General features: G+C 58.0%; 56 protein-coding genes (2 of these 56 only partly in view). 28 read left to right on the forward strand and 28 right to left on the reverse strand.

The genetic code is table 11. The annotated features are described in order from the left end of the window. The 7 genes from HY010_15460 to HY010_15490 form a co-directional block, all read left to right on the forward strand. On the forward strand, window positions 1-99 hold the 3' end of the coding sequence (locus HY010_15460) for a hypothetical protein (GenBank protein MBI3477129.1). Its footprint begins 1,281 nt before the window's first position; only the last 99 of its 1,380 coding nucleotides appear in the window; its start codon lies off the left edge, out of view; its stop codon occupies window positions 97-99. Window positions 100-131: 32 nt separating this feature from the next. Then, window positions 132-614 (forward strand): hypothetical protein, encoded by a 483-nt coding sequence (locus HY010_15465; GenBank protein MBI3477130.1) that lies wholly within the window; start codon window positions 132-134, stop codon window positions 612-614. Beyond that, window positions 611-2,143, forward strand: coding sequence for a phage terminase large subunit (terL, locus tag HY010_15470; GenBank protein ID MBI3477131.1), 1,533 nt, complete (start codon window positions 611-613; stop codon window positions 2,141-2,143). Before HY010_15465 ends, terL begins: the two co-directional genes overlap by 4 nt. Further along, a complete protein-coding gene (locus tag HY010_15475; protein MBI3477132.1) occupies window positions 2,140-2,415 on the forward strand; it encodes a hypothetical protein in 276 nt (91 codons plus the stop codon). The genes terL and HY010_15475 overlap by 4 nt, the downstream gene beginning before the upstream one ends. Before the next feature lie 123 nt (window positions 2,416-2,538). Continuing rightward, window positions 2,539-2,826: a hypothetical protein gene (locus HY010_15480; protein MBI3477133.1), complete on the forward strand. Its 288-nt coding sequence runs from the start codon at window positions 2,539-2,541 to the stop codon at window positions 2,824-2,826. 256 nt (window positions 2,827-3,082) lie between these two features. Continuing rightward, window positions 3,083-3,532 (forward strand): hypothetical protein, encoded by a 450-nt coding sequence (locus tag HY010_15485; GenBank protein ID MBI3477134.1) that lies wholly within the window; start codon window positions 3,083-3,085, stop codon window positions 3,530-3,532. A 286-nt stretch (window positions 3,533-3,818) separates the two neighbouring features. Next, window positions 3,819-4,103, forward strand: coding sequence for a hypothetical protein (locus HY010_15490; protein MBI3477135.1), 285 nt, complete (start codon window positions 3,819-3,821; stop codon window positions 4,101-4,103). 152 nt (window positions 4,104-4,255) lie between these two features. Here the strand turns inward: HY010_15490 and HY010_15495 are convergent, their stop codons facing one another. Beyond that, window positions 4,256-4,687: a hypothetical protein gene (locus HY010_15495; protein MBI3477136.1), complete on the reverse strand. Its 432-nt coding sequence runs from the start codon at window positions 4,685-4,687 to the stop codon at window positions 4,256-4,258. 409 nt (window positions 4,688-5,096) lie between these two features. On the opposite strand from HY010_15495, the gene HY010_15500 reads away from it, so the two are divergent. Further along, window positions 5,097-6,809, forward strand: coding sequence for a hypothetical protein (locus HY010_15500; GenBank protein MBI3477137.1), 1,713 nt, complete (start codon window positions 5,097-5,099; stop codon window positions 6,807-6,809). Between the two features lie 84 nt (window positions 6,810-6,893). Continuing rightward, a complete protein-coding gene (locus HY010_15505) occupies window positions 6,894-8,081 on the forward strand; it encodes an MFS transporter (GenBank protein MBI3477138.1) in 1,188 nt (395 codons plus the stop codon). A 61-nt stretch (window positions 8,082-8,142) separates the two neighbouring features. Here HY010_15505 and HY010_15510 read toward each other — a convergent pair whose 3' ends face one another. Then, window positions 8,143-9,423, reverse strand: a complete 1,281-nt coding sequence (locus HY010_15510; GenBank protein ID MBI3477139.1) for a GGDEF domain-containing protein — start codon at window positions 9,421-9,423, stop codon at window positions 8,143-8,145. Between the two features lie 219 nt (window positions 9,424-9,642). On the opposite strand from HY010_15510, the gene HY010_15515 reads away from it, so the two are divergent. Beyond that, the gene (locus HY010_15515; protein MBI3477140.1) at window positions 9,643-10,122 is read left to right on the forward strand and encodes a prepilin-type N-terminal cleavage/methylation domain-containing protein; all 480 of its coding nucleotides are present in this window, start codon (window positions 9,643-9,645) and stop codon (window positions 10,120-10,122) included. 129 nt (window positions 10,123-10,251) lie between these two features. Continuing rightward, a complete protein-coding gene (locus tag HY010_15520; protein ID MBI3477141.1) occupies window positions 10,252-12,252 on the forward strand; it encodes a hydantoinase/oxoprolinase family protein in 2,001 nt (666 codons plus the stop codon). A gap of 35 nt (window positions 12,253-12,287) precedes the next feature. On the opposite strand, the gene HY010_15525 is transcribed toward HY010_15520, so the two are convergent. Then, window positions 12,288-12,482, reverse strand: a complete 195-nt coding sequence (locus tag HY010_15525) for a hypothetical protein (GenBank protein ID MBI3477142.1) — start codon at window positions 12,480-12,482, stop codon at window positions 12,288-12,290. A gap of 287 nt (window positions 12,483-12,769) precedes the next feature. On the opposite strand from HY010_15525, the gene HY010_15530 reads away from it, so the two are divergent. The 8 genes from HY010_15530 (at window position 12,770) to iscX (ending at window position 19,181) form a co-directional block, all read left to right on the forward strand. Next, on the forward strand, window positions 12,770-13,222 hold the full coding sequence (locus HY010_15530) for an Rrf2 family transcriptional regulator (protein ID MBI3477143.1): 453 nt from the start codon (window positions 12,770-12,772) through the stop codon (window positions 13,220-13,222). Window positions 13,223-13,332: 110 nt separating this feature from the next. Further along, window positions 13,333-14,553, forward strand: coding sequence for an IscS subfamily cysteine desulfurase (locus HY010_15535; protein MBI3477144.1), 1,221 nt, complete (start codon window positions 13,333-13,335; stop codon window positions 14,551-14,553). A gap of 123 nt (window positions 14,554-14,676) precedes the next feature. Beyond that, the gene (gene iscU / locus HY010_15540) at window positions 14,677-15,093 is read left to right on the forward strand and encodes a Fe-S cluster assembly scaffold IscU (GenBank protein ID MBI3477145.1); all 417 of its coding nucleotides are present in this window, start codon (window positions 14,677-14,679) and stop codon (window positions 15,091-15,093) included. A gap of 100 nt (window positions 15,094-15,193) precedes the next feature. Continuing rightward, window positions 15,194-15,568: an iron-sulfur cluster assembly accessory protein gene (locus HY010_15545; GenBank protein MBI3477146.1), complete on the forward strand. Its 375-nt coding sequence runs from the start codon at window positions 15,194-15,196 to the stop codon at window positions 15,566-15,568. A gap of 127 nt (window positions 15,569-15,695) precedes the next feature. Continuing rightward, window positions 15,696-16,403: a Fe-S protein assembly co-chaperone HscB gene (hscB, locus tag HY010_15550; GenBank protein ID MBI3477147.1), complete on the forward strand. Its 708-nt coding sequence runs from the start codon at window positions 15,696-15,698 to the stop codon at window positions 16,401-16,403. Window positions 16,404-16,495: 92 nt separating this feature from the next. Further along, complete coding sequence (gene hscA, locus HY010_15555) at window positions 16,496-18,391, forward strand: Fe-S protein assembly chaperone HscA (GenBank protein ID MBI3477148.1); 1,896 nt, start codon at window positions 16,496-16,498, stop codon at window positions 18,389-18,391. A 53-nt stretch (window positions 18,392-18,444) separates the two neighbouring features. Next, window positions 18,445-18,858 (forward strand): 2Fe-2S iron-sulfur cluster binding domain-containing protein, encoded by a 414-nt coding sequence (locus HY010_15560; protein MBI3477149.1) that lies wholly within the window; start codon window positions 18,445-18,447, stop codon window positions 18,856-18,858. A 101-nt stretch (window positions 18,859-18,959) separates the two neighbouring features. Then, window positions 18,960-19,181, forward strand: coding sequence for a Fe-S cluster assembly protein IscX (gene iscX, locus HY010_15565; GenBank protein MBI3477150.1), 222 nt, complete (start codon window positions 18,960-18,962; stop codon window positions 19,179-19,181). 302 nt (window positions 19,182-19,483) lie between these two features. Here the strand turns inward: iscX and HY010_15570 are convergent, their stop codons facing one another. The 7 genes from HY010_15570 to HY010_15600 all read right to left on the reverse strand — a co-directional run bounded on the left by HY010_15570 (window position 19,484) and on the right by HY010_15600 (window position 26,474). Continuing rightward, window positions 19,484-21,283 (reverse strand): beta-glucuronidase, encoded by a 1,800-nt coding sequence (locus HY010_15570; protein ID MBI3477151.1) that lies wholly within the window; start codon window positions 21,281-21,283, stop codon window positions 19,484-19,486. An 81-nt stretch (window positions 21,284-21,364) separates the two neighbouring features. Then, the gene (galT, locus tag HY010_15575; protein ID MBI3477152.1) at window positions 21,365-22,405 is read right to left on the reverse strand and encodes a galactose-1-phosphate uridylyltransferase; all 1,041 of its coding nucleotides are present in this window, start codon (window positions 22,403-22,405) and stop codon (window positions 21,365-21,367) included. A gap of 48 nt (window positions 22,406-22,453) precedes the next feature. Continuing rightward, window positions 22,454-22,915, reverse strand: a complete 462-nt coding sequence (locus tag HY010_15580; protein MBI3477153.1) for a YraN family protein — start codon at window positions 22,913-22,915, stop codon at window positions 22,454-22,456. 48 nt (window positions 22,916-22,963) lie between these two features. Further along, window positions 22,964-23,872, reverse strand: coding sequence for a DMT family transporter (locus tag HY010_15585; protein MBI3477154.1), 909 nt, complete (start codon window positions 23,870-23,872; stop codon window positions 22,964-22,966). A 69-nt stretch (window positions 23,873-23,941) separates the two neighbouring features. Next, window positions 23,942-24,439, reverse strand: coding sequence for a DinB family protein (locus HY010_15590; GenBank protein ID MBI3477155.1), 498 nt, complete (start codon window positions 24,437-24,439; stop codon window positions 23,942-23,944). A gap of 159 nt (window positions 24,440-24,598) precedes the next feature. After that, the gene (locus HY010_15595) at window positions 24,599-25,063 is read right to left on the reverse strand and encodes an MOSC domain-containing protein (protein ID MBI3477156.1); all 465 of its coding nucleotides are present in this window, start codon (window positions 25,061-25,063) and stop codon (window positions 24,599-24,601) included. Window positions 25,064-25,115: 52 nt separating this feature from the next. Next, on the reverse strand, window positions 25,116-26,474 hold the full coding sequence (locus HY010_15600; GenBank protein MBI3477157.1) for an acetyl ornithine aminotransferase family protein: 1,359 nt from the start codon (window positions 26,472-26,474) through the stop codon (window positions 25,116-25,118). 478 nt (window positions 26,475-26,952) lie between these two features. Between HY010_15600 and HY010_15605 the strand changes: the two genes are divergently transcribed. Further along, complete coding sequence (locus HY010_15605; GenBank protein ID MBI3477158.1) at window positions 26,953-28,059, forward strand: hypothetical protein; 1,107 nt, start codon at window positions 26,953-26,955, stop codon at window positions 28,057-28,059. Here the strand turns inward: HY010_15605 and HY010_15610 are convergent. The 4 genes from HY010_15610 to HY010_15625 form a co-directional block, all read right to left on the reverse strand. Further along, on the reverse strand, window positions 28,022-29,251 hold the full coding sequence (locus HY010_15610) for a glycosyltransferase (GenBank protein MBI3477159.1): 1,230 nt from the start codon (window positions 29,249-29,251) through the stop codon (window positions 28,022-28,024). The genes HY010_15605 and HY010_15610 overlap by 38 nt on opposite strands. Next, window positions 29,248-29,760: a GtrA family protein gene (locus tag HY010_15615; protein ID MBI3477160.1), complete on the reverse strand. Its 513-nt coding sequence runs from the start codon at window positions 29,758-29,760 to the stop codon at window positions 29,248-29,250. The genes HY010_15610 and HY010_15615 overlap by 4 nt, the downstream gene beginning before the upstream one ends. After that, a complete protein-coding gene (locus HY010_15620) occupies window positions 29,757-30,482 on the reverse strand; it encodes a CDP-alcohol phosphatidyltransferase family protein (protein ID MBI3477161.1) in 726 nt (241 codons plus the stop codon). Before HY010_15620 ends, HY010_15615 begins: the two co-directional genes overlap by 4 nt. Window positions 30,483-30,776: 294 nt before the next feature. Beyond that, on the reverse strand, window positions 30,777-32,144 hold the full coding sequence (locus HY010_15625) for an aminotransferase class III-fold pyridoxal phosphate-dependent enzyme (protein ID MBI3477162.1): 1,368 nt from the start codon (window positions 32,142-32,144) through the stop codon (window positions 30,777-30,779). A 196-nt stretch (window positions 32,145-32,340) separates the two neighbouring features. Here HY010_15625 and murJ point away from each other — a divergent pair, with 196 nt between their 5' ends. Next, complete coding sequence (gene murJ, locus HY010_15630; protein MBI3477163.1) at window positions 32,341-33,894, forward strand: murein biosynthesis integral membrane protein MurJ; 1,554 nt, start codon at window positions 32,341-32,343, stop codon at window positions 33,892-33,894. A 158-nt stretch (window positions 33,895-34,052) separates the two neighbouring features. Here the strand turns inward: murJ and HY010_15635 are convergent, their stop codons facing one another. After that, on the reverse strand, window positions 34,053-34,574 hold the full coding sequence (locus HY010_15635) for a polymer-forming cytoskeletal protein (protein MBI3477164.1): 522 nt from the start codon (window positions 34,572-34,574) through the stop codon (window positions 34,053-34,055). Window positions 34,575-34,853: 279 nt separating this feature from the next. Between HY010_15635 and HY010_15640 the strand changes: the two genes are divergently transcribed. From HY010_15640 to HY010_15650, 3 genes are all read left to right on the forward strand, one after another. Next, on the forward strand, window positions 34,854-35,381 hold the full coding sequence (locus HY010_15640) for a DinB family protein (GenBank protein ID MBI3477165.1): 528 nt from the start codon (window positions 34,854-34,856) through the stop codon (window positions 35,379-35,381). Between the two features lie 148 nt (window positions 35,382-35,529). Further along, window positions 35,530-38,109, forward strand: coding sequence for a VacB/RNase II family 3'-5' exoribonuclease (locus tag HY010_15645; GenBank protein MBI3477166.1), 2,580 nt, complete (start codon window positions 35,530-35,532; stop codon window positions 38,107-38,109). Window positions 38,110-38,387: 278 nt separating this feature from the next. Continuing rightward, entirely contained in the window at window positions 38,388-39,173 is a 786-nt protein-coding gene (locus tag HY010_15650; protein ID MBI3477167.1) for a Crp/Fnr family transcriptional regulator, read from the forward strand. Between the two features lie 62 nt (window positions 39,174-39,235). On the opposite strand, the gene HY010_15655 is transcribed toward HY010_15650, so the two are convergent. Beyond that, window positions 39,236-39,625: a hypothetical protein gene (locus HY010_15655; GenBank protein ID MBI3477168.1), complete on the reverse strand. Its 390-nt coding sequence runs from the start codon at window positions 39,623-39,625 to the stop codon at window positions 39,236-39,238. Between the two features lie 180 nt (window positions 39,626-39,805). Here HY010_15655 and HY010_15660 point away from each other — a divergent pair, with 180 nt between their 5' ends. Continuing rightward, window positions 39,806-40,462, forward strand: a complete 657-nt coding sequence (locus HY010_15660; GenBank protein MBI3477169.1) for a pyridoxamine 5'-phosphate oxidase family protein — start codon at window positions 39,806-39,808, stop codon at window positions 40,460-40,462. Between the two features lie 64 nt (window positions 40,463-40,526). Next, window positions 40,527-41,810: an ArgE/DapE family deacylase gene (locus tag HY010_15665; protein ID MBI3477170.1), complete on the forward strand. Its 1,284-nt coding sequence runs from the start codon at window positions 40,527-40,529 to the stop codon at window positions 41,808-41,810. On the opposite strand, the gene HY010_15670 is transcribed toward HY010_15665, so the two are convergent. The 7 genes from HY010_15670 to HY010_15700 form a co-directional block, all read right to left on the reverse strand. After that, entirely contained in the window at window positions 41,779-42,480 is a 702-nt protein-coding gene (locus HY010_15670; GenBank protein MBI3477171.1) for a hypothetical protein, read from the reverse strand. The two genes, HY010_15665 and HY010_15670, sit on opposite strands and share 32 nt — an antisense overlap. Window positions 42,481-42,513: 33 nt before the next feature. Then, complete coding sequence (locus HY010_15675; protein MBI3477172.1) at window positions 42,514-43,407, reverse strand: ABC transporter permease; 894 nt, start codon at window positions 43,405-43,407, stop codon at window positions 42,514-42,516. Window positions 43,408-43,412: 5 nt separating this feature from the next. Then, window positions 43,413-44,312, reverse strand: coding sequence for an ABC transporter ATP-binding protein (locus HY010_15680; GenBank protein MBI3477173.1), 900 nt, complete (start codon window positions 44,310-44,312; stop codon window positions 43,413-43,415). Window positions 44,313-44,316: 4 nt separating this feature from the next. Next, window positions 44,317-44,733 (reverse strand): GntR family transcriptional regulator, encoded by a 417-nt coding sequence (locus HY010_15685; protein ID MBI3477174.1) that lies wholly within the window; start codon window positions 44,731-44,733, stop codon window positions 44,317-44,319. A 38-nt stretch (window positions 44,734-44,771) separates the two neighbouring features. Continuing rightward, window positions 44,772-45,488 (reverse strand): DUF4386 domain-containing protein, encoded by a 717-nt coding sequence (locus tag HY010_15690; GenBank protein ID MBI3477175.1) that lies wholly within the window; start codon window positions 45,486-45,488, stop codon window positions 44,772-44,774. A 72-nt stretch (window positions 45,489-45,560) separates the two neighbouring features. Then, entirely contained in the window at window positions 45,561-46,097 is a 537-nt protein-coding gene (locus tag HY010_15695; protein MBI3477176.1) for a hypothetical protein, read from the reverse strand. Window positions 46,098-46,392: 295 nt separating this feature from the next. Beyond that, window positions 46,393-47,364, reverse strand: a complete 972-nt coding sequence (locus tag HY010_15700) for a quinone oxidoreductase (protein MBI3477177.1) — start codon at window positions 47,362-47,364, stop codon at window positions 46,393-46,395. 304 nt (window positions 47,365-47,668) lie between these two features. Here HY010_15700 and HY010_15705 point away from each other — a divergent pair, with 304 nt between their 5' ends. Then, a complete protein-coding gene (locus tag HY010_15705; GenBank protein MBI3477178.1) occupies window positions 47,669-49,594 on the forward strand; it encodes a transglycosylase SLT domain-containing protein in 1,926 nt (641 codons plus the stop codon). 7 nt (window positions 49,595-49,601) lie between these two features. Here the strand turns inward: HY010_15705 and fabG are convergent, their stop codons facing one another. From fabG to HY010_15720, 3 genes are all read right to left on the reverse strand, one after another. Next, the gene (gene fabG / locus HY010_15710; protein MBI3477179.1) at window positions 49,602-50,345 is read right to left on the reverse strand and encodes a 3-oxoacyl-[acyl-carrier-protein] reductase; all 744 of its coding nucleotides are present in this window, start codon (window positions 50,343-50,345) and stop codon (window positions 49,602-49,604) included. 259 nt (window positions 50,346-50,604) lie between these two features. Beyond that, entirely contained in the window at window positions 50,605-51,042 is a 438-nt protein-coding gene (locus HY010_15715; GenBank protein ID MBI3477180.1) for a response regulator, read from the reverse strand. Between the two features lie 165 nt (window positions 51,043-51,207). After that, window positions 51,208-53,709, reverse strand: a complete 2,502-nt coding sequence (locus HY010_15720) for a hypothetical protein (protein MBI3477181.1) — start codon at window positions 53,707-53,709, stop codon at window positions 51,208-51,210. A 37-nt stretch (window positions 53,710-53,746) separates the two neighbouring features. On the opposite strand from HY010_15720, the gene HY010_15725 reads away from it, so the two are divergent. Continuing rightward, a complete protein-coding gene (locus tag HY010_15725; protein MBI3477182.1) occupies window positions 53,747-55,159 on the forward strand; it encodes a tetratricopeptide repeat protein in 1,413 nt (470 codons plus the stop codon). 26 nt (window positions 55,160-55,185) lie between these two features. Here HY010_15725 and HY010_15730 read toward each other — a convergent pair whose 3' ends face one another. Together HY010_15730 and HY010_15735 are read right to left on the reverse strand one after the other, a co-directional pair. Next, the gene (locus tag HY010_15730) at window positions 55,186-55,956 is read right to left on the reverse strand and encodes a carbon-nitrogen hydrolase family protein (protein ID MBI3477183.1); all 771 of its coding nucleotides are present in this window, start codon (window positions 55,954-55,956) and stop codon (window positions 55,186-55,188) included. Between the two features lie 5 nt (window positions 55,957-55,961). Continuing rightward, a protein-coding gene (locus tag HY010_15735; GenBank protein ID MBI3477184.1) for a M13 family metallopeptidase crosses the window boundary here: on the reverse strand, window positions 55,962-57,671 show its 3' portion. Its footprint extends 351 nt past the window's final position; the window shows 1,710 of its 2,061 coding nt (coding positions 352-2,061); its start codon lies off the right edge, out of view; the stop codon is at window positions 55,962-55,964.

Raw genomic sequence — 57,671 nt, forward strand, 5'->3', positions numbered from 1 at the left:
CCAGCCGCGATTCGGGAGCGGTATCAGCGTATCTATCGGCTGAAGGAGTTGAAGAAGCCGGACGGCGAGTGGATACAGACAGATCAGGAGGCGAGATGAGACCACAGGACCGTGCAGCTACGAAGGCTCGAATGGCGGCCAAGAAGAAGCGTCTAACGACGCTGTGTATACGAGAAGGAAAGTCAATACGCGCCGCGTCCGCCATCCTCAAGCAGGAAGGCTTCGCCGTGGGCGCGAGCAAGACGCGCCTCGGAGCCGATCTACTCGCAATCAGCCGCGAGGCTCCCAAGGCGTTCGAGCGCGAACGGCAGACGGCATACGGGGAGTTGAAAACGCTCCAGAAGTTCGTTGCTGACGCGGACGATATGAACAGTAAGGAAACCGTGGACAGCCTGCTGGCTATCCGGGACCGGATTAATCGCCTCCTCGGTCTGGACGCTCCGCAGAAGTCCGTCGTGGCGAACGTGGGATTGACTCCCGCGTATATCGAGATTGCGAAGGCGATGGCGGACGTAGCGCCGGAAGATCGTCTCAAGGTTCTCGCGTACATCCGGTCCCTCGTCAAGCCACTTGAGTTGACGGCGGATTGTTTTCCGCCAACGGAGGTTGAATGATCACGTTTCGGAAATTCTTTACGGCAACGAGTCCGGCGACGTTCGAACAGCCGTGGCACTTGAAGTTGATCGGCTCGTATCTTGAAAAGGTAGAACGCCGGGAGATTCAGAATCTCGCCATCTTTACGCCTCCTCAGCACGGAAAGTCCACGACCGTGGCGGAGCGATACCCGGCGTATCACTTTGCGCGTGATCCGCTCAGTCACGTGCTGGTCTGCTCCTATTCGGACGATCTAGCCGTGCGCGCCTCCGCGAACTGTAAAACGATTGTTCAAAGCGACTGGTGGCAGGAGACGTTCAACTATCCGGTCGGAAAGGCGACCGAGGCGCGTTGGATGTTCGTCGTGCCCGGTCAGGACGGTCGCTATAGCTGCGTTGCTTCGGGTATCGCCGGAGGTATCACAGGCCATACGGCGGACCTATGCGTGATTGATGACGTTCTCCGAAACAGGATGGATGCGCTATCGCCTACGATTCGAGAAAACATCTGGCAGAACTTTACATCTTCGGTTGAAAGCAGGTTGCCCAAGAATGGCCGCATAGTGATGATCACGACCCGCTGGCACGCGGACGATCTGGCCGGCAGGATTCTGACGCGGGCGAAGGAGAACAAGAAGGCTTCGCAGTGGACCGTCCTCGTTCTCCCGGCGACGAACGATTCCGGCGAGGAGGCTTACGTGCTGGACACGCGGACCGGTGAGCAGAAGTTCCTAGCGAAGTACGACGCGCTTTGGCCGTCGCGCTTCCCTCGCGACATTCTGGACCAGCGCCGCGCTGATCTGGGCGAAGGTATCTGGAGCGCGTTGTACGCCTGTCGCCCGTCGATGGGCACTGACATTCTCTTTCCTGTCGAATCTTGGGGCACGTACAAAGGCATCGAGGAGGACCAGCTTAGTCTTGTCGTAACCGCTTGGGACTGCGCAAGCAAGACCGGGAACGGCAACGATTATTCCGCCAACGTTGTTCTGGGGAGAATGAACGACGGTCGCATACTCGTCCTTGATGTCTGGAAAAGCAAAGTGGACTTCTCACAGCTGCCCGGAATCATCTTGGAGAGGTATCGCGCCGTGGCCGCTCGGTATCACACGGTTCCCGCGCTGGTGATCGAAGACGCGGCAGCCGGGACTCAAGCTATTCAGCTCTTTCAATCGGCCCACCCACTGATCCCGCTCGTCGTGGCGAAGCCCGGAGGAAAGTCCAAGATCGTTCGCGCTGAAGGCGTCACGGTCTTTACCCGGAGCGGAGTAGTGCTGCTCCCACAACAAGCCATCTGGCGCGATTCGTTCGTAAACGAGTGCGCGGAGTTCCCGCTGGGTGTTCACGACGACGTGGTAGACGCCTTCGTGCACGGTTGTAAGGTGTTCGTATCTTCCGGCGACTTCAAGTCAACCGAGTTCTTGCTCACGCCGGGCAGCACGCGACCATACACCAACGAAGATATCATCGCTGAATTTCTTGAAAATCAACCAGCCTTCGGGATATGTCTATCACCCGAACTAGACCGGGCTGACGAAGGAGACTTTGAATGAGCGGAGAAAACGACAAGATACTTCACGAAGTGCGGCTCGGTCTGATGCAGGCCAAGATCGCGTCGAAGCGCGAGGAGGCGAGGGAGCGTCGCCGGGAAGAAGAGATGCGCACGGAACTCGAATTGATGCTGGATGACCTCACGCAAAACGACGTTGACCTCAACTCGCCGGAGGGAATGGCGATTGCGGTGAAGTGTTGGGCGGTCAAGATGGCGCGACGGCGAGGCGCGGATTCCGGTGGACTTACTAACGGCGAGATTTTCTTAAGGTGATTGCTTTACAACTTCGGATTTTCCCCGTAACTGGCACGAACCGTGTGTGATTCAGTTTTGAAGCTGTCATAGCTACAGATGAATTCCTAGCTATGCTTTAAGTAGGCGACCAGAGGAGGAACAATGATCAAGTTGTTCGAGAAAAAAGGTCAACCCGGCGTTCTCTGCGATGCCGAAGGGAAGGTCTTGACTCCGGCAGATATCAAGCGGCTGGAAGAGTCCTCGCCGCTCGCAGAGTTCAACCGTCTCGCGGAAGGAACCGGCGTCAAGCCGGACGCGGATAAGGAACTTATCGACGCGTGGCAGGCTTACGGACTCTCTCCGGAAGCCGCTCGTATTGCTGCTGCGGTTCAATCGGAAACGCCCAAGACTGCTGACGACGTTGATTGGGCGAACGTCTTCGGAGCATAAACAATGTTAGCGCCGTCTGTACGTGGGTGGGAGAACCGGCTCGAAGCGTATTACAAGACCTTCGCGCCTTACTTCGAGGGTCGCAGGAAGTCCGTCAAACAGCACGACGTGATTTGCTTCATTCGCGACTATCACTTCACTCCCGCTCAGGTTGTGACGGCGACCGGCTACTCGCTCGACTTCATTCACGACACAATCCGTCGATTCGCCGCCAGATGTAACGTTCGACTCATTCAAGAACTCAAGGAGATCAACGATGTATCAACAGAACATCACGCTACCCGTAGAGTCACTAAACGTCGATAAGATCGCAGCCACCGTCCGCGAACTCGTCCCGGCCAACACTCAAGATCACACAACGGCGGAAGAACTTCGGACGCAACTGCGCTCGCTCGTAGAGCGACGGGACTTCCACGACTCCCGCGCCGAACGGTACTCGCAGGAACTCGCTATCGTAGAGGGTACGCTGCGCAACACGAAGTCCGCGTTAGACGAGGCTCAGAAACTCGTCATCACCCGTCCCGCCTTGCGGCATCGAATCGCGGAACTCGAACAGAACAAGGAACGGCTCCGGGAGGAGATTACGGCGCTACAAGTCGCCGTCGAACGTCAGGCTGCTATCCGGGACTCCGCCATAAAAGCTATCGCGGAATTCGATCATTCAAAATTGAAACGCCTGAGCGCTGAGGAAAAAGCGCTGGGCTAGAGTCTCCCCGCTGTTGTGCGTTTTACCTCCAGTTCTTCGCAAAACAGCCGGATAGCCGGGGTCTTGGGAGAGTCCCCGGCTTTTTGATATGTGACAACACGGCGCTCTGGCAGAGCGACGGCGTTGTGGTGGGTGACGGTCCCGACCCAGCAATGGGTCAATCCGTCACGAGTCTTCGGTGTACTCGTTCCAGCAAAGCGCCGGACGCTCCGAGCAACGTTCTCGGTACACGAAGCCGGGGGAGTCGCGCTTGCCTCTCCCGGCTTTTACTTTCTCGGAGGCTCGAATGAAATGGCTTAAGACTCGCCGTCAACTACATAAGGCGTACAGCGCAACGTTGAACGCTCACGTGGAGGCGCTCGCCACGTATCAGGACTTGATTGCCGGTTATCAGGAGACGATTGCGAGGCGCGATACGCTGATCGAGTTCCAGCGCCGGACAATGGCTGAGATGAGAGAACAAATTGTCGAACTGAAGAAGTACTGCGATGACTACCATAAAGCGCGGGAGTCCAGAGCGGCTGAGATTCAGCGACGGCTCGCGGCTCCTCCATCCACGACCATCCACTAGAGTTCGTCTTCCCAGCACGGCTCCGAATGGCCAACCAGCCTCGGAGCCGTTCGTGTCTACAACCATTCCACTGCGAGTGAGGAAACTGGACAATCCGGGCGTCAGTGACCGAGGGTCAATGAGTGTAATCGCGATATTTCAACAGTTGAAAACTACACCGCAGCGTTTGCACGGTTCGAGTCGGCGTGATTCGAGGAGTCCAATAGTAACGTCAATGCTGCGAGCGTTGCGACGGCCAATCCGAATGCACCGATATGCCTGATTGCAAAAGCCCACTGAGGTAATAACGTTCTTGCAGGCCACAGCAGAATGTTCGCAAACATCCCCACCATAAACAGACGCTCCCGCCCTATCGTGCGACGAATGCACCAGAATGCGATCCAGCATATCTCGCCGTAGATGGCGATGTTGAAAACTACAAGCACCCAGCCGTGGAAGAGAATACTCTGAGGTACCAGCCAGCCTGCATGACTGCGCCGGATGATGCCTCGGATTGCCAGCCCGAGCAGGGAGACCGTCCAACCCATTGCCAGCATGATTCTGAGGCGCGTGGTAAGCAGCCGAGTTGGGTGTGATTCGGTCAACGATCTTCTCTCATTCTCCGACCGTTATTATGCGACAGAGCCTCGACTGTTGAAAACAGGCGATTACACCAACTACAGTGTGCGACCCGCACGAGCACACACCTCTCTGGACAATCCGAGTGTCAGAAACGCGGGCCTATCGCGGGCCTAAGCATGAGTACCTTTTGATGGGTTCGGAGCGGACCTAAGTCATTACAGGGAAAGGAAAATGGGTGTCAGACTTTTCGCGTTAGCAAACCGCCGCATTCGGCCACTCTGCCACCTCTCCGCGACGGGTGGAATTTAGTGTAACACTGAGCTGGAGGTTGATAAATTCCTCTTCACCAGCCTGCACCTGAATTCGCGTTTCGTCCCGCCGTCTATATAATCCTTTGCATTCTTGCATCTAAAGTTTTTAGGAGGCCTGATTATGCATTCGCGTGAGATCTTGCGTAAAGGAATGGCAGCGATCGGTTTCGTGTTGCTGATTGTGGCTTCGGCAGCGGCTTGGCAGTATGGCAATAGTAGTAATGGTGACGAAGGGCAATACCAGATTCTGCAGGCGCGCTACGGTACCTCAGAGAGAAATGTGGATGTAACCCAGCGCCTGAAACAGTTGGCGACTCAGGATCGCACTTTCCGCATGGGCAACTCCACGTTTGGAGAAGATCCTGATCCTGGCCGCGTGAAGACTCTGCGCATTTACACGCGCGGTCCCGGCGGTGCGAATCGCATGTTCGAGTACCGCGAGGGCAGTGTCGTCGATGGCTCGCAGTTCACCGGCTGGGGCCGCGGCGATTGGGGCGGCGGCGGATGGAATGGCGGCTGGGGCGATGGCAACAGCACGGGCAATGGCAACGGGGATGACGGGCAATATCAGATCCTGCAAGCCCGCTACGGTACGGCACAAAGAAATGTGGACGTCACAGAACGGCTGAAGGAACTGGCGCGCCGCGATGTAACTTTTCGGATGGGCAACTCCACGTTTGGGGTTGATCCCGATGAAGGCCGCGTCAAGACGCTGCGCATTTACACTCGTGCGCGCAACGGACAGAACCGGATGTTCGAATACCGCGAAGGCAGCGTCGTCGATGGATCACAGTTCACCGGCTGGGGCCGTGGCGACTGGGGTGGCGGCGGCTGGAATGGCGGCTGGGGCGATGGAAACGGCGGCGGCAACGGGAGCGGCGACAGCGGTCAATACCAGATCCTGCAAGCCCGTTACGGCACGCAGCAGAGGAACGTCGATGTGACCGAGCGGCTGAAGGAACTCGCGCGTCGAGACCAAACCTTCCGCATGGGGAACTCGACGTTTGGAGTCGATCCTGACGAGGGCCGTGTCAAGACGTTGCGGATTTACACGCGTGGCCCGGGCGGTCAATATCGCGTCTTCGAATACCGCGAAGGCAGCTATGTTGACGGCTCGCAATTCACAGGTTGGGGCGGCGGCAACTGGGGTGGTGGCGGCGGCTGGAACGGTGGCTGGGGAGACGGAGATGAGGGGCAATACCAGATCATGCAAGCGCGTTACGGCACGGCGCGTCGCAACGTAGACGTCACCGAGCGGTTGAAGGAACTGGCTCGCCGCGATGTAAGTTTCCGGATGGGGAATTCCACGTTCGGAGTCGATCCGGATCGTGGTCATGTCAAGACTCTGCGCATCTATGCTCGCGGGCCGAACGGCGGCAATCGCACGTTCGAATACCGCGAAGGCAGCGTCGTTGATGGCGCCCTCTTTAGCAGCTGGGGCGGCGGCAACTGGGGTGGTGGTGGCGGCGGCTGGAATGGCGGCTGGGGGAATCTCGGCAACGATGACTGGCGCGACGGCCGTCGCGTCGTGGATCGTGACCGCGATGGCGATCGCGACAACAACCGTGACTACAACCGCGATGATCGTGGCCGCTATGGCCAGTTGAACATTGTCCGCGCCACCTATGGTGCGGGCAATCGCACGCAGGATGTTACCGGACGTCTCCGCTCGCTGGTTCGAGACGGCCGTCTGCAGATCACCGTGAATAACGATTCGATGGGTACCGATCCGGCGCCCGGCGCGCGCAAGACGCTATCGGTGAGCTATTCGAATGGCGGCGGCTCTCAGCAGCAGGCTCGCGTTTCGGAAGGCAGTCAACTCAGCATTCCGTAACTCTGATCGAATCGCGCTCTCGCCTGGAGAAACAACTCCGGGCGAGAGCTCGATTTCCAAGCGGACTTCACGAAACTCACCATTGTGGACACACCTCCCGGCTCCAGCAATGCCTCGATGACCCCGGCGGACAGAGCCGACGCATCTCGTCGTCGCCAGTTGGTTCTCGCCGGGCAAATTGCTTTTCTTCCTACCGGAATCCTGACCACGCTGCTCAGCCCGATGCTCCCCATTCTCAGCAAGCGGTGGGTGCTGACGGACGCACAGGTCGGAAATTTCTTTCCCATACAGTTTCTTTCCCAACTCGCGGGCGTTCTCCTGTCTGGATACATGCTTGCACGGGTGGGCTTCCGAACTGTGTTTCTATCCGGCTTACTGCTGATGGCGGCCGGTACGAGTACGCTTTTTCTAGGAACAATGTCGCTGGGAATGGTGTCGGTGGCGGTGTACGGGCTGGGGTTGGGATTGATTATCCCGACTACCAACCTGATGGCCGCGGAAGTCACGACCGGTTCTCGCGCGGCAGCGGTGAGCCTGCTCAACTTTTTCTGGGGCGTGGGTGCCGTACTCGGTTCGCTGCTGGTGGCGTGGGCTTCGAAGACGCAGCATGTGCCGCTGTTTCTTGGCGGAGTGGCGGTCTCGCTCCTGGTGCTCGCCTTTGCGGTACGGAATCTTCCATTTCCGCCGGCGCATCCCACGGGAGAGTCTTCGCTGCGCTGGAGCGCGATCGCGAGAAATCCGGTCACGTGGCTGTTTGCAGTCGTGTTTTTTCTCTATCCCGGCGCGGAAACATGCGTGGGCGGCTGGATCGGGTCCTATGTTTCACAGACGGGAATGGGCGCTACAGCCATCGCAGCCATGATCCCCGCTTTCTTCTATGCCGCGCTCACGGCTGGCCGAGGAGTGGGAGGATGGCTGCTGCGGCATTTTTCCGAGCGGCGGGTTCTGCAATGCGGGTACGCGGTGGCGACGATCGGCATCGGGATATTGCTGCGCTCCTCGACCTTGATGGAAGTAAAAGTGAGCGCGGTGCTCACGGGCCTTTCCTATGCCACGCTGTATCCGATCACGGTGGCACGACTCTCTCATCGCTATGGCGTCGAGGCGCGCAGCGTGGGTTCGCTGATGTTCTCTCTTGCAGCCATCGGACCGGCCGCTCTGCCGTGGCTGGTGGGAATGGTGTCGCAATCTGCGGGGAGTTTGCGCGCCGGCTTGCTCGTACCTTTTGTTGCGACTGCAGTTCTGTTTTTCATTCACATCAAGGAATGGTAGAGAAACATTGCAGAGGTCAGAAGTCAGATTGAAGAAGTGGAACCTTCTTTGCGATAACGCCTCACACCCGGGACGCTTTGGCTCCCTTGCCACGAGTCACACGGAGTGCAACGTTCGACGCCAGTTCTACCCGGTTGCGTCCATTGTGTTTCGCGCGATAAAGAGCCTGATCGGCGGCATGGATCACCTGTTCCGGCTGGCGATAGCGCGTGCTGGGTTCGGCCACTCCGATGCTCACGGTCACGGATAGCTCACCCGCCGGACGCTGCGGCGGCGTCACAGCAAGCGCTTTCTTTCTGCCCGGTTTGCGGCGCTCGGGCTCTGCGGCGCGCGGTTCCGTCCGCCTCTCATGGCCGCGAAATCGAAAAGTGGAATTCTGAATTGTGTGTCTTAGTCGCTCGAGTTCTTCGAACGCTTCTTTCGCCGAGGCATTGCGGAACAGGATGGCAAACTCCTCGCCTCCGCAGCGAAAGGCTTGTCCCCCGCCCCCCACACTCGCGAGTCGCGAGGCGACCATGCGGAGCACCTGGTCACCGGTGTCGTGGCCATAGGTATCGTTGAAATTCTTGAAGTGGTCGATGTCGACGATTGCGATCGCGTATTGCTGATCGAGCGATAGCAAGGACTCGTTGAAGGCGCGCCGTCCGCGAATGCCGGTGAGTTCATCAAAATAGGCTAGCACGTACGAGGTCTCAACCATGGACGCTGCCAGAATGAGTCCCGCGGTCGCCACGTACACATCGGCGATCTTTCCGACCGGCGAGAGATCAAGCCAGAGAAATACCGCGACCAGCGACCAAAGGAACCCGGGTTCCATGGGCTTGCGGGTCTGGAAAAACCGCAAAACCAGGACGGTCGCGCCCGCCGCGAAGCTGATGAGTGTCCACAGAGGCAGGCCGCTCGCGGCAGCCGAACTCCCGCTGCTGTTTTCCGGCCTGCAGGCGACTGCAACCACCACCGATTCGAGAAACAGAATCCCAAAGCGCGGAGCCATGCCGGCAACGGTGAATCCACGCTCGCGCATCAGTGCGAGTGCGATGTAGTTGAGAGGAACCAGGAGGGCGACCAATATGATCGCGGTGCGACCGGACCCGCTATGAAGGCGTCCAGCGGAAAAGAACTCTACGGCGCGGTGCGCCAACAATATGACGAGCAATGAAAAAAGCACGCGGCTGGAATTGAATCGCCAGGCGAGCAGCAGTCCAGCAGTGAAGACGGCGAGGTAATAGAACCCGAGAGAGGGCGCGACCAGTTGCAGCAAAGAACTGTTGACGAGCGCCACCGACAGGGCCAGCAACAGGCCTCCGGGGAGCAGCCACGATTTCCATGCGTTCGCTGTCAAACGAACCTCGCCACAACACACCGCTTCTTCCTCAGAATACGGCAGTTCCATCTCTTAACTGGTTAGTTTTGCGATGCGGGAGCTTGAATGCCAACCCCACGGCGGTCCCAGTTGTCGCTGCGCCTGAAATTTGGCATGCAAGATCGAGCGGCGGACGCCGTTCCATTTCTAGCCAAGTCTTCGCGGCTCCCAGGCCTCGGACAACGGAAAGGATTCTCCATGCGAAATAGACAGAATGGTTTTTCTCTGATCGAACTGTTGATCGTGGTAGCGATCATCCTGATCATCGCTTCGATTGCGATCCCAAGTATCGTCGGCGCGCACCGCTCGGCCGATGAGGCGTCGGCGGCGAATACCGTCCGGGCCATCAACAGTGCTCAGATTTCGTATAACTCCGCGTATCCGGCGATCGGCTATGCTGGCACTCTGGTTGCGTTAGGCGGAAACGCATGTACTCCCCCGTCCTCAGCCAGCGCGTGTTTGATTGACAGCCAGGTCGCGTCTGGAACAAAGAACGGATACACATTCACGCTGAGCGGCGCGTCTGGCAACCCTGCCGGGACCTATCAGATCATTGGCGCGCCGACCGTCCCGAATCAGACTGGTGTCCGTTCATTCTGCTCGTATGCGGACGGCGTTGTGCGAGCGCAAGTGAGCGCGATTGCTACTTGCGACAACAGCGTGCCGCCGCTGCAGTGACGAACACGTTGCAGTCAGCGCGGCCCACGCATTCAATGCCGAAGGCCGCATCGGAAGGCGGAGTACTGATTGCTGAGGGCTGCTTCTGGTACTCTTCCCCTGTTCATGGCACGAGCAACGCGTCGCGAAATCCGCATTGCGATTGATACGGGTGGGACCTTCACGGACTGCGTGTGGGCGGCAGGCAGTGTGCTCAAAACGCTGAAGGTGTTTTCGACGCCTGACGATCCTTCGCGGGCGATTGCCGAGGCACTACAGAAAATCGGCGTCACGGAAAATTTCACGCTTCTCCATGGCACGACGGTTGGCACCAACGCGCTTCTGCAACGAAAGGGCGCGCGGGTAGCTCTGATCACGACTTCCGGATTTGAAGATGTCATCGAAATCGGACGTCAGGCGCGTTCGCAGTTGTATGACTTCTTCTTCGAGCGCGTACCTCCGCTTGTGCCACGAGAACTGCGCTTCGGAATCAAAGAAAGAATCAGCGCGGACGGACAGGTCCTGGAAACTCCTTCGGTCGAGGGACTGGAACGCCTGAGGGAAATGGTCGCCAGTGCGAATGCGGATGCGATCGCCATCTCGCTCTTATTCTCGTTCGCGAATCCGAATGACGAAATAGCGGTGGCAGCGGCTCTGGCGAAACTAGGCAAGCCGCTTTCCGCCTCTCACAAGATTCTCCCCGAGTTTCGCGAGTACGAGCGCACCAGCACGGTGGTGGTGAATGCTTATTTGCAACCGCTGATGCAAAGCTATCTGCAGAAAATTGGCGAGCGGGCCAAAAATCTCAGCGAGCGATCACTGGCTGCGACACCGCGCATCTTCGTCATGCAATCCAGCGGCGGGATCACGTCGCTGGATGCCGCTGCTCGCGAGCCAGTTCGAACCGTACTGTCTGGTCCTGCCGGAGGGTTGGTGGGCGCGGCCGCGATGGCGGCGCGCAGCGGGTTCCCACGCATATTGTCCTTCGACATGGGAGGAACTTCCACCGACGTCGCTCTGGTTGAAGGCGAGGCGCGTCCCAGCATTGCCGGTGAAGTGGCGGGATTTCCCGTCGGCGTGCCCATGCTCGACATCCACACGGTCGGCGCGGGTGGTGGTTCGCTGGCTCGCTTCGACGCTGGCGGCGCATTGCGTGTTGGGCCAGAATCGGCGGGCGCCGATCCCGGACCAATCTGTTATGGCCGCGGCACGCAGCCCACGGTCACCGATGCCAACCTGATTTTGGGAAGACTGCGCGCGGATCGCTTTCTAGGTGGTGAATTCGCTCTGCAGGCGGAACGTGCTCGCAGTCTCACGTCCGAATGGTTGAAGAAGGAGAACTCGCGTTTGACGCTCCTGCAGTTTGCTGCAGGGGTGTTGCAAGTTGTGAACGCCAACATGGAGCGGGCCCTGCGCGTCGTGTCGATCGAGCGCGGCTACGATCCCCGCGACTTTGCCCTGGTCGCGTTTGGAGGAGCGGGTGGCTTGCACGCCTGCGAACTCGCCCAGTCGTTGGGCATCCCAACGGTCATCGTGCCGGCTCGCCCGGGAGCACTCTCGGCATTTGGAATTCTGGTCAGCGACGCAGTCAAAGATTTTTCGCGAACTTTACTGTGGAATCTTTCCACGAGAAAACCGCGCCCAGAATTGGAACGAGAATTTCGAAAGCTTGAGGTCCTGGCGCGAAAAGAGTTTCTTGCGGAAAGATGGGTCGGACGTCCGATCTTCGAACGCAGTCTCGATCTGCGTTACCGGGGACAAGGTTATGAACTCAACGTTCCTGCTACCGGAGATGCGACAGCCCACTTTCATCAGGAACATCAACGACGCTACGGATATCACCATGCAGCGAAGGAAATCGAGTTGGTGACCGTGCGGTTGCGGGCAAGAGTCAAGGCGCAAGGATTAGACATCACCAGGGACAAGGCTGTCGGCAGACCCTCGGGAAGGGCAAAGCCGCTCGAGCGAGCAAAAGTCATTTTCCAGGGAAAGGCCGTCATCACTCCGGTATACGAACGCGGCGACTTGATTCCAGATCAATCGTTAAGAGGTCCAGCCGTGGTCACGGAATACAGCGCGACCACAGTTATCCCACCGGGCAGGAAATTCTGGGTTGATCGAGCGGAGAACCTTCTGATTGCGATCAAGTGAGATCGGGCAATCCCCATCTCTATCTCGAGCCTATCTCAGCCTTCTTCCTCGGGCGCTTTACCCTCTTCCAGCGCCATATCTTTGAACTCGCTGGACTCGAAGACGTCCCCGCACTCTTTGCATTCCACATATTCGGTGTCTTCGACGCGGGAAACGATCTGCACCCGGGGATGCTTACACGGCTGCGGAGTGGTCTTGGCAGGGGGTTGCGGCGGCGGGCTTGTCGTCATAGATTCCGGGTCCGCTCTGATTCTGAAAGAGCGGCTGATTCCAATAACCGGGAAATTTGCCGTATTTTAGAACGCTGGTTCAGGATGTCAAGTACCCTCAGACCGGCATTCCGATTACTCGCCGCGAAGCCCTCGCTAACCTGTTCAGAGCACTAAACTTGCCGTCCATTGCAAAATTCAGCCGTTGCCTGCGTGGGCTTGCGTTCGGGCTCCCAACGGCAGTAATATGTATATGCGACCAAAACAGTCGGCAATCTATACGACCTTATCGGTCGGCATTACAAGCAATGCTGAAACTGACCAAAAAAGCGGACTACGGCCTGATGGCGATGAAGCACTTCGCCGAGCGTGCCCCGAAGGGTTCATGCAGCGCCAAGGACGTGGCCGAAGCCTACGGCATCCCGCAGGAAGCACTGGCGAAGATTCTGCAACGGCTGGCGAAGGCCGGCTTGCTGCGATCGCAACACGGGATTAACGGTGGATATACCCTGGCCCGCGATCCGAATACGATTTCGGCGTTTGAGGTCATCCAGGCGATCGATGGCCCGCTCTTTATTACTTCCTGCATCACGGTGCGGGGCGAATGCGATCAGACGGACCGCTGCACGATTCGCGAACCGTTGCGCAAAGTAAATGAAAGCATCGAGCAGGTGTTGAAGAAGATCAAAATATCGCACATGCGAGAAGAGCCGGAAATGATTGAGATTTCAAAACCGGCGGAACTCGTAACGATCATTTAGCCGGCGACTCGCCGGCAAGAGATTTGAGGAGAACAGCAATCATGAGCACGGATGTGAAGACGGCGCCCCCAGCCACCCAGACCAACGAACAGCGCGCGGCAGCAGACGGCATTAAACTGCCGATCTACATGGACAATCACGCGACCACGCAGCTTGATCCGCGAGTTCTGGAAGAAATGCTGCCTTACTTCATGGAGAAATTTGGCAACGCCGCGAGCCGCAATCATCCTTTTGGATGGGCGGCAGAAGAAGCGGTTGAATTATCGCGTGAGCGCATCGCGAAGTTGATTGGAGCGACCGCGAAAGAAATCATCTTTACGTCAGGCGCAACCGAGAGCGATAACCTCGCCATCAAGGGCGTTGCCGAGATGTATCGCGAGAAGGGCAACCACATCATCACCGCGGTCACCGAGCACAAGGCGGTGCTTGATACCTGTAAGCATCTCGAGAAGTATGGCTTCCGCGTCACATATTTGCCGGTGCAGAAGAGTGGCCTGGTTGATCTCGACGACCTGAAACGCGCCATGGACGACAAGACGATCCTGGTTACGATCATGGCTGCGAACAATGAAATCGGCGTGATTCAGCCGCTGGCGGAAATCGGAACGCTTTGTCGCGAGCGCGGCGTCATTTTCCACACTGACGCGGTGCAGGCGATTGGCAAAGTTCCGGTCGATGTCAACAAGATGAACATCGACGTCGCGTCCATCACTGGACACAAGCTGTATGGGCCGAAGGGCGTGGGCGCTCTGTATGTGCGCCGCAAGAACCCGCGCGTGCAGCTGGTGCCGATGATCGATGGCGGAGGCCACGAACGCGGCATGCGATCTGGAACGCTGAATGTTCCCGGCATCGCTGGTCTCGGCAAGGCCTGCGCGATTGCGATGGAAGAAATGCCACAGGAGTCCTGCAAGATCGCCGGCCTGCGGAATCGGCTGCGCGACAAAATCATGGGCCGTCTCGACGAGACCTATATCAACGGCTCGATGGAGCAGCGGCTGCCGGGCAACTTGAATATCAGCTTCGCTTACGTGGAAGGCGAGTCGCTGCTGATGGGCATCAATGATATTGCGGTATCGAGCGGTTCGGCCTGCACCTCGGCGACGCTGGAGCCATCCTATGTATTGAAGGCTCTGGGCACGGGCGACGATCTGGCGCATAGCTCGATCCGTTTCGGCATCGGACGTTTTAATACCGAGGCCGAAGTCGACTACGTAGCGGATCGCGTGATCGAGACCGTTGAACGTCTGCGTGAACTTTCGCCGCTTTACGAGATGGCGAAAGAAGGCATCGATCTGAAGTCCGTGAAGTGGGTTGGAGAAGCGCACTAGCACTGCTTCGGGCCCCGAGCTGCGAGCGAGCAGGGTTTCTTGTAACTTGATTTTGATTGCTCGAAGCTCGCGGCTCGAAGCTCGCAGCCTAAGTTTTAGATTTTGAAAGAGTGAGGAGAACACATGGCGTATAGCGATAAAGTGATTGACCACTACAACCATCCACGCAACGTTGGTTCCATGGACAAGGCCAGCGCCGACGTGGGCACCGGTCTGGTTGGCGCGCCCGAGTGTGGCGACGTCATGAAGCTGCAGATCAAGGTCAATCCGGAAACGAACGTGATTGAAGACGCGAAGTTCAAGACCTTTGGCTGCGGATCGGCCATTGCCTCGTCCTCGCTCGCCACCGAGTGGGTGAAAGGCAAGACCATCGACGAAGCTCTCGCGATCAAGAATACGGAGATCGTGAAGGAACTCGCGTTGCCTCCGGTCAAGATTCACTGCTCGGTACTGGCAGAAGACGCCATCCGCGCGGCGATTGGTGACTGGAAGAAGAAGCAGGACGCGACGAAGCCGGTAGCGGTTCAGACAGCGCAGTAAGACCGCTGCAGGCCACGAGCGGCGAGCTTCGAGCGATCAATGCCAAACCGCTCGGCGTTCAGGTTGCTCGTAGCTAGCGGCTCGAAGCCCGTAGCTCCCTATGGAACAAACGACACAATCCGCAGCGCCCGCGGCTCCTGTCAAAGGGATCCAGATCACTGACAAGGCGATCGCCAAGGTGCGTGCGGCGATGGAGAAGGAAGGCATCTCGCCCGAGCAGGGAGGCCTTCGCCTCGGCGTGCAGGGCGGTGGATGCTCGGGACTGAGTTACAGCGTTCGTTTCGATACGCAGCCTCGTGAGCGGGATCGCGTGTTCACATTTGGCGATGTGCGTGTGTTCGTGGACCCGAAGTCGTTTATCTATCTGCACGGGATGGTTCTTGATTATCAGGAGACGCTCATGCAGCAGGGCTTTGTGTTCGTAAATCCGAACTCGACGAAGTCCTGCGGCTGCGGCACGTCGTTCTCCGCATAGCTCTTGTGGGCACAGGTTCTGTGGGCACAGGTCTCTGACCTGTGCAGGACAGGTCGACGACCTGTCCCCACACATATCCGCCCAAGATTTTTGCATGGCAAATCCAGAATCCAAATCGTCGTTGATCATGCCGGGGGACGAGACCTCGAGTTGCTGGTCCTGCGGAACCATGCGGGCCGTTCATTTTTGTAGTGCCTGCGGCAAAGTGCAGCCGCCCGCACCCGCGGACTACTTCATGTTCTTCGGTTTTCCGCGCAAATTGGAACTGGACACCGCGCTGCTTGAAAAAGAGTTTTACGCCCTCAGCCGGAGACTCCATCCGGATATGTCAGCGCAGGCCGATAGCCAGGAGCGGTCCTGGAGCCTGGAGCAAAGTTCGCTGCTCAACGACGCGTATCGCACGCTCAAAGATCCGATCAAGCGCACGGAATATCTGTTGCGCTTGGAAGGAGTAGAGCTTGAAGAGCAGTCCAAACAGGCCACAGAGAAGGCTCGTGCGAGTGGAGAAGTAAAAAAGCAAGTTGTGCCGCCCGATCTTCTGGAAGAAGTGTTTGAGCTGAACCTGCAGCTTGAAGAATTCAAGATGCAGAAGAAGATGGGTGAGAATGATCCCGCGTTGCTCGAAGAAATCGGGAAAGCGAAACTTCATCTGGAAGAAAAGAACGGTGCCTTGCTGGCCGAACTTCAAGCTGATTGGACGCAGTGGGACAAAGCAGTAGACGGCTGTACAGAAGCAGAGCGCCTGAAAATCCGCGACCACATGGTGGACGTACTGAATCGCAGAAACTACGTGCGGAACCTGGTACGGGACGTAAATGAAGCTCTGGAAGGCTAAAGATTTTGTAATTTGGTAGTCGGGTATTTTGCAATTTAAAAACCCAGACTATCGACAACAATTACCAAATTACCCGATTGCGAAATTACCAAATGGACTACATCGTCGGCATCGATCTCGGGACCACGAATTCTCTGGTGGCGTATATGCGCGGAGATTCGCCTGTCGTCATTCCGGGAGAAGATGGACTGAATCTTGTGCCGTCGGTGGTTGCGCTCGACGAGAAAAATCAGATTGTTGTCGGCAATGCGGCGCGCAAGTATTTGATCGAGACGCCGGAACGGTCAGTCTACTCGGTCAAACGGCTGATGGGACGCGGCGTGGAAGACATTCAAGAAGAGCTGAAATTCTTTCCGTTTCACCTGGCCGACGACATTCAGCCCGGTGAAGTCCTGCGCATCAAAGTAGGAGAGCGGTCTTACAACCCGCCGGAAATTTCCGCGCATGTGTTGCGGCAACTGAAGCGGAACGCGGAGCGCTTTTTTGCGGCACCGGTCACGAAGGCAGTCATCACTGTCCCGGCATATTTCAACGATGCGCAACGGCAAGCGACAAAAGATGCTGGACGCATTGCAGGACTGGATGTTCTGCGCCTTGTGAACGAGCCGACGGCGGCCTCACTCGCGTATGGTCTCGACAAAAAGAAGAACGGCATCGTGGCCGTGTACGACCTGGGCGGCGGCACGTTCGACATTTCGATTCTCAAGTTGCACGATGGGATCTTTGAAGTCATATCCACGAATGGCGACACGCACCTTGGCGGCGACGACATCGACAATCTGCTGATCTCGATTGCGCTCGACGACATACAGGGCGATTTGAAGCTGAATGTGCGGAGAAATGGCGAGGCGGTCGCGCGCATCCGCAAAGCCGTGATTGAGGCGAAGGTTGCTCTTTCGTCGGAGGCCTCCGCGAAGCTTGATGTGGAATTGCCCGGCGGACAGCGCTACCAGCGCGAAATCACGCGCGAAGGATTCGAACAGCTGATCCAGCCTGTCATTGAACGCACAGTTGCGCCCAGCAAGCAGGCGTTGAAAGATGCGGGACTTAGACCCGAACAGATTGACGAAGTCGTGTTGGTCGGCGGATCCACGCGCATTCCGAAGGTCCGGCAACTCGTTCAAAACCTATTTGGGCGAGTTCCGCACACGGATCTCAATCCTGATGAGGTGGTTGCATTGGGGGCGGCGGTGCAGGCGCACATTCTGGGTGGCGGGTCCGATATCACGAAGGAGATGTTGCTGCTCGACGTCACACCTCTTTCGCTTGGAATCGAAGTAGCCGGCGGCGTGACGGACAAGATCATCCTGCGCAATTCGACCGTGCCTGCGTCCGCGACACAACATTACACGACCCAAGTCGATGGTCAGACCAACGTCGCGATTCATGTGTTGCAAGGCGAACGCGAACTGGCGCGGGATTGCCGGTCATTGGCGCGCTTTGACCTGAAGGGCATTCCGCCGATGCCAGCGGGACTGCCGCGAATCGAAGTGAAGTTCCTCATCGACGCGAACGGCATCCTGCAGGTATCGGCACGCGAGCAGCGCAGCGGCCAGGAAGCTCAGATCGCAGTGCAGCCGAGCTACGGTCTGACCGACGAGCAGGTCGAGGGAATGCTGCTCGAGTCCTACGACTTCGCCGAGGAAGATTTCCGGCAGCGCCAGGTGATCGAAGCTCGGCGCGAAGCCGAGACGATTCTTACGGCGCTCGCCAAAGGAAAGAAAAACGAAGCCTGGCGTGTGCTGACGAGCGACGAACGCGATCGCATCGCGATGCTGGAGAAGGAATTGGAAACGGTGCAAACCGGCGATGATTACCAGGCGATCCGTAAGTCCATCGATACGCTCAACCAGGCCACGATGCATCTGGCGGAGTTGATGATGGACACCGCAGTGTCTGCAGCCCTTAAAGGAAAAACAATGGGTGAGACCGATCTCGGCGATGGCGGCAATGCGGGGCATCCGGTGGCGAAAGCGGAGTTTCAGTAGGGCAGGTCTCAGTCTCAAAAAGCGTTCTGGCTACTATAATTTCAGGAGCAACGATGTCAGATACAAAAACGCAAGGCGCAGGAACGGCGACGGTGGATTCTCCCGGTGAAAACACGGTGGAAGTTACATTTCTTCCCGAGGGCAAGACGGTCACCTTCGAGCATGGCAAACTGCCGTACAAAGATCATGGCAAGCCGGAGTCGCTACTCGATGTGGCGCTGAACAACGGGATCCATCTCGACCACGCTTGCGGCGGAAATTGTGCCTGCACCACGTGCCACATCTGGGTGAAGGAAGGCGCGGAGCTGATCTCCGCCATGGAAGACGACGAAGCCGACAAACTCGACATGGCGGCCGATCTGCAACTGAATTCGCGCCTCGGGTGTCAGGCGGTGATCAACAAGCCGGGCAAAGTCGTCGTAGAGATTCCCGCATGGAATCGCAACTACGTTTCGGAAACACATTAAGAAGCAGCAATGGCATCTGGCCGTTAGCACCTAGCTCGTCTCGCCGAGATCGGAATTCGAGTACGGCCCGTCAGTTTGCTGTCCTCAGGAGGCTCTCGTTCATGCCGAAGCAACTCGCGTGGGAAGATGCTGAAGACATCGGAATCTTGTTGTCGGAAGCGCATCCGGAAATCGATCCGCTCAGTGTCCGCTTTACCGACCTGCACAAATACGTCGTCGAACTTCCTGACTTCAAGGACGATCCCAAAAAGTCCAACGAAGGAAAGCTGGAGGCCATTCAGATGGCGTGGCATGCCGAGGTTCTAGATCGAACCCAAGGTTGAGATGACCACGGGCCATGCTCGACGCAGGCCGGCAGACATCTTGCATCGCATGTGCACCAATGTGTAGTACGTCTTATTTTTTCTTGTAACAATCTTTTTACTCTTCCATGACATCCTACCTAGTGAGGGAGCTTTAACCTTCATCATAGAGCGCTGTGGCACGAGGGTTAGTCGCGCTACCTTATTTGGGAGTTACCGGGGACGGCCAGTCCTGCTGGCTGTGGTGCTTCAGGATGAGGGCAGTGCGGACCACAGTCGCTGGTTGGAGTATCCTCCTGGAAGGCACGGCGTAGAAGCCGTGCCTACTTTTTTGTCGTATCGGTCCGCGTGTGTTCTTCCTTCTCGCGATAGTACTTCTGCAAGACGAAGAAGGCCTGCTTGCGCTGTCCCTTATCCGAGAGCAAGCCTTTGCGATTGAAGTAATCCTGAATTCCCGGCAAGGGCCTGCGCGGAGAACGAAAATCTACGAGCAGCCATGGTGACAGTCCAGCCAGGCCAGGAATCTTGTCGACCATCGTCAGCTGATGCACGAACAGGTTCGATTGATATTCCTCCGTCCATCGGGCTGCACTGTCGCCGTGTCGTCCTTGAGGCGCTTCGCCACCAAACTCGCTGACGATGAGCGGCTTGTCGAATTTACTGGACCATTGCTGCCGGTCGGCATCCTCAGGACGGCCGTAATACCAGCCGAAATATTCATTCAATCCCAGGACGTCCAGAAATTTGCCGGCGGGGTCGTTGAGCACACGCCGGTCGGGGCCATCATCGTCCACGTGGTTTAGTGCCGAGGTGATCAGGCGAGTGGAATCGAGTTCGCGTGCTTGATCAGCGAGGCGCCGTAGAAATTCGGTTCGTTCCGGCTTTACTGGAGTCTCGTTTGAGAGGGACCAGAATATGACGGAAGCGCGATTGTGATCCCGCGCAATGGACTCCCGCAGTTGCTGTTGCGCATTCGTTAGTGTGGCCGGATTCTTCCATGAGATGTCCCAGTAGACGGGGATCTCCGACCAGACGAGCAGTCCCATGCGGTCTGCCATCCGTATTTCATTTTCATTGTGTGGATAGTGCGCCAGGCGGACGAAGTTGCACCCCAGGTCTTTGGCCCATCCGAAAAGAGTCTGTGCGTCTTCTTCGCTATACGCGCGTCCGCCTCGAAGGGGTGCCTCTTCGTGTATCGAAATTCCGCGCAGAAATACGGGCTTGCCGTTCAGCAGGATCTGCGTCCCACGTGTCTCGATGGTGCGAAATCCGATGCGATCATGGACGGTTTCTCCGCCCGATGAGACGGCAACGTCGTACAACTTTGGATTCTCCGGAGACCACAGTTGCAGCGAAGCTGGAAAATGGAATTCGGCGCGGCCGGTGGCGTCCGCAGTTACTGCGTGCTTCCATCCTGCTTCGGGGATCTCCACTACCACCTGCTGACCGGCTCGCTGATCGCCATCAAGCTGAGCCCAACCAGCAATTTCATTGGCTGATCTCTTGGCGGACTGAATCCAGTAGTCGCGAACGAATATTTCTGGTGTTTCTACGAGCAACACGTCGCGCGTCATGCCGCCGTAGTTCCACCAGTCGGTGCGTAACGATGGAACTGCGTCGGGGCGGCGAGTATCGTCGGCCTCTACCACCAGAAAATTGTCGCCGTCCTTCAGGAGGCTCGTGATTTCGAAGTTGAAAGGAGTAAAACCGCCCTCGTGCTCGCCCAACTTCTGACCATTCAGATAGACGCGCGCCAGAGAATTGACTGCTCCGAAATAGACGAAGGCGCGCGTGTGGGCACGCTTCTTGTACGCAAATGACTTCTCGTACCAGACTGGACCTTCATAAAAGTGCAGTTTCTCTTTTTGTGTGTTCCAGTCGCCGGGCACATTGAGCGTCTCGGAGGAATCGAAGTCGTACTCGACGAGGTCGCTGCGGTCTTTGGGCTTTCGATTCTTGTAGTACTGCGCCTCGAGGCCTGACTCCAGGGGGTCGATGATGATGTGCCATGCCCCGTTCAGGCTGATATTCGTGCGCCCGGAAGGATTGTTGATCAGGGGCGCCGGCGTCGTTTGAGCTGAGGTTAATGTGACGAGGACGGCGACAAACAAGAAGTAGCGCATGGGTTTTGAAGCGTCAAGAATACACCCTTGCCTCGGCTTCCCACGCCGGGTCCCATGCTACAAACTTCCGGGTTTCACGTCCTATTTTGTTGCGAGAGGCGCCGGCTCTTCCACGCTGGCTTCGCGTAGAAATCGGGCGGCTTCTTCCGGCGGGGTTGGGTTGATGTAGAACCCTGTTCCCCATTCGAAGCCGGCAGTCTTGGTCAGCTTCGGCATGAACTCGATATGCCAGTGATAGTGCTCGTTATTGGGATCCTGCACCGGGGAAGAATGAATCACCAGGTTGTAAGGAGGGTTGTCGAGCACTCGATCCGCCTTCATGAGCAGCAACTTCAGTGCTTTCGCAAGATTCTCGAACATATGCGACGACGCGTTTTCGAACGCGGACTCATGCCGTTTCGGCAGGATCCAGGTTTCGAAAGGGAAGCGTGGCGCATAAGGAGCAACGGTTAGAAAGTCTTCGTTTTCCGCGACCACGCGAATGCCGTTATCGATTTCCTGGCGGATGATGTCGCAGAACACGCAGCGCTCTTTGTAAATGTAGTATTGCTTGGCTCCCTGAATTTCTTCCACGACGTAAATCGGCAGAATCGGCAACGCAATCAGCTGGGAATGAGAGTGCTCGAGTGAAGCGCCCGCGGCTTCTCCATGATTCTTGAAGATCAGGATGTACTTGAAGCGCCGGTCTTTCTTCAGATCGAGGATGCGATCGCGAAAAGCCCAGAGCACATCTTCGATCCGCCGCGCGGGAAGGGTGGCCAGGGTCGCGTTGTGATCGGGCGTTTCGATGATTACCTCGTGCGCGCCGATGCCATTCATCTTGTCGAACATGCCTTCGGCTTGTTTGTTGAGGTCGCCTTCGATGCCGAGTGCCGGAAATTTGTTGGGCACAACGCGTACGGTCCAGCCGGGGCTGTCTTTCATGGACGCCGAGCCGTTCGGGCTGGGGCGGTACGCCAGAATCTCAGGCGGAGTCTTGCTCTCGTTGCCATAGTCGAACGGACAAAAGCTGCCAGCCTTGTTCTTGAGCGGTTCACGGGCAAAGTCGGTGGGGCGCTTGGCGCGATCCGTGGAGATAATCACCCATCGTCCTACGATGGGGTCTTTTCTTAATTCAGGCACGTACTAAATCCTTTCAGTAGGGCCTTTCCGAAGTTTCGAAGTTCGCAGTCAGCGATTGTACGACACGGAAGGGGAAAAGGCATTTTGAAACAGTTCGAACGACACTTCCCGGCCCGCTTCGTAGTATATCGCCAGCACGTCAAAGCGCCACTGGCACGAGGGTGGCATAGCGCGCAGGAAATCACGCGCCACCATTCGCAACTCTTTTTGCTTATCGTGGTCCACGGCAGCCTCGGCGGGCTTCACGTCGCGGGTCGTTCGAGTCTTCACTTCAATGAAGCAGAGCACGTCCTTGTCCCATCCAACCAGATCGAGTTCGCCACGATGATGCGGAGAGCGAAAATTCCGGGAGATGATTACGTAGCCCTTTCGGCGGAGGTAGAAATACGCCTCTTCTTCACCACGGCGGCCGGTACGCTGGTGCGCAGGCATGTCCTCGGGGGGGAGCGTATGCGCTGCCAGCCAGTCCAACGCTCGAAGAGTGACCTGGGTGATGCGCCCGGCGAACATAAGAGTTCTCACTATAGGCGTGGCGCGATCACGCGGTTGTGACAGCGGTCACGCTGCAGTTGGTATATTCTCCTCGATTTCGTGATGCACTATTTTTCCCTTGGTGTTGACGAGGACCACTCCCGCGAGTGCGATTGCGCCGCCGGCCAGCGAAATCCAGCGTGGCACTTCGCCCAGCCACACCCACGCGATCCCGATCGCCATCACTGGAATCAGGTAAAGCAATGTTGCGGTGCGTCCCGCAGTGCCGTGTGACATGACATAGGCCCACGCGACGTACGCCAAAGCCCCGGGAAAAATTCCAAGATAGATCACCGACAACGTTGCTGCAGCCGGCGCTACTCGAAGGGAATGGAAGAAGCCACGGCCGAATGGCAGCATCAGGAGTGTCCCAAACCAGATCGAGTAAGCGGTAAATTCCAGCGCACTGTATCGGCCCAGATAATGCTTCTGCATGATCATGTAGACGGACGAGGTCAGCGCCGCAGCAAGAATCACCAACGCCTGGGGAGACAAGCGGATGCCTTCGCCCTCTCCGCTGGCAATGAGCGCGACTCCTGCGAAGCTCAGCAACACGCCGCACCATCCCAGGGACGTAAGTTTTTCGTGCAGCATGAAGCGCGCAAACAGCGCAGTCCAGATGGGGACCGACGCAATCAGCAAGCTGGCGGCGCCGGCCGTGACGCGCGTCTCCCCGTAGTTCAGCGCGATGTTGTAGAACGTAATGCCGATTGCTCCGGTGAGAACCAACCCTGGGATGTCGCGTAGCTTCGGACGGCGAAAATGCGCGATGCCGGCGTAGATCGCAAGCACGAGAGAAGCCACGAGAAAGCGCAGGATCGCGAGATGTCCCGGCGAGTACGCGCGGAGACCAGCGCGAATCCCTGCGAAGGCCGACGCCCACAAGGTCAGGGCGACAGCGAGTGCGATGAGGGTACGACTTGTAAAACGCGGCATAGGGAAATCCTCAAAATCGATGAAACTGGGTTTAGCTATTGGATGAGGCGGAGGAACAGAGGTTACGGCTTACCAGCTATCTCCGCCTCGAAGAGGAGGCCATTGGTTGCACTGTCGCCGGAGCATGGCGACCTGGCCGACGTGATAACTGTTGTGTGCCACAATCTGTTTCAGGATTGCGGCCGTTGTTGATGGCGGCGAGTCAGGTTTATCTGGAAGCACTTCCTGCGCAAGCGATGCATCATCCGTTTCAGCCAGCGACGCTAGCCTTCCGAGCAAGTTGCCGAAACGCTCGCGTACCGCTTGCCACTGCAATTCGCCGGCAGGATCAGGATGGGTGGGCCAGCTTTCAATCGCATGATCGGGATAAGACAGGCGCTCTCCGGCGATTCTGCGGAACTCGTATTCCATCCAGTAATTCATGTGCTCGACGATCTGCCAGATCGAGTGGGGATACCCCGCCACGGTCCGTGTTGCAAGATCGGCGCCGATGTCTTCGACGCACGCCATGGGATCCACATGAGCGCCTCTGCCGTATACGAGTTCGCGCATTGTGGTGTCGCCCATGGTCAATTCCGTTCTTAACTTCGGTTCCATTGCTGCTGTGTTCCGGTTGCTGAACTGGTTTTGGGTGGCGCAGCGGTTTACCGCTGTGGTTCAAAAGATCCCAATTGACGGCTTCAGCCGCTGGGGAATGCAGCTCATCTGTCGCGGCAAGCCGCGCTTCTACGGCGAAGGCGTTACTGCGTCGCCGACGCTGATCGCCCCTTGCGTCAATATTTGCGCGCGCAATCCGCCGCGATGGCGCAGCCCTTTGATCACTTGCTTGCCGGTTACCCGTTGCAGATGGTCGCAGGGTTCGCACAGACGAATGCCGCGGATGCGAATGTTGCCGATGACAAACTCTTTTCCCACCAGATGATTCAACGGCACATCGCGCGTGACAATATTGCGGCGAGCCTCGCCTGCTGAAAGTTCGACGTTGTATTCGCGACGCAGCGCTTCCAGCGCCTCCGCCTCGATCAACGTCAGTTCGAAATCCGGTTCGGGTTTGAAGAACGTGCCTTGCTTAAGGGCATACCGATCGCCTTCGAGTCCGACACGCGGAATCAGAACTGCATGATCCAGAGCCTGTACCGGCCCTTTGGGAGCGGAGGCGATGTGGATCGATTCCACTCTTCCGTTCCACATCGCACACCTCCGATTGGCTAGCCGATGGTTTACGAAAGGCTAGCCGGGCTGCTTACGCGTTTTTCTCGACGATGGAGATCGACTCTTCCAGAGCGTCGATGGCTACATCGGCCTCTTCCTTGGTGACGACCAGCGGCGGCGAAATACGAACCGTGCTCGGGCCACAACCCAGGAACAGAATCCCGCGATCGAAAGCGAGTTCCACGATGCGGTCACGCTGCTCGGGAGCGTACTCGCGCGTCTTCTGATCTTTTACGATTTCGACGCCGACCATCAGGCCGCGTCCGCGAACGTCGCCGACGATCCTGTGCTTCTTCGGCCAGTCCGCCATCCGGGCGCGCATGTAGTCGCCCACTTCCTGCGAGTTCTTGAGCAGGCCTTCCTTCTCGATCACGTCGAGCGTGGCGAGAGCAGCGGCGATACAAACCGGGTTGCCGCCGAACGTCGACGCGTGCGAGCCGGGAATCCAGTCCATCACTTCTTCCTTGCTGATGACCACGCCCAGCGGCATGCCGGATGCAATACCCTTGGCGCTGCAGACGATGTCAGGATGCACTCCGGTGTGCTCGACGGCCCACCACTTGCCGGTGCGTCCCATGCCGGACTGTACTTCGTCGACGACGAGCAGGATGCCGTGCTTGTCGCAGATGCGGCGCAGTTCCTGCATGAAGATGGTCGGCGCGACGACATACCCGCCTTCGCCTTGAACCGGCTCGACGAAAATTGCCGCGACTTCTTCGGGAGCGACGGTGGTCTTGAACAGTTTGTCTTCGATGAAGCGAGCGCAGCCGAGGGCAAACTTCTCAGCGTCCTGCGGTCCGCCTGCGCAGCCGCGATACACATCGGGATAACGCACGTGCGTCACGCCCGGAACCAGCGGCGCGAAACGGCGCTTCTGCTGCGGCTTCGATGCCGTAAGCGAGAGCGCGCCCATGGTGCGTCCGTGGAATGCGCCGAAGAACGCGATCACCTGCTGGCGCTTGGTGTGATAGCGAGCCAGTTTCAGAGCGCACTCGACGGCTTCCGCTCCGGAATTGCCGTAATAAACCCGGTGCGGGCCGGGCATGGGAGCGATCTTTGAAAGGCGATTGGCGAGCGTCACCATGCTCTCGTAGTAGAAGTCGGTGCCCGACATGTGAATCAGCTCGCCGGCCTGCTTCTGAATCGCCGCCACCACTTCCGGATGGCAATGGCCGGTTGAAGTCACGGCAATGCCTGCGGAGAAGTCGAAGAACTCGTTGCCGTCCACGTCTTCAATCACGATGCCGCGGCCGCGCTTGGCGACCAGCGGATACGAACGCGTGTAAGACGGCGAAATAATCTTGTCATCGCCCGCCACGATGCGAGCAGCGTTGGGGCCCGGAATCTTTGTCATCAGCTTGGGGCCGGCAGTCAGAGTCTTGGTGGTCATGGGATCCTCCGGATCTAGTTCTCGGTTCTTGGTTCTCAGTGGTCGGGAGTCGCAAGCGAAGATCGTTCGATCGAATCGTTTGGACTTGGCAAGCTAGAGGCGAGTGGCTAGGAGCGAATAGCTGAATGCCACTGGCGTTGGCGAAGGATGCGACGAACTAGTCGCTGCCGAAGAGGCCGGCGCGAACATTCGAGGGTAGAACGCAGAGATACCGGCGAGGACAAGCGCGTCCTTCGATCCAGCACATCCGCGAGATGGAGCCGTTCGTACGCATGATTACTGGCTTAATTATAGCTTGGATTCTACGGTAGCGGAACCCCCAACCAGGTTACTGAGAGATCAACTTTAGATTACCTGTATTTCTTGGAGGTGGGCTTCGCCGCGTATCTGGACTACACTATCCGACTAACTGGGGCGATGCCGGTATTCCACCGGGCCAAAACAAGGTCTTTATTCTTTTTGAGAACGGTATGCCCCAATGCTCGAGTTCGTTCCCTACACCGAAGAATGGACCGGCAGCGTGCGCGAGTTCAACGCGCGCATGCTCGCAGGTGGGCTGGAAGAGGAACTCCGGTTTCCGGAGCCCTGCCCGGCAATGCCGGCTGCCGGCGCTGAGGACGCGTTTTCCCGCGAACACGTACTGGCGGTCGACGGTTGCGATGTTCGGGGTGCCTATTTCCTAACCTACGAGACCTGGGCCGCCAACCGCCAACCTCATCGCGTCGCCAATTTCCGTTTACCGCTCTCCGAGGGCTTTATTGACGCCAGGCACAAGGGCACCGGCCGCGCACTGTTGTCCCATGCCCTGCAAAAATGCTCGATGTTGTACTGCCTGGGGTTGGGCGACAAGACCCGTCCCCTTCCGCGCTTGCTCGCCGGACAAAATTGGATGATTGCGGAAACGCCGTTCTACTTCCGTTGCATCCACCCGCGGGAAGTGCTGCGCAATCTGACCTGGTTGCGCACGAGCCCCATCCGCCGCTTGCTGATGGACGTTGCCGCAGGCACCGGCGGTTGGCAGGCCATCGCGGCTCTCCAGCACCTTCGGACGCGGGCACCGGCATGCGAAACCGGCGCCACTGTGGCTGCCGATTTTGGGGATTGGGCCGACGAGCTTTGGGATCGAGCCTGCACCGCCTACTCTTTGCTCGCGGATCGAAGCCGCGATTCTCTTCGCGCCCGCTATCCCACCAGCGACGCTCGTTTCCAGCGTCTGGTTGTGCGTACCAGTGCCGGGGTCTCCGGCTGGGCCGTCCTGCTGGCCACCACCATGCGTGACCACCGGCACTTCGGAAATCTCAAGGTGGGCACCATCGTGGATTGCCTGGCGGTTCCGGGACAGGAACACAGCGTGATTTGCGCTGCAACGGGTTTTCTTGAAGGACTTGATGTGGACTTGATCGTCAGCAACCAGTCTCATCGCAGCTGGCGCGCGGCGTTCGATCATGCTGGATTTCTTTCCGGGCCCACCAACCGGTTCTTTACTCCGTCACCCGATCTGGCGGGCCTGCTGGCGCCCTTCGACCAGAAGTTCCCGCTGACTCACCTTACTCGCGGTGACGGGGCGGGGCCGATCCACCTGTGACGGAGACATGCCCGCCGAGAATCTCTTCAAAACAAGCCGCCACTTTCTCCCACGAAAACTTTTCGCGTACCAGGCGAAGACCCGCTTCAGCCTGGCGGGCCCGCAATTCCGGATGCGCCAGCAACTCCACACAGGCGCCGGCGAACGCCTCCGGAGTGTCTGCGAGTCGGATGTCTTCAAGAGAAGTGACTGCCAATCCCTCGGCGCCGATCGTGGTTGAGACGACGGCAATCTCCGCTGCCATCGATTCGTAGACTTTCAGCCGCGTACCGCTTCCGATGCGGAGCGGCACAATGGAAACATCGGCATTCCACAGATACGGCCGTATATCTTCCACGGTGCCCGTGACCTGAACAAGGGGCTCGGCTGCGAGCGCGCGAATCGCCGCTGCTGGACGCCTTCCTGCAATCGTCAATGTGCACTGCGGGAAGCGGCGACGGATTAAGGGCAATACTTCGCGCACGAACCACACCATGCCGTCGATGTTCGGCATCCAGTCCATGGAACCGGCGAAGACCAATTTAGTGCTGGTGCTGTCGACGGGCGGGCCGCTGCGGGAGAAATACTCCACGTCGACTCCGGTGGGAATACTCGATACGTGGGAGATCCCGCTTAACTCGCGGAGCAGTTCGGCATCCGCCTCGGAAACGGTGATCACGTGAGTGGCTCGCCGGCAGGCGGCACGCTCGAATGCAAGCAGGCGCTTTGCCTGGCTGCGAAAGAAAGCGCGCCGAACCGGATCCGAGGCGCTCTCCGCATAGCGGCGCCAGATGACGGTCTCCACGTTGTGCTCGAACAGGACGAAGGGTTGGGTGGATGGCAGATTGACGACCGGCGTCAGAAAATCGCAAACGACGACGTCAAAATGTTCGACGGACAATACCTGTTCGATCAACTGCCGCGCCGCCGCCGACCGCTTCCGCGCTACCATCACCGGTAAATGCGAGAACAGCGCACCCGCGGTTTGGATCCAGAACCGCGCCGAAGCTCGCGGCGCGAGAACAAAGGGTACGGGCCACGCCTTGAAGCAATATTCAGAACTGCGGGCCAAAGCTTCGGGCGATCCATCATGCAAGGCGAGGTAGTGAATCTCGTGCCGTGTCCGCAAGCGCCGCAGCATTTCCAACGTGCGTATCTGGCCGCCCCGGGTGGTGGGATGCAGGGACCCTGAACTGTGCCAGAGGATCTTCACCGCGCCAGTGTAACGCCTCCGTCGGGAGCGCCACTTTCTTCCCTCTGAAACACGAGGCGGTCGCTAAGCAGAAAATTCACCAGCGCGCAGACTCCGATCGCCAGAACGTTGGAGGCCATGGCATTGAATTTGAGCTGCCCGACTAGCCAGCGCATCAGTAGCAGGTTGCCGATGATCGAAACCGCTCCGTTCGTAGCATTGAAACGGGCCAGCCGGGCGAGCGAGTGCGTCCATCGCAGCGCCGGACGGTCTGTCCAGGTAAAGCGCTCGTGCCATAGGAAATTGTGTAGGACCGCGGTTTCAACCGCCATGGCTGTAGCCATCAGGTAGTCCAGATGCAGAAGAGACCGGTAGATGGTCAGCGCCAGAAGTTGCACGGCGATCCCGATTCCGCCTACGAGATTGAATTTCAGCCAGCGGGATAGAGCCTGCCGGGCCTTGCCCGGCTTGGATGGGTCAGAGACCCGTCCCCACATGTTTGCTTTTTTGAGCCCCATCAGCGGACTCATCCAATTCTCTCTTCCCGATAGAGTCGGACAGTGTTCTTGATCGTGACAACGATCAACATGGCCGCCATCCCCACCAGGCCGATCGCGCCGGACACGTCGAACAGCCGATAGTGTCCGCGAACCACCCACGCCCACCGGAACAGCGCGAGGTTGCCGACAGCGAGCAGGATGCGCAATTCCGTCGGACCAAAATGCCAGAACGAAAGATGAAATTCACCGAGCGTGTAGGTGGCGAGGTAGGACTGGATCGAGAGCAGCAGAAACGCAACCAGCAATCCGGTGGCGATGCCGGGATGCATGTATCCCGAAAGAGCGAGCCCGCCCATCATCGCGACCGAGCCGATCGAGTCGATGACGTGATCCACATAGAAGCCATAGCGCGGACGCTGCTGCTGGCGAACGCGGGCGAGCGTGCCATCCAGACTGTCCCCGAACCAGTTCACCGCGAGGCAGACGATAGCCGCGAGCAACATCCGTCGGTCCCGGGCGGCCAAGGCGTAGCAGACGCCGGTTGCGATCTGCGCCGCGAATCCCAGCAGTGTCAGTTGGTCAGAACTGACCCAGGCCGGCATGTGTTCCGCGATCCATATCAGCGCGCGTTTTTCGGCCGTCGCCAGGAAACTGCCATGAACCCGTGTGGCCTGCTTGAATCCAGCGCGGCGTGCTTCGGCGAGTGTCCGGGGATTGGCTTGTTCCGCAAAATCGGTGAGAGATGTTGCCATGAGTGCCTCCGAGATGGAGGCAGAATGAGGCTCGGGCAGCGGGATGACAATGCACAGAGGGTAAAACGGATGTCAAGCGCTATCTGCTGTTTTATGAATGAATTACAGTGGGATATCGACTCGCCGAAAGAGGCTATTTAGGCCCGGATTTCTTATTCCGGATTTCTCAGTTAAGAACTGTCATCCCGAGCGAAGCGAGGGATCTGCAGTTCGCGGCAGATACAGATCCCTCGCTTCGCTCGGGATGACAGAATCTAAGGAAGGTTCACAGATGGTCGGCGTTCGACATGAGACCTAAATGGCCTCCCCGATCGCCGCCCGCAGTTGATCTACCGCCCACCCAATCTGCTCGGCTGCAATCACGGCCGGGGGCGCAATCAACAGGTGGTCGCCGGAGATTCCGTCGATGCATCCCTGCATCGGATACACCAGCAGTCCGCGCTTGCGGCAGCCTTGGCCAACGAGTCCTGCGAAATTTTTCTCCGCCGAAAACGGTTGCTTAGTTTTTTTGTCGCGGACGATTTCCACGGCCCACAACAAGCCTAGGCCTCGGACGTCACCAACGGCGTCGAGATCGCCCAGACTTTCTAGTGCAGCTTTGAGTGTCGAAGCTATGGTGCCTTCAAGACTCGAATCCGCCGCACGCACCAGATTCAGCGTTTTCATCCGGTGCAGCACCGCCCGCCCCACCGCCACCGATACCGGATGCGCGTTGTAAGTAAAGCCGTGCAGGAAGGCACCGGCGCCGGGTCCATCGGCAATCGCATCGACAACTTTTTTGCTGGCGATGACTGCGCCGAGCGGCGCGTATCCCGAAGAAACGCCTTTCGCGGCGACGATGATGTCCGGCGCAACCTGCCAGTGCTCGACCGCAAAGTTGCGCCCCGTGCGGCCCATGCCGGTCATCACTTCGTCGGCAATCAGCAGGACGCCGTGACGTTGGCAAATTTCCGCGACACTCTGCAGGTATCCGGGCGGCGGAGTGACGGCTCCGAGTGTCGCTCCGCTCATGGGCTCGAAAATAAAAGCGGCGGCCTGGCCGTCCGCGGCGACGATCGCGTTTTCAAGTTCAGCGGCGTATTGCTGGCCGCAATTGCGGCAACCGTCCGCGCAGTCGAAGTCGCAGCGATAGCAGTAAGGAATCCCGATGTGGGCGAACTCACGCACCATCGGCAGATACATCTCTCGCCGTTTCTTGTTACCGGAAACCGCGAGCGCTCCCAGCGTCGATCCGTGATAGCTCTGATTGCGGCTCAGGACCTGATAGCGTCTTGTCTGGCCGATTTCCACCTGATATTGCCGCGCGAGCTTCAACGCGGTCTCGATCGATTCCGATCCGCCACAGGTGAAGTACACCGCGCCGCCGCGGAAGTGCGGGCCGGCAAACTCCAGCATCTCGGCAGCAAATTCCTCTGCCACCGGTGTCGTGAACTGGCTGGTGTGGACAAACTCAAGCTGGCGCGCCTGCTCCAGCATCGCATCGCCGATCTCGCGGACGCCGTGTCCGATGAAATTTACGGCGGCCGATCCAGAAAAATCGAGATAGCGATGCTCGTCGGCGTCCCAAACGTAGACGCCTTCGCCGCGTACCGCCGCCGGATACGGCTTGCGAAAGGAGCGACGCAGAACGGGAGTACGGAAATTCTGATCAGGTCGAGTCACGCAAGGAATTATCGAATCGGGAAGACCCGATGTCAAAATTGCATTCCTCCGTGACCTCCGTGCCCCCCGTGGTAGAGATCAAGAGCTTGAACCACAGAGGACACGGAGGTCACGGAGGAATGCCACACTTGTCATTTCCGATTCGCCACCACCGATAGCCCCCCAGGTCTCGCTCGGATGCGTTACCCTGCGATAGATGTGGATTCCGCGAATCTTCCGGCCGTCGCACCAGCACAGCGCGTTTTCCGCGACCCTGCTCCTGATGACGACGATCACGTTGTCGCGCGTGATCGGCTACATCCGCGAAGCGTACATCGCCTATGCCTTCGGCGCGGGCCAGCAAACAGACGCTTACGTAGCCGCATTCACTCTGCCGGACTGGCTCAACTACATCGTTGCTGGCGGCACAGCGTCCATAACATTTATCTCCATCTACACACGCTTCCTCGCCGAGAAGCGCGAGCAGGACGCGCAAAAGACTTTCTCGATCATCATCACGGTAATGACCACCATGCTGATCATCGGCACGATCATCGCAGAGATTTTTACGCCCCAGTTCTGCGGCTGGATGTTCCACAAATTCAATGCCGAGCAAATGCAACTCTGCATTCACTTGACCCGCATCCTGCTGCCGGCACAGATCTTCTTTTATGTTGGTGGAGTCGTTTCCGCGGTTCTGCTCTCGCACCGGCTGTTTCTGTTCCCCGCGTTCGGGCCGCTGCTCTATAACGTTGCGATTATTGCTGGAGGAGTTGTTGCCGGGCACCAGTTCGGAATTGCTTCGCTGGCCTATGGTGCGGTGATCGGTAGTATCGTGGGACCGTTCCTGATCAACGCAATTGGAGCAGCGAAAATCGGCACGGGATATCGTCCCAGCTTTGACATCAAGAACCCGTCGTTCCGGGAGTGGGTGCGCCTGTCGATTCCGCTCATGCTCGGCGTTTCACTGGTCACGGCGGACGACTGGATTCTGCGCTACTTTGCTTCCGGCGGTATCGGCGACATTGCGCGACTGAATTATGCGAAGCGCCTGTTCGCGGTGCCCATTGCGATCCTCGGACAGGCGGCCGGGCAGGCCTCGCTACCTTTTTTTTCCCGTCTGTTTGGCGACAAGAAATTCGATGAATTCGCCGAGACTGTCAACGCTTCGGTCTATCGCATCACAGCGGCTTCGTTGCTCATCACAGGCTTGATGATGTCGGTCGCCGTGCCGGTGATCGATCTTGTCTATCGCCGCGGCCGATTTACTTTCGGAGACTCCGAATCCACCGCAATCTACTTTTTCTGGTTCTCGCTTTCGCTCGCGTTGTGGTCCGCGCAGGCACTCTACGCTCGCGCGTTCTATGCTTCCGGCAACACGCTGACTCCGATGGTGGCGACCACGTTGATCACTCTCGCCTCGTTGCCGGTGTATTCAGTTTTGTTTCGGACGCTCTCCGTAACCGGCCTCGCGATTGCGTCCGATATTGGAATCGCAGCGAACGCCCTGGCGATTGCCCTGTTACTGCATCTGCGTGGGATGGTATCGCTCGGGGGAATGAACTGGAAGGAACTAGGCAAGGCGGCGCTGATTGGAATCGCGTCCGGTGGGCTGAGCTATGAGGTGACGCGCATCATTGCACTCGATGGCAGCCGCCGAGCCGATTTGCTCGCCCTCGTGCTCGGCACGTTAACCTGGGCCGGGGCCGTGGCCGCAGGGTTATGGCTTTTGCGCTCGCAACTTCCAGCCGCCCTGCGTAGAAAAAGCTGAAGATCCAGAAGTCCTCTGTGACCTCCGTGTCCTCCGTGGTTCAAGCTTTTGTGTCCCAACCACAGAGGTCACGGAGGTCACAGAGGAATGCATTTTGCAAAAAGAAAAAGGCATCTCCCAACCGGGGGATGCCTTTGATAACCAGTCGACTTTGAAACTTACGCCCGCGCCGCCACAGCCTCTGGTGCCGACACAGACGACTCTTTCTTAACTTCTTCCGGCTTGCCACCCGCTTTGCGGATGTCGATACCGCCCTTGAAGAAGGCGCCGTCTTCAATCGAGATTCTGGCTGCGACGACGTCGCCGGTGAGCGAACCGTCGCTGCGGATATCGACGCGATCACTGGCGGTCAGATTGCCGCGGACTTTGCCCAGGACAACGATTTCACGCGCGTTGATGTTGGCTGCGACCACGCCATTGCGGCCGACCGTGACGCGATTGCCGGAGAGGTTGATCGAACCTTCGACCCGGCCATCAATATAAAGTGATTCGGACCCGGTAACTTCGCCTTTGATCACAAGGGACTTGCCGATCGTCGCCTGGTCAGAAGTGGTGGTGGTCACCGGACGCGCGGGCGCAGCGGGTTCGCTGGTTACGGGCGCGGTCGGTGTAGACATCGTCGGACGTTCCGGCTCCGCCGGTCGGCCAGGCGTTCCAGGTTGATTGGTAGGCTTCCACATTGTGCTCAGATTCCTTTCCTTAATGAGGAATTTCAGATACGTCGCCGCACTTCGGCTGCCAAATGCGATTGTACTCCGGACTTTCCGCGCCAGACTGTGGAAATCCAGTATTTACTAGGTCTTTTCGTGGTTCCCCCCATTGCAACCCCGGTTTCAAGCGGGCAGAAGTCATCGAAAGCGTGTAACCCCTTCCCGGCTCGGCGGTAAATGTTCTATCGCGATAGTATGAAGAGAGCCGCACAAGGGATCCCACCTTGGTGCGGATTCTGGGGAGATTTTATGAGCACTCTGACCGCTTCTTTTGGCCGACCCCTGCCCGGTGAATTCAATCCTTACTACGACAAATACGTTTCTCTAGTGCCCTCTGGCGACATCGTTGGCTTGTTGGAACAGCAGGCGCCAGAAACTGTGGCTCTGTTCAAGTCTTTGAGCGCGAAAGCGCACTTCCGTTATGCTGCGGGCAAATGGAGTGTCAAAGAGATGCTTGGGCACCTCAACGACACCGAGCGGATCATGGCCTATCGCGCGCTGCGGATCGCCCGCGGGGACAAGACACCGTTGGCAGGGTTCGAGCAGGACGACTATGTCCGCGACGGCAACTTTAGCCAGCGGACGCTGGCCGATCTGTTGGACGAATTTCTAACCGTTCGCCAGGCAACGGTGGCGCTGTTCCGGCATGTCGATGCCGAAGGCGGCGCCCGTAAGGGTGTGGCCAACAATTCTCCAGCCAGCGTCCGCGCACTGGCCTACATCATCGCAGGGCACGAATTGCATCACCGGAAAGTGCTGAGTGAGAAATATTTGTGAGGAAGGTGCCAGGTCTTAGGTGTCAGGTGTCAGGCACAGAACCGAACTGGTACCTGAGTCTTGAAGCAACGATGTCGCGACATCTGACCAACAGTTCCAATTCCCGCGACCTGACACCTAACACCTAGCACCTAAGACCTGAACCTTGATGCTCTCTGACGCTTTCATTCTTCGTCACATCGATCGCCAGTCTAAGAAGATGGCGACGTACAAACAATTGCTGCGCGAACTCGGCGTGAAGGGTGACGAACGCCGGGAGTTGGCCGACCGGCTTCGCATTCTGGTAAAGAGAGGCGCACTTCTGGAGATCGATTCGGGCCGCTACTCCCTGCCGAAGGCTTCTCCGACCACCAATCGCAACATGTTCGTGGGACGTCTGAGCATGCATCGCGATGGTTTTGGTTTCGTCATTCCGGAAGCGGCCACGCTCGATCCCAGTTTGAAATCTCGTCTCAGTGGCGATGTGTTCATTCCTCCGAATGCCGCCGGATCGTCAATGCACGGCGACCGGGTATTAGTCGAGATCACGGCTTTTCGTCCCGAGGGACGGGCCGAGGGGCGTGTCGTTCGCTCCGTGGTGCGCGCGCATCCGACGCTGGTGGGAGTGTTTCACTACGGAAATCGCGGCAACTACGTTACCCCGCTGGATGGAAAAGTTGGGCAGCAGATCGTGATTCCACCGCGGATGGAAAAACCTCAAACGGCAACCACGGGGGCCACGGAGGACACGGGGAAAAGCGCACAGGGGAAGGCGAAACCAGTAGCGCAACATCGTGTGGTGGGCAAAGAGGCCGCGCAGCATGCGGACTGGCGGGATCTCGAGGGAGTGATCGTCGATGTCGAGATTACGGAGTGGCCCTCGGCGACGCAGAATCCGCGCGGACGCGTGATCGAGATCCTCGGAGAAGAAAATGATTTCGGCGTCGATGTCGAGATCATGATCCGAAAATTTCATCTGCCACACCGTTTTCCTCCGGCAGTGATTGAAGAGGCGCAGGCGATCAGTCCGGTGATTCCCGAAGCGGAGCTGAAGCGGCGTCGCGACTATCGCGACCTGCCGATCGTGACGATCGACGGCGAAACTGCCCGCGACTTTGACGACGCCGTTCATGTCCGCCTCCTCGAAAACGGCAACTATGAACTGCAAGTTCACATCGCGGACGTCGCACAGTACGTCACGCCCGATGCGCCGCTCGATCAAGAAGCCCGCCTGCGAGGTACCAGCGTTTATTTTCCTGACCGTGCCGTACCGATGTTGCCGCTCGAACTCTCGACTGACATTTGCAGCCTGCGACCGCAAGTCGACCGGCTGGTCTTGTCCTGCACGATGGAAATGGATCATCAAGGCGAAGTGCTGGGTTACGAGGTCAACGAAGGAGTGATCCGCTCCGTTGAACGCATGACGTACACGGCAGTGAATGCGGTGATCGAAGGTGATGCGGCTACGCGAGAACGTTATGCGCCGCTGGTCGAGAATTTCGAACGGATGCGTGACCTCGCGATGATCCTGAACCGGAAGCGGCAGCGTCGCGGATCCATCGACTTCGATCTGCCCGAAGCGGTTATCGAATTCGACGAACATGGATTGATGAAGAGCATCACGCGTTCGGAGCGGAACATCGCGCACCGGCTCATCGAAGAATTCATGCTCTCTGCCAATGAAAGCGTCGCGCACTATCTCGAAAATAAACGCATTGCATCGCTTTACCGCATCCACGACAAGCCGGATGCCAAGCGGGTCTATGACTTTGAGGTGATTGCGTCCACGTTTGGATACTCGTTAGGCGTAGGCGCTCTGCCGATTCATCGCGTGCAGATGAAGACCGACCGCCGTTCCGCCCATGGCACCGGAAAGGGCGCGCGCGAAATTGAGGTGCCAAAGGAAGTCCACATCACGCCGCGCATGTATCAGAAGCTGTCCGCCAAAATCGCTGGTACGCCGGAGGAACGCATTCTCAGCTTTCTCATGCTTCGCTCGCTGAAGCAGGCGCGGTATTCGGAGGAGAATCACGGACACTTCGCCTTGGCGGCTCCGACCTATACGCATTTCACGTCGCCGATCCGGCGCTATCCGGACCTGATCGTGCACCGTATTTTGAAAGACGTCCTGCGCGAGTCTGCCGAAAAAATGGATGGAGACGTGCCGGTTGGTGTTGCCACGGGAACGCACGAATTTAGTCGTGGCGGGGATCATACAAAAAAGCGTGAGCCTTCAGCCCCCGACAATTCGCGGGCGGGGGCGCCCGCGCCACAGCAACCTTCTCCGTGGTCAAAGCGGCGAGATCATGCTGCTCATCAAGCGGAACTGGAGCCACTCGGCGGGCCGATTGCGATCGAAGAACTGCATAGTATCGCGGAAGAATCGAGCACCACCGAGCGTCGCGCCGATGAAGCGGAACGGGAACTGATGGAGTGGAAGAAAGTAAAGTTCATGGAGTCCCGCGTTGGCGAGGACTTCGACGGCCTCATTATCAGCGTCACCAAGTACGGCTTCTTCGTGGAACTCACTGACCTTTTTGTGGAGGGGCTCGTCCCGCTGGATTCTCTGGCTGACGACCGTTACACTTTTCACGAAAATACCCGCCAGATTATCGGACAACGCAGCCGCAGGACGTACAGCATGGGCGACCGGGTACGAGTCCTGCTGGATCGAATCGATCCGGTGGAAAAGAAACTGCAGTTTGCGGTGTTCGAGGAGCTGCGTCCGCCATCGCGCCGGCGAAAGTGAAAAGGGACGATACGAAGTTGCAGGCAGAGAGGGCGTCCATCCCGCCAACCTGTCACTCTAATTTGTGATGGAAATCACGCAATACTGTGTGAAATAACCCATTTCACCTGTTTCTGAAGCTGATTGCAATGCTTCTACATACCTACCTGCTGCCTGAAACTCTTTTATTTAGTTCGGGTTACATCAGATTCGCCCTGGTTCTAGAAGGATGGCCTCCGGTTTGCCGTTACATAGGTGTAAGGTGGCGCGAATGGGCCACCGAAAGGGGAGGAATCTTCATGGCGGCGACATTGGCTGGGGTGGCTCCGGTTTCACTGACAGACTTCCATCGGGCGGTTCATGCGCATGCCATTACCCCCTACGGTTTGACCGTTGCGGACAATTGCGTGAGCAGCGCACTGCGCGCTCAGCATTCGTCGTCTGTGCTCTCCCAAGCCACGCTGGAAGGTCTAGACCGCATCGCCCATCCGACCACCCACCCGGCGGAATCGGTGATTCTCGTGGAAGGCCAGACACCGCGCGGAGTTTTTGTCCTGTGCCAGGGCCGCGTGAAGTTGATGAGCACCAACCGCGACGGCAAGACTTTCATCATGAAGATTGCCCAGCCCGGAGAAATCCTGGGACTGCACGCCGTGGTCACCGGCGGCACGCAGGAACTGACAGTGGAAACTCTGCAACCCTGCCAACTGGCGTTTATCAGCCGTGCCGATTTTCTTCTGTTCATCAAGCAGCATGGCGACGCCTGCCTGCATATCGCCGAGCAACTGAGCAGCGATTGCCACTCTGCCTATGAAGTGATTCGTTCGATTGGGCTATCGCAGTCCGTGAAAGAAAAACTCGCACGACTGTTGCTGCACTGGTCCGAAGACGGACACATGAACGAAGGCACCATGCGGCTCACCCTCGCCCTTACTCATGAAGAAGTAGCGCAACTGATTGGAACCAGTCGCGAGACCGTGACCCGCATCCTGGGCGAACTGAAACGGCAGCGCGTAGTGGAATTGAAGGGCGCCACGTTGTTGATCAAGAACATGGCAGCGCTGGAACGGTTGGCGCAGGCATAACAGGGTTCATCACTGCTTTAGCTGCGCCTGATGACCAGGCTCGCAACTATCTTCGACGAGTCTCAGCGAACTACAACTCCACCGTGAATCTCAATGATGGGCCGTCGAATGATGATCCGCCCAGCTTCGTCCTGATAGTAGTAGTGGGGACGTCCCTGATAGGTGTAGGCCCGGCAACCATATTTCTTGGCCTGGCCGGGAGGCAGCCCGCAATTCTTCCAGCCTGTTTTCTGCCCGCGGCTCCATCCGGGAGGACGCCCGTCGCGGTCATAGCTGCGATATTCGTAACCGTCCCGGTGTTCCCAGCCTTGATCGTTGTCATCATCGCGATCGGCGTGTTTGTTCCCGTGTTTGTGTTTGTGGCCTTTGTCGTCTTTATCGGCCAACACCGACGGTGCTCCGAAACCTAGTGCGGCAATCAATGTGAGAATCGCCAACAATCGTTTGCTCATGAGTCCTCGCGTCTTCATCGCAGTTGCCTTTCAAGGCATATCTTACCGTTAAGGGCCGCGCAAGTGCTCATTACCTACGTACGCCATAGGATGCAAGGATTGGGCATTGGGGAATGACGCCCGAGGTGCTGGTAGAATTGCCCTTCACTATTCTTGGCGCCTGCCTGGGAAGTACGCTCCATGTCCAGCAATTCCATGCCAACCGCACGTACGCGAGTCGTGCGTGAACCGGATCGCGCAGTTTATGACCGCGATGCCGTCAACCAACTTCTCGACGAGGGATTCCTCTGTCATGTCGGCTTCGTAGTCGACGGCCAGCCTTTCGTGATCCCAACCTCCTATGGGCGAGATGGTAACGTCCTCTACATTCACGGCTCCGCTGCAAGCCGCATGCTCCGGAATTTGAGCCAGGGAATCCGCGTCTGTATCACGGTCACACTCTTGGATGGACTGGTGCTGGCGCGTTCGATCTTCAATCATTCGATGAACTACCGCTCGGTCGTAATTCTCGGCACGGCGACGCTGGTGGATGATCCGGAAGAAAAGCTCAAGGCCCTGCGCGTTTTGACCGAGCACATCATTCCCCACAGGTGGGACGATTCTCGCCAGCCCAACGAGAAAGAGTTGAAGGCCACTTCGGCTTTGCGGGTACCGATTGAAGAATTCTCCGCAAAGGTTCGCAAGGGTCCGGCGATTGACGATGAGCCGGACTACTCCTTCCCCACGTGGGCCGGAGTCATTCCGCTCGATACGACCGTTGGGACGCCCATTCGTGACGAACGGTGTGAACTGGAATTGCCGGAGTATCTGCGGAAGTATTCGCGCAAGAAGGGCTGAGACGCGGTCAGATAAGAGCATTAAGTCAAAGGCAGCGGGGGGGCGCCCGCTCCACACTAGCAACATGAATTCGACGGTTCAGAAAATCACGGCGCAGGTTGACTCACTGCAGAGTGAAATGACCGCGTTCCTCGCGCGCCTGGTGCAGTTTGCCAGTCTTCCGGGCAGGGAACAGGCGGCGCAACATTTTTATGCCGACAAGCTGCGGGCCCTCGGTTGTTCGCCTCAGATCCTGACGTCGAAGCGCGAAGAACTGGAATCGCATCCTGCATTTTGTGATGACCTGGTTCCTTTCAACGACCGCCTGAATGTGGTGGGACGCTGGAGCGCGACTCCCAACAGCGAAAATAGAGGGCGGTCCCTGATCCTCAACGGCCACATGGATGTTGTTCCTACAGGCCATGAATCGTTGTGGTCGGCCTCGCCCTGGAGCGGCTCCGTAATAGACGGCAAGCTTTATGGACGCGGCTCCTGCGATATGAAAGCCGGACTTACAGCAAACGCGTTCGCTGTGCAGGCGCTGCAGAATCTGGGATTTCGTCCCGCGGGCGACGTGTTGCTCGAAAGCGTAATCGGCGAAGAGAGTGGCGGGGTCGGTACGCTCACGACCATCGTCAAGGGATTCAAGGCTGATGCGGCGATCATTACGGAGCCGACTTGCCTCCATGCATGTCCGGTGCAATCCGGTGCGCTGACCTTCCGCCTGAAAGTCGCAGGACGCGCCATTCACGCGTGCATGAAACCGCATGGTGTGAGTGCGATTGAAAAGTTCTATCCCTTGCTGCAGGCCGTGCAGGAATTGGAGCGCCGGCGGCACGTGGAGTACAAGAATGCTCTGTATCCGGATCCGAATAACATTGCGCCCGTAAACTTCGGCACGATTCACGGAGGCGATTGGCCTTCTACCGTGCCCGATGAGGTGGTGATCGAAGGCCGGTTCGGAGTTCTGCCCGGCGAATCAACCGCTGACGCAAGAAAGGCGCTGACGACCGCCCTCGATCGCGCCGTGGCAGCGGACGAATGGATGAAGATGCATCCCCCGCAACTCGAATGGTTCGAAGGACAATTCGAATCCGGACAGACACCGCTGACCGATCCGATTGTCGAGTCGTTGCAACAATGCCACGCCGAAGTACTCGGCAAGCCAACGGTGCTGCAAGGTGTCACTTACGGATCCGATCTTCGATTGTTCACGAACCACGGCCATGTGCCGGCCGTTCTCTACGGACCGGGCAACATCGAGCAGGCGCATACCGTCGATGAGTGGGTCGATTTGCAGGAAGTATTTTCCGCAGCCAAAGTGCTGGCCACCATCATCACGCAGTGGTGTGGCGGAGAATTTGTCTAGGCGTCTGGTACGCCTTCGTTATCCGGACGCGAATCAGCCAGAAGATCATCAAGAGCAGCGCCAGGGCAGGCGGCACAAACCATATCTTCAGTCCGCGCAATGCAACGGGGAATACTTTTTGTTGTCCGAGAAAAAAGGACCCTGCTGCAATGAATAACGCGAACAACATGCGCCAAAGGTGACGCGCAACCCGCTGAGTGCCAAAAATGCCGCCACGGGCGAGCATGCGAACGTCTCCCACGATGCACAGCAAAACCACGAAACCCCAAATAAAATACAACGGCGGTGGATATCCTTCTTTTAGTCTAGTCGGGCTATACAGGGCTTCGAAGCCAAACGTCAGCACCACGCCTTCGAACACTGCGGCAACCAGGAGAGCGGCCCAATCAAGAAGTTTCGTTTCGCCGTTCTTGTCGCCCCGGCTGGCGGCCGACCATCCGGTAGCAACCAGGTAGAACGTGATCACGCCGCCCAGAACATTCCCTAACTGGGATCTCATCAACGCCAGGTACGCGCCGCTGCCGGACATGGTCAACATGGCGATGGCGAATACTCTCCCGGCCATGCCGTGCCTTGGGGAGCCTTTGCGGAGAGACATGGCTGCGGTGCCGGCGAGTAAGCCTGTGATTCCGGCGCTAATGTGCAGTAGTACTAAAGGTGACCAGCGCATGTTTCTCCGCACTTCGTGAACTGTGCACGTTTCTCAGATCGGCCCCTGCGAACGTCGTAAGCGGGCTGCTGCGACTAGAAATAGCGCGGTCAATGCAAGGCCGATCCACATGCCCGGCTTCAATAATGTTTGCACGGGATCGATATACAACATTGCGGAAGCGGATGAGGCTTTTTCCCCTCCGGCGCCAAGGATCCGGTTTCCCACCACGTCCACGATATGTCGTGTGTTGAATGCAATCTTTTCAATTGTGCCGATCGCAAACAGAGGCAAGGCTGCCCACAGGAATGGTGACCTTCGAGACCAAGCCGAGACCAGCAGCAACCACCCATAGACCGGCGCATACCATAATCCATGACCCAACAGCAGGTGATAGAACTCCATCAACGTCATCTGCGCCAGTGCAACGTGAGACCACAGCATTCCCACACCCTGGCCACTCCCCAGCAGCACCATGGTATGCAGCAGCATGATCATCCATTGCGTCACGATGGTGATGACGAAAGTGATGAGCGGGAGAACAAACACCGGAATCGCCGCCTTGGAGAGTACGGTGGTGAGATCGGACACCGGCAGCGATTTCCAGAACAGGATGCTGCGGTCGCGCCGCTCGCCATGGAGCGCCCCGAGACTGTAGAAAATCGCGACCACGAACGTGGCGCCCATGATGAGAAGTGCTGCGAACATGTACGCCTGCTCGATCGCGTCATGCTGCATTGCCGGGCTCATTTCCGCCCCCCCGCGCACATTCGCCAGGAAACGTGGCAAGCCGATGAGCGCGCCAATGAGAACAATGCCTGCCGCGGCCAGGGGAGCGAGAAAGATGGAGCGGTTCTCCCACAACTCCCGCTTCACCGACCAGAGGATAAGTCGACTCACAGGGAAAGCAGCGCGAGAGGCGGACATCGCGTTCGATTGAGGATTCATAGTATTCATCGGGCGGCTCCTTGCGGCTGCACTTGCTCCTGATTGCCAATGACCGCGACGAACAGGTCGGCGATGCTGGGCGTGTGCGCCTCACCCAGGCTGGCAAGTTGCTGACGATCCACATTGAGTTTGGAATCCGGCTTCAGATCGAAAAGCAGGATGCTGCGACCAATGGTCTTGCGCTCGTTGATTGGCTTGAGCGCCCGTGCGGCAGCGATCTGGTCTGGATTTATGGTCACTTCTACGTAGCGCGTTTCCAGTTCTTCCATGCTGCAGTTGAATACGATGCGGCCGCGGTCGATGAACATGAGGTCGGTGAGGACGTTCTGCACTTCCTCCACCTGATGCGTGGTCAGGAGAATGGTGCGGCTGCCATCGAAGTAATCGTTCAGCAGAGAATCGTAAAACTGCTTCCGGTACAGGATGTCGAGTCCCAAGGTCGGCTCGTCCAGCACCAGCAATTTCGCGTCGATCGCCATCACCAGCGCGAGGTGGAGTTGCGCCACCATTCCCTTGGATAACTCCCGGACCTTGCGGTCACGGCCGATGGTGGTCTTCGCCAGAAAACTTTCTGCCTTGGCGCGATCGAATCGCGGATGTACTCCGGCAACGTAGTCGAGAGTCTGCGAGACCTTGATCCAACGCGGCAGGACGGCGACATCGGAAATGAAGCAGACATCGAGCATGAGCTGATCGCGTTCCGTCCAGGGATCGTGTCCGAGCACTTTCAACTCTCCCTGATAAGGAGTGAGCCCGAGAATCGCGTTGAGCGCAGTCGTCTTGCCGGCGCCGTTGGGGCCGATGAGCCCGAGGATGCGGCCCTCCTCGACGCGTAAATCGACGCCGTCGAGCGCGACCGTTGTGCCGAAGACCTTGCGAAGACCGCGTGCTTCTATGCATGCCATGGTGTCAGCGCTTCTCCTCGGAGGGATTTGACTTGTTGTCCTTGGACTTGTCCTCGGCCGGGGATGACTTATCGGTGGCGGCCAGAAGTTCTTCCGCTTTCAGGCCCAGTCGCTGAATGGTAGCGTGGACCCTGGGCCATTCTTCGCCAAGAAACTTTTGGCGTTCGCCCTGCAGTAACAGGTTGCGCGCGCCGGAATTGATGAACATGCCAAGACCTCGCCTGCTCTCGACCAGACCGTCGTCGACCAGTTGCTGATAGCCCTTCAGAACCGTGAGCGGATTGACGCGATACTCGGCGGCGACGTTGCGCACAGAAGGAAGTGGATCTCCTTCCTTGAGCACGCCGTCGAGGATCATCGCGACCACGCGGTCGCGAAGCTGGCGGTAAATCGGTTGACTGTCGTTCCAATCACGGTCCATCCTGAGTCCCAATAATCCTTTTCCCTAAGTAGTGCAGTCTAACTAACCGCCGGCGATGGAGCTGCGAATTCCAGTGCCGGTGGTTTGGCACCCTTGATGACGAGCCACAGCATAAGCGCCATCTCCCCGAAGAGCGCGGGCTGGGAGAACATGAATACGTTCCCGTAATACTGCGGCAACAGCAATCCGATGAAACTCAAGATCACGTAGGCCAAGCCGTTGAAGACCAGCCAAACTCCCAAAAAGCGCGGCATGATGCGCGACCGGTAAATGAGGATCGCCAACGGAATCAGCCATACGCCCCAAAGAATCTCCGCAGCTGTCACTTGATGGTCATGCAGGCGCAGGAACAGCATGACCAGCGCGTCCCGCTGAGGCTTTTCGAATGCAGACAAGAAACCGGTGCCGCGCACGATCATCAGGGCACCTGCGTCGCTCACCACGTTAACAAAGTAAAGTAGGGAGGGCATCACGCCGCCAAAGATTACAACCTGCACAGCGAGGCCGTGATCCACTCCCTTGAACAACCGGTAAAAGGCCAGGGCGAGGAAAATCAGGACGACCGCGCCAATCAGGTCGCTGACCATCCCGAAACGGAAGAGCCACTCGTGAGCCGCAATGTTGTTCACGGTTGCCGCAGCATCTTCGTGGACGAACAGCTTGTTGGGAATATAGATGAGGCGCAGTGGCCCGAGCAGGACGAGGAGAAGGTACCAGAGTCCAGCGACTCTCCCTGGATTGTAGGTTGCGCTCAAGTTTCCCTCCCTCGTTCCCTGAATATCGGGTCAAGATAGCCGTTCCACTCATTCCGCAGAGATACTCTATCGTTATTTCGCGCGCTGCAAGTCGAAGTGCGCATGGATCGGCTTGTCACCCGGCATCATGTACGTCCAGTCTTCCAGGTGGTGATCGGCGTCGATGTAGGTGAACACGGCGTGATGCATGTGTCCAAACTTGGTGCCGCCGGAGACGTCGACTAATTCGAATTCCACTTTCTTGTTGTCCGGGGACATCGTGCCAACCATGTGCGGACGGTTGCCCGCGTCACAGTAGTGGATCAGGTTGAGTTTGTCGCCTTCCACGTAAAGCATGGTGACCGGATGATCGAACTTGGCCGGATCCAACGGCGTGTTAGCTTCCTGAAGTTCGTGCACTACGGCGTTTCCTCTGGACGTCACACGCAGCGAAACATGAAGCGGCTTCCCGCCACTCATCGACGGCATTTCCGGAACTGCCACGGGGCCTTCCCACTCTCCGGCGAAGGTCTTCATCTGCTCGAATGATTTTTGCGCTTCGGACGGAGCCGGTTTGTCAGCCTTGTGCATGTCGGACTGCGCGAAGGCCAAGATCGAGAGTGACAGCAGCGCGGCAGGTAGGGTACAGCGAAGGAATTTCATATGTGATTCTCCTGAAGAGTTCAATTTGCTTTTGGAGCCAGGCTTCACGACTGCAGTCCGCAACAAACGACCTTGCTCAGTACGATTGGCATCCAGCACTGGTATAGTTAACTACAACACTATATATGCTGTCAATGATTTTCTTTGATGGCGGGTATCCTAAAGAAGACAAAGGAATTTCCTTGAAGTGAGCGTGAGATGGATTTCGGGATCTAACGGGAATGGGTGGAGTCTGTAACCTGTTTGTGCGCTGGCAGCGGGTCTAGTTTGGGATAAGGAGCAATTTTCCAGTCGTCTTGCGGCCTTCCAGATCGCGGTGAGCCTGCGCGGCCTGTTCCAGCGGATAGACATGCTCGATCCGCAACTTGAGCTTTCCGGCGCGAATCATCGAGAAGACGGATCCGGCTCGCAGCTGCAGTTCTTTCTGCGTCGCGATGTAGTTGCCGAGCGAAGGGCGAGTGAGGAATAAGGATCCCTTTTGGGTCAGCACAATCGGATCGAACGGGGGCACCGCTCCGCTGGAACCTCCGTAGAGCGCCATCATCCCGCGCGGCCGAAGAATGTTGAGGCCCTTCTCGAACGTGGTCTTGCCCACTGAGTCGTAAACGACGTCTACGCCTTTGCCATTGGTGAGCCGCTTGGTTTCGGCCTCGAAATCGGCTTCCTTGTAAAGGATGGTCTCGTCCGCACCGGCGGCATGGGCGAGTGTAGCTTTCTCTTCGGTCGAAACCGTTGCGATGACACGGGCGCCGATATTGTGTGCCATTTGCACCAGCAGCAATCCCACGCCTCCGGCGGCAGCATGGACGAATGCGGTCTCACCTTTCTTCAGCGGATAAGTGTCGTGTGCCAGATAATGCGCCGTCATCCCCTGCAACATCGCGGCTGCAGCTTCGCGGTCGGTGACATCGTCGGGAACTTTGACCAGGCGGTCGGCGGGCACGGCAATGTATTCCGCGTAGGCTCCCATCGCGGTCGCGAAGGCCACGCGATCGCCTTTTGCAAATCCGTACGCATCGGGACCTACGGCGGTGACAACTCCGGCAGCCTCTTGCCCGGCAACGAAGGGTACGGGTGCTTTGTAACGTCCTTCGCGATAGTAGACGTCAATAAAATTGACGCCCGCCGCCAGGACGTTCACCACCACCTCGTTCGTGCGCGGCTGAGGAACGGGCAAATCCACCAGTTCCATCGCCTCTGGACCGCCGACTTGTTTGACTTGAATGGCTTTCATGGGATCTCGCATCTCAAATATATAACGATCGATCGAATGAGATTGAGGCCGCCGCGCTCACTCGCAGGTTGGGACGGGAGTCGGGCTTGCGAACGGCCAAGGACGAGCGGCGAAGGACGTGTTATTTCACGACGCGCCTCTCTTGCCACGGCCAGTGTGCCTGGGGTAATATCCCGGCCCTGGTAACGAAAGTAACCGGTGGAAGGCTCTGTCGTAGCATTGACCCAACGAATTTCTGGATAGTACCATCTCAACAGTCAGGGGCCAGGAAGAGTCCCAAGTTTTTGGGTAAGTTTCTGAGAATATGAGACTTCAAACCTATCGGTCTCTGGCGATCGCGATGGCTGCTTTGGCGGCCAATATCGCCTGTCAATCAGCTCAGAAGCAGACTTTCTTTCCGCCCGTTGAAGCGCAAGCGCCCGCTCTGAAGGCGACCAAAGCTCCAGCCCCCGCGCCCGCGCCAAGTCCAGAAGAGCCCAAGCCAGTAGCCGCCGCTCCCGAACCGCCAAGCAAGGCGCAACCTGCTGCTGCCGATGCAGCCGCGGAGCTGATTGCGCGCGTGGAGAAGGAATATCAGGCTGGGCAGGAAAGCTATAAGAAAGGCAATCTGGAAGCGGCCAAAAAGAGTTTTGACGCTGCGGTCAACCTGCTTCTGAATGCCAGCGACAACCTGCGATCGGACGACCGCCTCGATCGCGAACTGGATCGCGTCATGGAAGGCATCAACGGACTCGATCTGCTGGCGGCGCAGGACGGCGAAGGTCCGCAGCAAAAGCAGGAGCCGGCTCCCATCGACGAAGCCAACGAGCAGACGCCGACGGTCGACGCCAGTGTTAAGGCAAAAGCGGAAGCGGAAGTGAAATCCACCCACTCCGATCTGCCGCTGATGATGACCGATCAGGTGGCTGGATTCATCAACTTCTTCTCCAATCGCGGACGCGGAACGCTGGAACGTGCCTTAGCTCGCTCCGGACGTTACGAGGAAATGATCCGAAGGATTCTCAAGCAGGAAGGCGTGCCGCAGGATCTGATTTACCTTGCACAGGCGGAATCCGGTTTTCATTCGCTCGCGGTTTCGCGCGCTGGCGCTCGCGGTATGTGGCAATTCATGGGCAGCCGCGCCAAGGGCTACGGGCTGCAACGCAACTTCTGGGTCGATGAGCGTCAGGATCCCGAGAAAGCGACGCGTGCCGCTGCTCACCATCTTAAAGACCTGTACGCGCAGTTTGGGGACTGGTATTTGGCAATGGCGGCCTACAACTCCGGTCCAGGCAGGGTACAGAGCGCCGTAAAGCGTACGGGCTACGCCGACTTCTGGGAACTCTATCGCCGCGACGTGCTGCCCAAGGAAACGCGGAACTATGTTCCGATCATTCTGGCTGTCACCATCATGGCGAAGAATCCAGAGCAGTACGGACTCGACGACGTGAATCGCGACCAGCCAATTCCCTATGACACGGTGAAGATCGACTATCCGATTGACCTGCGTCTGCTTGCCCAGTGCGTCAATGCAACTCCCGCCGAGTTGCAGGAACTGAATCCGAGCCTGTTGCGCCTGAGCACTCCGAAAGACGGCACGTTCGATTTACATCTTCCAGTCGGAACAAAGAAGAATTTCGAGGCCGCGGTCGCGGCGATTCCGGCGGACAAGCGTCTCTGGTGGCGCTATCACGACGTGAAGGACGGCGACACTCTGGCATCGCTGGCGCGTACCTATCACACGACTTCCAGAGCGATCTCGGAAGCCAATAAGCTCGACGATGATTCGCTGGAGTCTCAGACTCGCCTCGTCATCCCAATCGTTGCCGGCAAATTCAGCGATACCGGAACGTACGCCCACCGCATCACGCGCTACAAGGTACACAAGGGCGACACGGTGGAAACCGTCGCCGAAAACTTTGCCGTACCTGTGAAGATGGTTCGAAGCTGGAATCGCCTGAAAGGGAACAGCCTGGCAGGGCGAAAAGTGCTCTATCTGCACCTGCCCGTCACTCCGGGCGTTGCCGATACGCACGTGGCGACGACGCACTCCAGGCGCTCTCGAAAGAAGACGACGGATGCCAAGGTGTCCCCACCGAGCGGTGTGGTGCATCACAGAGTGAAGAGCGGCGAAACCCTCTACTCGATCGCAAGTTCCTACAACACGACCGTCGCTGCCCTGCAACGGAATAACCGCAATACTTCGTCGCTGCGTCCGGGAATGATCCTGGTCGTGCGGGCAGCACGTTAAGACCTCTTTACCCCATCAGCATCCCACCATTCACATTCAGCACGTGCCCCGTAATGTAGGACGCTTCATCTGACGCGAGAAAGCTCACTGCATTTGCAATGTCGTCGGCCGCGCCGACGCGTCCGAGCGGGATCATCTTGACGGCAGTCTGCTTGAATTCCTCGCTGAGGCCGGCGGTCATGCTGGTCTCGATGAAACCGGGTGCGACTGCATTGCAAGTGATGTTGCGCGATGCCACTTCGCGAGCCATCGCCATGGTCAGGCCGATCAGACCGGCTTTCGATGCTGCGTAGTTCGCCTGTCCGGCCTGGCCCATCTGCCCAAAGATGCTGGTGATATTGATAATTCGTCCCCAGCGCTGTTTGAGCATGGAGCCGATGACTTGCTGGATGCAGAGATACGCCGAAGTCAGGTTGGTGTTGAGGACGGAATCCCAATCGGCGCGCTTCATGCGCATCACCAGTTGGTCGCGGGTGATGCCGGCGTTGTTCACGAGGATGTCGATCTTGCCAAATTGTCCCATGGCCGCTTTGATTCCGGATTTGATTTGCTCTTCGTCGGCAACGTCGATGACGAAGGCGGCAGCGCGGCCGCCGGATGCAGTGATTTGCGCGACCACTTCGTCGAGTTTCTGCTGATTGCGCGCGGCCAATGCCACGGTTGCGCCCTGCCTGGCGAGGGCCAGCGCGCAGGCGTGCCCGATTCCCTGGGACGCTCCAGTGACCAGCGCGACTTTCCCTTCGAGTTTCATGGGAGCTCCTTCTCGAAAGGCGAATTATAAATGCGCGGAGGTGCTTCGCACGGCAGAAGCCTGATTTGACTGCGCTTGCGCCGCCCGTTCCCGTTCGGAACAATCGCGAAGGTCTGCTGAGTCACGATGCGACCCAACGCAGAGAGTCCCGGAGGGGCAACTGAGACTAGCCCGGCGTTTTCAACGCCGGGGTGGGGCTTTCAATTGTCCGTTCGGGACGTTTGCCTGCCAGCTTGAGAATTGAGCCGGTACTCGCTGATCAGCCGGCGTGCGTGGCGGGACGCTTCTTCTCGGTGAACCGAAAGATCTTCTCCAAGGCGGCGACCAGTTCCACGCGCGAATAAGGTTTGGGGAGAAAGTGAGTTCCGGTGTCCTGCGAATCCCGAGTGCCTTCCTCAGCGTTGTAGCCAGAAGTCAATAGGATAGGCAACTTCGCCGATTTGGAACGAAGTTCCAGCGACAGTTCGCGCCCACTGCGGCCGGGCAATGTGATGTCGCTCATGAGCAGATCGATGTTGCCGTTCAGGAGCGCATACGCGTTCATTGCTTCCTGCGCGTTGGCGGTGGAAAAGACTTCAAAGCCGGCTTTTTCCAGTGTGCGGCACGTCGCATCCCTGACAAAGGGTTCGTCCTCGACCAGTAGCACGATTCGCCGTGGACTCGGTTCGCTACTGCGGAGTTGCTGATTGGGGACCATTGCACATCTCAAGAAGTGGCTGCATCACGGAAGTGACGCAGGTGCAATCCACATTCTGCTTCCAGGTTTGATGTTGCAAGGCACGAAGGGTGGAAGCCGGGCGGGCACTAAGAAGGGCGTTGATTGCAGTGCTTTTGCGTCATCGCGGAAGAGATGCTCGGAGGACTACTTCAGGGTACTCAAGATCGTCTGGCGGGGATCGAGCAAAATCTTCCGAATGCCGGCGGGCGCGTTGAGATGAAACGAGGTCTCCGGGCCATCCGCTAACACTTGGCCCAAGAATACAGTTGCGTTGCTCGCGGTCACGCCATAGACCGGAATGGCGGTGACCAGGTCTTCGGGAACGTCATCCTGTTGAATCACTCCATTCACCGAAACTCCGCGATCTTTCGGAACGATTCGCACGTCCCGCGCTTCCACGTGAGGCATGGCCGTGCCGTTGACCCATCCGTCAAGGAACCAGTCCAGGGAGCGGCGATTCTCGAACCATAAGGAGCGGGGCAAATCTTCTTCGAAGACTTGCAATACCTGCTGCGTGGTTACGCTCTTTCCCGCATAGCGCTCGCGAACTTTTCGCAGGCCGCGAAAGAACGGTTCTTCCGGATGAGCCGCCCCACTGCGCGATCGGGACGCGGATTCGGCATCGCGCAGCATGCACCGCAGCATGTGAAACAACCACGTTCCACGCTCATAGCTGATGGCTTCATATGCCGATGGAAAGTGCGAAGAAATCAAACGCTGTCCCAGAGTGACGGGACCAGCATCGCGCAGCCACTCTCCATCTTTGTTCTTGCTGAGAAGATTCTTGCGGTACACCTCGAGAACTTGCCGGAATTGTGCTGGATTCTGTTGTTCGAGCACCAACAGTGCTGAATAGTTGGCCAGCCCCTCCACCAGCCATTGATCCCGATAGCCGTTCCACAATACGAGATCGCCCCACCATTGGTGGGCGGTTTCGTGTACCAGTACCTGGTTGCTGAGAAGGGCGCGGTCTGGCTCAAGGCCCAAATCGCTTTGCTCCTGGGGACTGAGAAACGCATAGCTGGAGAGGAAGACCAGACCGGGCCAGCCTTGGCTCAGATCGCCCGGCATCTGCGTGAACGAAAGCGAGCCAAACGGATACGGCCCAAACCACTGGGAAAAGCTTCCCACCGCGCGCGCCGCCCGATCGGCCACGGCTTGCGTGTTGCGAGCCGGTGACGGTGGCGGGGGTGGGGCCAGCACCACCGTGGATGTTCGCGAGCCGGGAAATCCCGCTTGCTCGTGCACGACTTCAGCCGGCGCTTTGGGAAACGAGCGCTCCACTCCGACCGTCCCGTAGGCTTCCACCAGCACGCTGCCTGCTTTCGACTCCGCGCGAATGTATTTTCCGAGATTGAATCCCGCGACGGCAATCGGCCCGTCCGATGTCCAATGGGAGGCCTGCATGCCGGGCATCTCTGCCGTTGCCGGTGATTGCTTGCCGGTTGCGACCAGCGTCCAGGCGGGAGGATATTGAAATTCCATATCGAAAAGCGCTGGGCTCAGTCCGAGATTTGGATACCACGTGCCACGCTCTCCCACGTACAACAGGCCATTTCCGGCTTCGGAGAGTACGTCGCCAGCGTAGGTGAAAGTCAATTTCAGCTTTTGCCCCGTTTCGAGCGGTGCTGGAAACACAACCGCGACCAGGTCGTTTCCTTTTCGCCTGAGCTGGGTTCCTTCCAATGCCTCATTCTGGATGAAGTCCGCCGGTTTTCCGTCCATTCGCACAGCCTCGATCTTCAGATAGCGCGAAAGCTCGAACAAGAGAGTTCGTTTGCCTCCCTTGCGGACCTGCACATCAAGGTCGGCAGTTGCACGCAAGGTAGTAGGCGGTTGCACCGCCGCGCGAATGCGAAAGTTCGAGATGCCAATATCGGAAGCTGCTGCGCCGCTCGACCCGCCCGGGCGCTCCAGTGCTCGGGGGCGAAAGGAGGTCCACACATCCCAGAAGGCGACGCCGTCTCGCAAGCGGACCTGGCCCGCCCACAAAGGCTCGGCGACGGTTGCATCCCAGAACAACTCGAAGTTGGCCAACTTTTCGCCCTGCAAGTGGGCGTGAAAAAAACGAGGGAATTCTTGCGCAGGTTCCATTCCGCCCGGGGTAGGCAGGAAATGACTGAAGTCCAGGAGGAATCGGAGAGCGTCGGGTTGTGACAAGTTACGGCTCACGTTGCTCCAGGCTTTTGTGGACTCGGCACCCTCGGAAAATGACGTGAGATACGGTTGCCAACTGGCGGCCGTGTCGTCGTTAAAGCGGAAGTAGGCCGAGGTGAATTGCTCTTCCAGAATTGCCATCCCGGTAAACAGAGCGAGGGACCGTCGTTCCACTTTGCTGGGCGGGCGCAGCAAGACTTCTCCTTCACCCTCGAAGTATGCCCCGGTGATCCGGCCGCAGATGTCTTCGGTGAAAGCAACCACGCCGTCGTCCAAAACAAGATGGAGGTTGGGCCGGTCGACCGAAGCGCCGCGCACGCGATAGACGCGATGCGGATTTAGCCCAACGGATTGCAGCCGAGCGTATAGGCCAGCAGTCGTAGACGGACAATCCAACGGTGCGGACACCGACTGCGCACAGGCCGCAGCTACCCCTAGAATGCAGGCCAGCAGCAACCTTGGACAGCGCCAGTCCAGTACCTTGGTCACCTACGAAAGGCCTCCTGCCCGTTCTAGAATCAGCCGAGTGCGAACCTGGTCTATCGCAATTCTAGTGCTTCTGGCTATCTTGCCGGCGCCTGCGGACGTCATCCGTCTCAAGAATGGGCGTACCATCTGGGCCGACGAGGTTCGCGAAAAGAAAGACCGCGTTGAGTATGACGTGGGAGAGGACTCCTACGCTATCCCGAAATCGTCGGTGGAGCGGATTGATGCGGGAGGCATGGCGCCTTCGCGATCGAGTTCCGCGGCATCCCACGATGTGCCCGACTTTACTCCCGCCACGCCGACTTTCAGCCACGAAGCGGATGTTACCGGAAGGGTCATCCGTGACGGCAAAGTAGATGCGGATGCTCTCTCGGCAATCGAGGGTGAAGGCAAGTCCGACGTGACTGCCACGGCCTATTTCCTGGCCGGCAAGCATGAAATAGACGCGGGAAATTTCCCCCAAGCCAAACATTATTTTGAGACTGCTCTTCGCTTGGAGCCTGAAAACTCCACCCTGTTGACGTATTACTCCGCGTGCCTGCTCCGCACGGGACACGCAACGGACGCAGTCAGCTATGCCGATCGCGCCGTGCGCGCTGCTCCGGATTCTCCGGACGCACTTGCCATGCTCGGGTTCGCCCAGTTCGCCAGCGATCATACGGCGGATGCGATTCGTGCCTGGAAGAAGTCGCTGAAACTTCGTCCCGACGCCACGATTACGCAATACCTCGCCAAAGCGGAGCGGGAATCGAGCGCCGAGTCTGAGTTTTCGCAGCGTGAGAGCAGCCATTTCAACCTGCACTTCGAAGGCAAGCAGACGTCCGAAGGTTTCCGGCGCGACCTGCTGAATACCCTCGAAGCCGACTACGACGATCTGGTTCGCGATCTCGGATATTCTCCGCACAACACGATCGTGGTCACGCTCTATACCGAGCAGGCATTCTTCGACGTGACGCGCGCGCCCTCGTGGAGTGGCGCCGTCAATGACGGCAAGCTGCGCATTCCGATCAGCGGAATGAATAGCATGACCTCCGACTTGTCGCGCGTGTTGAAACATGAACTGGCGCACTCGTTCATCAACCAGATGTCAGGTGGACGCTGCCCGACCTGGCTGCACGAGGGAATCGCACAAGCAGAAGAAGGGAAGTCGTCCGCCAGTTACGGACGGCCCCTCTCACAGCTCTTCAAGGACGGGAACGAAATTCCGTTTAATGTCCTGGAAGGCAGCTTCATGCAATTCTCCAGCGCCCAGGCCACGCTGGCCTATGCCGAATCTCTGGCGGCGGTGGAATACATCCGCGATACCTTCGGCATGAGTGACGTGCCCCGCATCCTCGAACGGCTGGCGCAGGGTGGTTCGACCGAGGCAGCCCTGCGAGCGACGATCCATGGCGATTACCGGCAGTTGCGGGACGACATGGCGCGCTGGCTGAAAGATAAATACGGCGAGTAGTTTCGCAGGCGCCAGCACCCTTCCTTCTATTCCAACTCCGGGACATAGCATGGATATTCGAGCCGCGCGGCCGCGGATGTTTCTGGATCGAGTTCCAAGGTCAGCACGGGACTGGCTGGCGTAGTCACGGCGAGGAATCGCCCATGAGGCGCATAGGCGAAACCGCCTCCGCCAAAGCGCGTACCGCTCCTGGAGCGCCCAACGCGGTTCGAACTGACAACATAGGCTCCCGAAACGACGGACGCCATCGCACCCGCGATCTGCCATGAGTCCCGGTCCATGCCGCTCGCACGCGGTATGACAAGAAGAGAAGCCTGTTGTCTCCCGTAGGCACGTGCGCGTTCGTTGAACATCGCTTCTGTGCACAAAAGCACGCCGACCTTGATTCCGAGAATTTCGGCCACGCTGAAGCCGGAATCATCGCGAGCGTACCATTCGTGTTCGAACCAGCCCGGCTCGTTCGGGAAATATTGCTTCCGGTGCAAGGGACGAACGGCTCCCTTTTCCAGCACAAATGCCTCGTTCGCAAGCCGTCGTCCGTTCCATACCGGCCGCGAGGAGATAATCGCGGGAAGGTCAAGATCAATGAGTGCGGCTAGGCCCTCTTCGTGTGCGCGAATGCTGAGGTGTGCTTCGTTCTCTGAAAAGAAAGCGTTGTCGGCAAGCCAGGGGCCGAAGGGCAGTTCATTGGTGACCAGGAGATCGGGGCGCGCCACGCTCACGCGCTCCTTCAATTCATCCCACTGAGCGTCACCCGTCGACAGTGCCTCAGGCCATTCCACAAAAGCAATACGCATCGGCGTCACCAGATTCGGATCCGATCTTCCGGCTTCAGATATAGCTTGTCACTGGGCACGATGTCGAATGCCTTATACCATTCATCGACATTGCGCACGGTAGCGCTGCGATATTTTCCCGGCGAGTGGCTGTCTGTCGCAACCTGCTGGCGTAAAGCGGATTCGTCCTGGAGTTTGCGCCACCGGTGGGCGAACGCAAGAAAGAAGCGCTGTTCACCGGTCATTCCACTGATTACGACATCGGGCTTGCCTTTCAGCGACAAGATGTACGCGTCATGTGCGACCAGTAGTCCCGCGAGGTCTGCGATATTTTCCGTCAGGACTTGTTTGCCGTTGAGGCAGAGATCAGCCATCGGGCAGTACCCGCTAAATTGCGCTGCCACTTTCGCAGCCTCAGCGTGGTACGCATCGCGATCTTCGGGCGTCCACCAGGCGCCAAGCCGCCCGTGTGCGTCGTAGATATTTCCAAGCTCGTCGAAGCTGTGGCCGATTTCGTGGGCCATGCCGGCGCCGGCGGATCCGTAGTTGGAGGCGGCGTCACCCTCGCTATCGAAATATGGCGGTTGCAAAATGCCCGCCGAGAAAAATTCGGCATTAGGGCTGAACATGATCACCGCGCCAGGTACTTGCACATTCATCGGCCACTCGATCGGATCGACCGGTTGCTTTAGCTTGGCCAGGTTGCGCGATCGAAGGAAGGCTTCCGCTCTGCGAATGTTCCCTAAGGCGTCGCCTCGCACGATATTGAGTGACGAATAGTCAATCCATGTGTCGGGGTAGCCGATGAGAATCTCAAACGCGGCCAGTTTCGCTAACGCCTTTTCCTTTGTGGGAGCGGACATCCACTTGAGATTGGCAATGCGAGCGCGAAATGCTGAGATCAGGTCGCCCGCCATGGCTTGCGCTCTGGCTTTCGCCTCAGGCGGAAAATAACGCTGGGCATAGAGCTGGCCGACCGCCTGGCCGAGTGCGCCGTTCGTGGCGGAGATCGCCAACTTGCTGCGGTCTGGCGCCGACTGCGCCCCCGATAGCGTCGTGCCGTAAAAAGCGAAATGTTCGGAGCGCACGGCTTTGGGCAAGACATCGGCGTAGTGCTCGATCAGATGAAACCGGAGATAGTCCTTCCATAGATCGATGCTTTCGCTTTCCACCAGCGCGGAAACGCCCGTCACCGCCGAGGGCTGCCACACGAGGAAGTCGGCCTGATCCGCGAGTCCAGCCGACTTGAAGTAGGCGTTCCAATCCAGGCCCGGAGCCTTGACCGGGAAGTCGGCCAGCTTCCACGGATTGTTCTGCTTGAAGACGTCGGCGGCGTCAGAGTCCGGTGCGAAGGCTTGCGCGATTTTTGTCTCCAACGACAGGATGCGCGCCGCCTTGGGATCTGCGTCGGTCACGCCTGCGAGTTTCAGAACGGCCGCGATGTGCGCCTGATAATGGCTGCGCAGGTCAGCCATCTTTTGCGACGGATCGAGATAGTGATCGCGATCCGGCAATCCCAAGCCGCCTTGCCACAGGTGCACAACGTTGTGGTCCGTGTCTTCAAATCCCTGATTGATCCATAGGCCGAAAATGTGATCGGCATTCGTGGTAAGTCCGTCCATCTCGCTATTTAAAGTCGAGCCGAGATAGGCCGAAAGCGACGCTTTATTCGTGATTGCCGAAATCTGAGCCAGTTCATCTGCCAGGGGCGTGAGCTTCTTGGATTCGATTCCTTC

It is taken from the genome of Acidobacteriota bacterium, from assembly GCA_016196065.1.
GTDB lineage: Bacteria > Acidobacteriota > Terriglobia > Terriglobales > Acidobacteriaceae > Acidiflorens.

What these genes read in the sequence shown, in the direction of transcription:
- HY010_15675 (MBI3477172.1), bottom strand. Translation starts at nt 43,407, where the DNA reads ATGAATCCTCAATCGAACGCGATGTCCGCCTCTCGCGCTGCTTTCCCT.
- terL (MBI3477131.1), top strand. Translation starts at nt 611, where the DNA reads ATGATCACGTTTCGGAAATTCTTTACGGCAACGAGTCCGGCGACGTTC.
- HY010_15515 (MBI3477140.1), top strand. Translation starts at nt 9,643, where the DNA reads ATGCGAAATAGACAGAATGGTTTTTCTCTGATCGAACTGTTGATCGTG.
- hscB (MBI3477147.1), top strand. Translation starts at nt 15,696, where the DNA reads ATGCCGGGGGACGAGACCTCGAGTTGCTGGTCCTGCGGAACCATGCGG.
- HY010_15530 (MBI3477143.1), top strand. Translation starts at nt 12,770, where the DNA reads ATGCTGAAACTGACCAAAAAAGCGGACTACGGCCTGATGGCGATGAAG.
- HY010_15485 (MBI3477134.1), top strand. Translation starts at nt 3,083, where the DNA reads ATGTATCAACAGAACATCACGCTACCCGTAGAGTCACTAAACGTCGAT.
- HY010_15635 (MBI3477164.1), bottom strand. Translation starts at nt 34,574, where the DNA reads ATGTGGAAGCCTACCAATCAACCTGGAACGCCTGGCCGACCGGCGGAG.
- HY010_15730 (MBI3477183.1), bottom strand. Translation starts at nt 55,956, where the DNA reads ATGCGTATTGCTTTTGTGGAATGGCCTGAGGCACTGTCGACGGGTGAC.
- HY010_15670 (MBI3477171.1), bottom strand. Translation starts at nt 42,480, where the DNA reads ATGCGCTGGTCACCTTTAGTACTACTGCACATTAGCGCCGGAATCACA.
- HY010_15645 (MBI3477166.1), top strand. Translation starts at nt 35,530, where the DNA reads ATGCTCTCTGACGCTTTCATTCTTCGTCACATCGATCGCCAGTCTAAG.
- fabG (MBI3477179.1), bottom strand. Translation starts at nt 50,345, where the DNA reads ATGAAACTCGAAGGGAAAGTCGCGCTGGTCACTGGAGCGTCCCAGGGA.
- HY010_15680 (MBI3477173.1), bottom strand. Translation starts at nt 44,312, where the DNA reads ATGGCATGCATAGAAGCACGCGGTCTTCGCAAGGTCTTCGGCACAACG.
- HY010_15700 (MBI3477177.1), bottom strand. Translation starts at nt 47,364, where the DNA reads ATGAAAGCCATTCAAGTCAAACAAGTCGGCGGTCCAGAGGCGATGGAA.
- HY010_15615 (MBI3477160.1), bottom strand. Translation starts at nt 29,760, where the DNA reads ATGAGTCCGCTGATGGGGCTCAAAAAAGCAAACATGTGGGGACGGGTC.
- HY010_15545 (MBI3477146.1), top strand. Translation starts at nt 15,194, where the DNA reads ATGGAACAAACGACACAATCCGCAGCGCCCGCGGCTCCTGTCAAAGGG.
- HY010_15595 (MBI3477156.1), bottom strand. Translation starts at nt 25,063, where the DNA reads ATGTGGAACGGAAGAGTGGAATCGATCCACATCGCCTCCGCTCCCAAA.
- HY010_15525 (MBI3477142.1), bottom strand. Translation starts at nt 12,482, where the DNA reads ATGACGACAAGCCCGCCGCCGCAACCCCCTGCCAAGACCACTCCGCAG.
- HY010_15620 (MBI3477161.1), bottom strand. Translation starts at nt 30,482, where the DNA reads ATGGCAACATCTCTCACCGATTTTGCGGAACAAGCCAATCCCCGGACA.
- HY010_15570 (MBI3477151.1), bottom strand. Translation starts at nt 21,283, where the DNA reads ATGCGCTACTTCTTGTTTGTCGCCGTCCTCGTCACATTAACCTCAGCT.
- HY010_15640 (MBI3477165.1), top strand. Translation starts at nt 34,854, where the DNA reads ATGAGCACTCTGACCGCTTCTTTTGGCCGACCCCTGCCCGGTGAATTC.
- HY010_15715 (MBI3477180.1), bottom strand. Translation starts at nt 51,042, where the DNA reads ATGGTCCCCAATCAGCAACTCCGCAGTAGCGAACCGAGTCCACGGCGA.
- HY010_15600 (MBI3477157.1), bottom strand. Translation starts at nt 26,474, where the DNA reads ATGACCACCAAGACTCTGACTGCCGGCCCCAAGCTGATGACAAAGATT.
- HY010_15590 (MBI3477155.1), bottom strand. Translation starts at nt 24,439, where the DNA reads ATGGGCGACACCACAATGCGCGAACTCGTATACGGCAGAGGCGCTCAT.
- HY010_15665 (MBI3477170.1), top strand. Translation starts at nt 40,527, where the DNA reads ATGAATTCGACGGTTCAGAAAATCACGGCGCAGGTTGACTCACTGCAG.
- HY010_15705 (MBI3477178.1), top strand. Translation starts at nt 47,669, where the DNA reads ATGAGACTTCAAACCTATCGGTCTCTGGCGATCGCGATGGCTGCTTTG.
- HY010_15650 (MBI3477167.1), top strand. Translation starts at nt 38,388, where the DNA reads ATGGCGGCGACATTGGCTGGGGTGGCTCCGGTTTCACTGACAGACTTC.
- hscA (MBI3477148.1), top strand. Translation starts at nt 16,496, where the DNA reads ATGGACTACATCGTCGGCATCGATCTCGGGACCACGAATTCTCTGGTG.
- HY010_15685 (MBI3477174.1), bottom strand. Translation starts at nt 44,733, where the DNA reads ATGGACCGTGATTGGAACGACAGTCAACCGATTTACCGCCAGCTTCGC.
- HY010_15500 (MBI3477137.1), top strand. Translation starts at nt 5,097, where the DNA reads ATGCATTCGCGTGAGATCTTGCGTAAAGGAATGGCAGCGATCGGTTTC.
- HY010_15605 (MBI3477158.1), top strand. Translation starts at nt 26,953, where the DNA reads ATGCTCGAGTTCGTTCCCTACACCGAAGAATGGACCGGCAGCGTGCGC.
- HY010_15655 (MBI3477168.1), bottom strand. Translation starts at nt 39,625, where the DNA reads ATGAGCAAACGATTGTTGGCGATTCTCACATTGATTGCCGCACTAGGT.
- HY010_15560 (MBI3477149.1), top strand. Translation starts at nt 18,445, where the DNA reads ATGTCAGATACAAAAACGCAAGGCGCAGGAACGGCGACGGTGGATTCT.
- HY010_15660 (MBI3477169.1), top strand. Translation starts at nt 39,806, where the DNA reads ATGTCCAGCAATTCCATGCCAACCGCACGTACGCGAGTCGTGCGTGAA.
- HY010_15585 (MBI3477154.1), bottom strand. Translation starts at nt 23,872, where the DNA reads ATGCCGCGTTTTACAAGTCGTACCCTCATCGCACTCGCTGTCGCCCTG.
- HY010_15465 (MBI3477130.1), top strand. Translation starts at nt 132, where the DNA reads ATGGCGGCCAAGAAGAAGCGTCTAACGACGCTGTGTATACGAGAAGGA.
- iscU (MBI3477145.1), top strand. Translation starts at nt 14,677, where the DNA reads ATGGCGTATAGCGATAAAGTGATTGACCACTACAACCATCCACGCAAC.
- iscX (MBI3477150.1), top strand. Translation starts at nt 18,960, where the DNA reads ATGCCGAAGCAACTCGCGTGGGAAGATGCTGAAGACATCGGAATCTTG.
- HY010_15580 (MBI3477153.1), bottom strand. Translation starts at nt 22,915, where the DNA reads ATGTTCGCCGGGCGCATCACCCAGGTCACTCTTCGAGCGTTGGACTGG.
- murJ (MBI3477163.1), top strand. Translation starts at nt 32,341, where the DNA reads ATGTGGATTCCGCGAATCTTCCGGCCGTCGCACCAGCACAGCGCGTTT.
- HY010_15480 (MBI3477133.1), top strand. Translation starts at nt 2,539, where the DNA reads ATGATCAAGTTGTTCGAGAAAAAAGGTCAACCCGGCGTTCTCTGCGAT.
- HY010_15475 (MBI3477132.1), top strand. Translation starts at nt 2,140, where the DNA reads ATGAGCGGAGAAAACGACAAGATACTTCACGAAGTGCGGCTCGGTCTG.
- HY010_15490 (MBI3477135.1), top strand. Translation starts at nt 3,819, where the DNA reads ATGAAATGGCTTAAGACTCGCCGTCAACTACATAAGGCGTACAGCGCA.